Origin of the sequence: Amycolatopsis sp. NPDC004079 (assembly GCF_040610415.1) — a bacterium.
Lineage (GTDB): Bacteria > Actinomycetota > Actinomycetes > Mycobacteriales > Pseudonocardiaceae > Amycolatopsis > Amycolatopsis halotolerans.
This window is the reverse complement of the sequence record NZ_JBEXMH010000015.1, coordinates 1-55,918: the sequence shown is the minus strand read 5'-3', so window position 1 is coordinate 55,918 and position 55,918 is coordinate 1. Positions and strand designations below refer to the sequence as shown.

Genomic DNA, 55,918 nt, shown 5'->3' with positions numbered 1-55,918 from the left:
AGTACCGATCTTCTCGAGAGGGACATGCGGTGTCCTTCCTGCTGTCGGCGGCGGCGGGAAAGAGTTGTCGAACGACCTCTACTCGCCGGCGGAGCGGTCCGGCAAGGTTCCTGTCCGGGTTGTCCGCCGTGATCGCTGGATAGGCGCAGCGGGCCGTCCGGTCAGCGGGAACCTGTCCGCAATGGACACCTGAGCCGGGCGATTAGCCGATATGTCGACGTAACCTGGACGGTTCCGGCCAAACGGGGCGCGCCGACACGGTGCCGCCGTCCGGGTAGGAGGGCTCGGCAGCGATACCCTGACCGGCGTGGGTATCTCGGCGTGGATCTGGTTCGTCATCGCCGCCGTCGCGCTGGTGGCGGGGCTCGGCCTGCTCTTCGCGGACCGGGCCAGGGAAGGCTCGCGCAACCGTGAGCGGCAGCGCTGGGCCCAGTTGCGCGGCTGGCAGTTCGTGGAAGAGGACGAACGGCTGCCCCGGCAGTGGTCGGGGGGCGCGATCGGCTACTTCGGAGCCGACGCGGCGGTGAACGTCGTCGCGGGCTCCACCTTCACCTCCGACGGCCGCCGTCCGGTGTTCATCTTCGACATCGAGTCGCAAGGCCAGGTGCCCGCGGTGGTCGTGGCCGTGCGCTGCAACAAGACGCACCGGGTGCCGGTCGAGATGTGGCTGTCGAGCGTGCCGTTCCAGCGCGAGAACATGCCGGAGATGCTCGGCCCGATCGGCCAGCGCTACGCCTTCGCGGACGATTCCGAGGGGGCTCGCCAGGTCATCACCCAGGATCTCGTCGACGCGGCTGACCAGCTCGGCGGCGACGTCGGCGTGGCGTGGCTGGAGAACGAGTGGGTGCTGGCGAGCGTCGTGCCGGGGGCCGGGCCGTCGCGGCTTGAGCGGCTGCTACGTGATCTGGGCGAGATCGCGGACATCGTGGATCCGTTTGACGAGGATTACGACTCGAACCGCACTTGGACGCCTTCCGCGGGCACTCCGACGAGCGCTCCTTCTCCGGCGGACACCCAGGCGACGCGGCCGGTCGACACTCGTGCGGTGGACACGACGGCTCCTTCACCGGCGGATACGCGGGCTACTGAGCGGCAGCCTTCGCCGCCCGCACCGCGGACTCCGCCGCCGGGCGGTGGCGCGACTCCGGTTTCACCGGCGCGTCCGGCGGAACCGGAGCGTGGGGAAGACTCCTGAGAGCTTGAGACGGGAACCGCCCGGTCGCGTGGATGCGGCCGGGCGGTTTCGCGTTCGGGGCTGGTTGGGGATGAGGTCTGCGCTGAAGGTCGCGCTTGCTTCGGCATCGGCGCGAACGATCCCCCCAAATGCAGTGAAGGGCTCCTTGAGGGAATCTGATTCCCTCAAGGAGCCCTTCACGGACCGTCCGAGTGTCAGACCCGCGACACCTTCAGCGTGTCCCCGGTTTCCAGCTCAGGCAGGTCCACCCGCACGGTGTCCCCGTCCCGGACCTCACCGGACAGCAGCTGCTTAGCCAGCTGGTCCCCGATCGCCGACTGCACCAGGCGACGCAGCGGACGCGCGCCGTAGATCGGGTCGAAGCCGTTCAGAGCCAGCCACTCCCGGGCGCCATCCGTCACCTCGAGGTGCAACCTGCGCTGGGCGAGCCGCTTCGCCAGCCGGGCGACCTGGATGTCCACAATGGACGTCAGTTGCTCGGTGCCGAGTGCGTGGAAGACCACGATGTCGTCCAGCCGGTTCAGGAACTCCGGCTTGAACTGCCGCTGCACGACCTCCATCACCGCGTCGCGGCGCTGGCGTTCGTCGAGCGACGGGTCGGCGATCGCTTGCGAGCCGAGGTTCGACGTCAGGATCAGGATGGTGTTGCGGAAGTCCACCGTCCGGCCCTGGCCGTCGGTCAGCCGCCCGTCGTCGAGGACCTGCAGGAGCACGTCGAACACGTCCGGGTGCGCCTTTTCGACCTCGTCCAGCAGCACCACCGTGTACGGGCGGCGCCGGACGGCTTCGGTCAGCTGGCCGCCCTGGTCGTAGCCGACGTAACCCGGAGGCGCACCCACCAGCCTGGCCACCGAGTGCTTCTCGGAGTACTCGCTCATGTCGATGCGCTGCATCGCGCGTTCGTCGTCGAACAGGAACTCCGCCAGCGCCTTCGCCAGCTCAGTCTTGCCGACACCGGTCGGGCCGAGGAACAGGAACGAGCCGGTCGGCCGGTCCGGGTCCGCGACGCCCGCTCGCGCCCGCCGTACGGCGTCCGCGACGACCTGCACCGCTTGATCCTGGCCGATGACGCGGCGGTTCAGCTCCTCCTCCATCCGGAGCAGCTTGCCCGTCTCGCCTTCGAGCAGACGTCCGGCGGGGATGCCGGTCCACGCGCTGACCACGTCGGCGACGTCGTCCGCGCCCACCTCTTCCTTCAGCATGACGTTCTGCTTGCTGGCCTCGTTCGCGGCCATCGCGGCCTCGAACTCCTTCTCCAGCACCGGAATCCGGCCGTACCGCAGCTCGGCGGCCTTGCCGAGGTCGCCGTCGCGTTCGGCGCGTTCCGATTCGCCGCGCAGTTGCTCCAGTTGCTCCTTCAGCTCACGGACGGTCTCGATCGAGCCCTTCTCGTTCTGCCAACGCGCGGTCAGCGCGGTGAGTTCCTCGCGCTTCTCGGCGAGTTCGGCACGAAGGGCGGTCAGCCGTTCCAAAGAGGCCGCATCGTCCTCTTTGGACAGTGCCATCTCTTCGATCTCCATGCGCCGCACCGCGCGCTCGACCTCGTCGATCTCCACCGGACGCGAGTCGATCTCCATGCGGATCTTCGACGCGGCCTCGTCGACCAGGTCGATCGCCTTGTCAGGCAAGAACCGAGCGGTGATGTAGCGGTCCGACAGCGTCGCGGCGGCCACCAGCGCGGCGTCCGTGATCCGGACGCCGTGGTGCACCTCGTAGCGCTCCTTCAGCCCGCGCAGGATCGCGATGGTGTCCTCCGGCGACGGCTCGCCGACCAGCACCTGCTGGAAACGCCGCTCCAGCGCCGGGTCCTTCTCGATGTGCTGGCGGTACTCGTCGAGCGTGGTCGCGCCGACCATCCGCAGTTCGCCACGAGCGAGCATCGGCTTGATCATGTTGCCCGCGTCCATCGCGCCCTCGCCGGTCGCGCCCGCGCCGACGATGGTGTGCAGCTCGTCGATGAACGTGATGACCTGCCCCGCGGAGTCGGTGATCTCCTTGAGGACGGCCTTCAACCGCTCTTCGAACTCGCCGCGGAACTTGGCTCCGGCCACCATCGACCCGAGGTCGAGTGCGACCACTCGCTTGCCGCGCAACGATTCCGGCACGTCGCCCGCGACGATCCGCTGGGCGAGGCCCTCGACGATCGCCGTCTTGCCGACGCCCGGTTCGCCGATCAGCACCGGGTTGTTCTTGGTACGCCGGGAAAGCACCTGCACGACACGGCGGATCTCGGTGTCGCGGCCGATGACCGGGTCGAGTTCGCCCGAACGCGCCCGATCGGTCAGGTCGACGCCGTACTTCTCCAGCGCCTTGAACGTGCTTTCGGGATCCGCGCTGGTGATCCGGGCCGACCCGCGCACCTTCGCGAACGCCTCGCGCAGCGCGTCCGGCGTGGCGCCGTGCCGCTTGAGCAGGTCCGCGACCTGAGCCCCTTCGGTGGCGAGGCCGACCAGCAGGTGCTCGGTCGACACGTACTCGTCACCCAGTTCGGTGGCGAGCTTCTGCGCCTGCGTGAGCGACTTGACCGCGGGCGCGTCGAACTGCGGCGTCGACACGGTCGCGCCGGTCGCCGACGGCAGCCCGTTGATGATCGGCTCGAGCTCCTTGTGCACGGTCTCCGGGTCCGCCCCGACCGCGGTCAGCAGCGGTGCGGTGGTCCCGTCACCCTGCGCCAGCAGGGCGCCCAGCACATGGGCGGCCGACACGTGCGGGTTGCCGGCCACCGTGGCCGCCTGCGCCGCGGACGAGATCGCCTGCTGGGTCTTCGTGGTCGGGTTGAAAGCGTCCATCCCTCACCTCATGCGTTCGTGGAAATACCTGGTGACAGGCCCGACCAAGGCCCGTCGACAGGTATAACGTCAGCAAAGTTGAGTCTGTTCCGCTCAACTCTGAATTGGTGCCACCGCGGCCGCGGGCAGCCTCGGTCCCAGCCTGCCGAGCCCGAGCGCCGCGAGGCAAGCGCAACCCCCGACCAGGACCCAGGGTAACCACGCCGCCACGGAAAACAACGACACGATCGCCGGAGCGAGCACCTGAGCCACAGTGAACGCGTATTGGAACGCGGCGAGGTAACGGCCCTTCGCCTCGGGCGGCGCGGCGGCCTCGGCGAGCGCGCCGGAGCGCGGCCCGAACACCAGGTCACCGGCGGCGAACACGAGCGTCGCGGCGAGCAGATACGGCACTTGCCAGCTTCTCGGCACCAGCAGCACGCCGACGCTCGTCAGGCACCAAGCGGCGAACAGCGCGGACCCGGCCCGCATCGCGCTGATCCGGCTGAGGCCTCTGGTGAGCCGGAGCGCGACCGTGCCGCCAGCGCTGGTGAGCACGGTCAGCAGGAACAAGATCGCGCCGGGCAGCCACGTCGGTGCGTGCAGCCGGTCGAGCACGAACACCGGGGTGCCGATGAGGAAGAAATCGAGCGACAGCCCGAACAGGCCGCTCAGGAGGATCAACGTCAGGTACGGCCGGTTGCGCAGCACGCCGCTTCGGACGCGGACCACGGGGGCGAACCGGCGGCCAGGCGGGATGAACATCGCGACGATGCCCGCCGCGGCCAGGAAAGTGAGAACGTCCACGACGAGCGCGACGCCGTAGCCGCGGTCGCCGAACCAGGTGAGCAGCACCGACGACATCAGCCCGCCGAGCCCGAAGCCGCCCGCGCGCACCATTCCGACTTCGGCGAACGGCCGGTCCTTCGGCACGTCTCCGGCGACTTCGGAGATGAGCGCGAACAGACAGCTGTAGAACAATTGTTGCCCGGCACCAAGCATGATGGCGGCCACCACAACGCCGCCGACGCCGTGCGCGAACAGATACGCGCTGATTCCGGCAGCCTGCAACAGTTGCGCCGCAAGAACTCCGGTTCTCGGCCCGGCGCGATCCACCAGCCGACCGGCCAGCGGCGGCATGAGAAGCCCTGCTGTAGTGCCCAAAGTGACCGCCGTGCCCGCTTCGACGAGCGGGATTCCGATCACCCGCGTCACGTAAAGCAGTGCGAGCGGAAGAAAAAGTCCGGAACCGAAGTTGTCGATCCCCATAGCCAGCAACATCGCGACCCTGCTTCGCGTCACATATTCGACGCTACCTCTGGGGAAGGGGGACGAGGCAGGGCCGGGAGGGCGCATCGCTCGTCGGCAAATGCCACTCCCAGTAGAAAGCTCGTGAGTGCCTGTCCCGGCCAGAACCGCGACAAACACTCACGAGCCCCTTTAGTCGACGCTGAGTGTTCCTTGGTGCCTAACGAACTCTCGCTCGACGGCTTCGCTCAGCTCGACATCGTGCTGTGCCGCCGCGCCGTCTCCGACCGTCATCGGTTCGGCGTGCGGCGTATATCCGTAAGCCGACACAGTGAGCGTGTAGGCGCCCGGTTCGATTCCCGTGAATCCGTACGCGCCATCGCCGCCTGCAATGTGCGTCGCGGTGACGGTGCCCAGACGATCGGTGAGTGTGAGCACTGCACCAGCGACAGCCGCGTGCCGACCAGCGACGCGTACGCGACCGGAGATGGCGCCCTGGCTGTCCAACAGCAAGTCGTGCCAACGCGCGTTGCCGTTAAGCCGCACAGTCGACACCGCGGGCCGCGTCGAGCCAGCAGTCGCGAGAAGGACGTGCTCTCCCACTGTGTTCGCCGACAGCTCGTACGCGCCGGTACGTCCTGTACGCCCGACGTCGACCTGACGCCCCGCCATGTCGGTGAGCGTAAGCACGACACCGGACACTGGACGACCGCCCGCGTCGAGAACCCGTCCGCGCAGCACGGTGGTCATCTCGACCGGAGCTTCGACCACAGAGACGGCCTCGACCGAGACAGCGGCCGCGGTCGGTGCCGGTGCGTCCGCGTCCAGCGTCCGCCGCAGCGGAACTTCCTTGATGAACAGCACCGCGAGGAAAGTGACCACGGCGATGCAGCCCGCGACGAAGAACACCGTGCCGGTCGCGTCGCCGAACGCCCCGCGCACCACCGGCTGCAGCGCCGGGGGAAGCGACGAGATGGCGAACGTGCCGCCGCCGCCGGAAACCGCGCCGCCGGGGTGAATGCCCATCTGCGAAAGGGAGTTCGCGATGTTCGTGGCCACCCGGGCGGCCAGCACCGCGCCGAGCGCGGACACGCCCGCCGCGCCGCCGAGCGACCGGAAGAACGTGACGACCGAGGACGACGAGCCGATGTCCTTCATCGCCACCGTGTTTTGGACTACCAAAACGAGGTTCTGCATCAGGAAGCCCAGCCCGACGCCGACCAGCGCGAGGTAGCCGCCCATCAGCGTCAGGTTCGTCGCGTGGTCCACCGTCGAGAGCAGGAACAACCCGGCCAGCAGCGAAACCCCGCCCGCGACCATGAACGGCTTGGTGCGCCCGGTGCGGGAGATGACCTGTCCGGCCCCAGTTGACGCGACCGCGAGACCCAGCACCATCGGCAGCGTCATCAGACCGGCGTGCGTCGGCGAGAAACCGCGCGCGATTTGGTAGTACTGGCCAAGGAACACCGACCCGCCGAACATCGCGGTGCCGACCGCCAGCGAGGCGAGCACGGCCATCGTGAAGGTGCGGTTGCGGAAGAGCCGCAGCGGAACCACCGGCTCCGCGACCCGGGATTCGACGAGAACCGCCAGCCCCAGCGCGACAATCGCCCCGCCGACATACGCGGCGCTCGACCACGAGACCCACCCGAAGCTGCCGCCCGCCAGCGAAACCCAGATCAGCAGCAGCGCGACGCCGCCGACCAGCAGGGTCGCGCCCAGCCAGTCGATCCGCACCTTGCGCTTGAGCACCGGCAGCTTCAGCGTGCGGCCGAGCACCACGAACGCGATCACCGCGATCGGCACGCAGACCCAGAAGCACCAGCGCCAGCCGAGCGGCGAGTCCACGATCAGCCCGCCGATCAGCGGGCCGGAAACAGTCGCGACGGCGAACACCGCGCCGGTGTAGCCGGAGTACTTGCCGCGGTCGCGCGGCGCGATCATCGCCGCGATGACGACCTGGATCAGCGCCTGCAGCCCGCCGAGCCCGATGCCCTGCAGCGCGCGGTAGGCGATCAGCTCGGGCATCGACTGCGCGATCCCGCCCAGCGCCGAACCGACGGTGAAGACGACGATCGCGATTTGGTACAGCAGTTTTTTGCTGAACAGGTCCGACAGCTTGCCCCAGATCGGGGTGGTCGCGGTCGACGTCAGCAGCGTCGCGGTGACGACCCAGGTGTACTCGCTCTGCGAACCGTGCAGGTCGGCGAGGATCGTCGGCAGCGCGTTGGACACGATGGTCGACGACAGCAACGCCACCAGCAGGGCCAGCAGCAGGCCGGTGAAGGCCTTGAGGATTTCCCGGTGCGTCATCGGCTGCCCGGAAGCGGTGGTTTCCACTATTCGCTACTTCACTTTCCCGCGTGCGGGGCCTGGCCGGCGCAGTACCCGGACGGGCCGAGCGTCGCGCGCAGACCTTCGTTCAATTCGGCGAGCTGGGAGGTGAGGCCCTCGATCCGGACCTCGTCCCAGCCGCCCAGAGCCGTCTCGAAGAACTCGAGATACTTCTGGCGCCACAGTTCGAGCTGGGCAAGACCGGCCTCGGACACGCTGATCAGCGACGCGCGCCCGTCCTCGGGGGCGGGGCGGCGCTGGATCAGCCCGGCGGCCTGCAACTGGGCGATCTGCCTGCTGATCACCGACAGGTCGACGAGCCTGCGCTTGGCGACCTCGGACGGGCGGGCCTCGCCGTGCTTGGCGAGGTCGGACAGCAGCATCGCCGAGGCCGGGTGGAGCCCGGGCTCGCTCTGCCACGCCTGCATGATCCACAGGTGCTGGAGCTGGGCGGACGCCTTCAGCTCTCGCAGCAGTTCGAGCCGCACGTCGTCAGCTGGGCTCATCGTTCCTCCAGGGCCGGTGCCCACTTGCTTGTATTCTACAAGTTTAGTCGCTGAAGGTTGCGTAGGACAACTATCTAATCGGTGAGCTGCCCCACGTCCCGACCGGCCGGTAACCCGACCGGAGCAACGATGCGGGCATTCCGCCTCAGTGCGGCTACTCTGCGGACCAGACGCCCCGCGGAGCCGACGCGGCGAGCACGTCCAAGGACAACGAGGAGCAGGAGTGGCGAATTCCCCCGCGCGACCGCGCGAGCCGAATCCGACAACCGCGACTGCCCTGCTCTCGTGACCATCCCCTCCCAGCCCCCCGGCCTCCGGTCCCGACCCATGAACGACGACAGCCCGATGACAGCCGATTCGATCAGCCCGCTCCCGCGGACCTCGGCCGCACCCCGGCAGGCGCCGGCGGCCGTCGTCGCGATGGTGCAGCTCATCCGCGACACCTGGGCCAAGTCGGAGCCGTACGCCCCGGAGATCTCCCAGTTCTTCTACGGGATGCTCTTCACGCTCGCGCCCGCCACGCGCGATTTCTTCCCGATCAACATGGAAGTGCAGGGCGGCCGGATCATCCGCGCGCTGGCCCGCGTCGTGCAGATGGTGGACCGGCCGGACGACCTGCTCCCGTTCCTGCGCCAGCTCGGCCGCGACCACCGCAAGTTCGGCGTCGCTCCCAAGCATTACGAGGCCGTCGGCACCGCGCTGCTGGCCGCGTTGAAGAACCACCTCGGCCCGGAGTGGACGCCGGAGGTCGAGCGCGCGTGGGCGGAGGCGTTCACCATCGTCGCGCGCGCGATGCAGGAGGCCGCGGCGGCGGACGAGAACCCGGCGTCGTGGTCGGCCACCGTGGTCGAGCACCGGCGGCTCACCTGGGATCTCGCGCTGGTGCGGGTGATCCCGGACCAGCCGGTGCCGTATTCGCCGGGCCAGTACATGAGCGTCGAGGTGCCGCAGCGGCCGCGGTTGTGGCGGTATCTGTCCCCGGCGAACGCGCCGCGCGAGGACGGCGGCATCGAATTCCACGTGCGCGCGGTCGACGGCGGCTGGGTGTCCCGGGCGATCGTGAGCCACACGCAGGCGGGCGATGTCTGGCGGCTCGGCCCGCCGCTGGGCCGGATGAACGTCAACCGCGAGCAGTCGCGCGGGGTGCTGATGGTCGCCGGTGGCACCGGGGTCGCGCCGCTGCGGTCGATCCTCGACCATCTCGCGCTGTGGGGCGAGAACCCGAAGACGCGGCTGTTCTACGGCGGGCCGACCCGGGAAGACCTCTACGACCTGGAAGAACTGCGCGCGCTCGCCGCGACCAACCCGTGGCTCACCATCACCCCGGTCGTCGAACGCGGCGACCACCTGCCCGGCTGCGAACACGGCACCCTCGCCGAGGCGGTCACGCGGTACGGCGCGTGGCCGGACCACGACATCCTGGTGTCCGGTTCGCCCGCGATGATCCGCGCGACGGTGTCCCGGATGCTGGTCGCGGGAAGCGCGCTGGACCAGATCCAGTACGACCCGTTCACCGCGGACTGAGCGGAATCGGGCCCGCGTGGCTATCGTCGGCGCCATGGACATCCAGATTCCGGTGGCGGACGGGGAAATCGGCGGTTATCTGGCAGTGCCGGACGGCGACGGGCCGTTCCCTGCGGTGGTGCTGATCCACGACGTGTTCGGGCTGAACCAGGACGCGCGCGAGATCACCGACCGGTACGCCGCCGCGGGTTATCTCGCGCTGAGCCCCGATCTGTATTCGCGCGGCGGCATGGTCCGGTGCGTGAAGCGGACTTTCCAGGACCTGTTCGCTCGCGAGGGCCGGGCGTTCGCGGACATCGAGGCCGCGCGAGTGCTCGTCGCCGGGCGGGACGACGCGACCGGCAAGGTCGGCGTCGTCGGTTTCTGCATGGGCGGCGGATTCGCGCTCGTGGCCGCCTCGCGCGACTTCGACGCTTCCGCGCCGTACTACGGACAACTGCCGAAGGATCTGTCCGCTTTGGACGGTGCGTGCCCGATCGTCGGCAGCTTCGGCCGCAAGGACGTCTCCCTGCGCGGTGCCGCGGCCAAGCTCGAAACCGCGCTCACCGAACGGGGAATCCCGCACGACGTCAAGGAATACCCGGACGCTGGGCACGGCTTCGCGAATCATTACCGGCCCGCACCGCTGGCCGCACTCGCGAAGGTCACCGGGATGGGCTATCACGAGCCGTCGGATTCAGACGCCTGGCGACGCGTCATGGCGTTCTTCGAGGAGCACCTTCAGCCCAGCGTGCTCAAGTAGCCGAGCGCTCCGACGGCGACCGCGCCGAGACAGGCGAGGCCGAAGGTCCGTCGGTCCGTACGCTCAGCTTGTTTCAGCAGCCGGATCCCGGACGGCACGAGCGCCACGCAGAGCCCGGCCGCGGCGGCGATCGACCACATCGTCGTTCCTTTGAGGACACCGAGCGGCATGACGGTCGCGGCGGCAAGGGCTATCGCGCGTACCGGGCCGAGCACTCCGGCGCGGTAGGCCGCGAAACCGAGCAGCGGCCAGCCGAACATGATCGTGAACGACAAGAAGCTGAACAGGTGGAGATCGCCGTAGGCTTCCGCGACGAACGCGGTCGCGTAGTCCGCTCCGCGATGCCGGGCAAGATCCGTTGCGGCTTGGTCGAATCCGGCATGGAAGACCCGCTCGACCAGACCGATCAGCACCAGCGCGCCCGACCACGCCGCCCAGCGCGGCTTCGGCACCGAGATCTGGCGGACCACTGTGGACACTGCGAAGAGAAGAACCACCTGACCGGCGAGGAAACAGGTGGCGGCGGCGGTCATTTGTGCCGGATGCAGCACGGTCGCGGCGAGTTGGTGCGGAAAGAAGAACGGGTACGGCAGACGCAGCAGCACGCCGGCGAGCACGAGTACCGGACCGAGGACGAGTGCCGCTCCGCCGAGGCGCGGGCCGGGAAAGGTCGACATGCCGCTCACCGTGCCCGGCCGGATACCCCGCGCACATCGGTCCGGCGCGGACAGTTCCACGCCACGGAACTAAACCGGGGGATGACCCACCACAGCACGATGTGCGCGCCCGCCGCACTGGCTAACGTTGGTGTTATGTCCCCTCTGCGAGTGAGCGACGTCGCGCTGGCGGCAGGTCTCCTCGTCACGGACGTCGGGCTTGCCGGGAACGTGCTGATCGACGAGGACCCCTGGCGACTGCCCGTGTCCGCCGTGATCGCGACGCTCATCGCCGCCGCGGTGCTGCTGCGGCGGCGGGCTCCGGTGCCGATCTTGGTCGGCACCACGGTCGTTTCCGCGTCTGCCGCCGCTTTCGGGCTGCTGTGGGATCCGTTCGTCGGCGCGGCTCTGGTGCTGTACCTCGTGCGTCCGCCGCGTGCTTTGCCTGCCGCGGCCGGGGTTGCGGCGATGTCGGCGGCCACTGCGGTGGTTGGGGAGTGGTGGTACGCGTTCGGCGTCCCGCTGGCGTTGCTCACCTGGGGGCTTGCCGAAGCTCTCCGGTCCCGGCGCGCGCAGACGGCGCGGCAGGAACGGCAACGCGAACATCGGATCCTGGTCGACGAACGCGTCCGGATCGCGCGCGAACTGCACGACGTCGTCACGCACGGGATGGGCTTGATCGCGGTGAAAGCGGGCGTCGCCAACCATGTCGCGGACAGCCGCCCGGAGGAAGCGCGCGACGCGTTGCGGGTGATCGAAGCGACCAGCCGCGCGGCGCTCGGCGAGATGCGGCGGTTGCTGCACGTACTGCGCGACGACGGCGACGAAACTCCGGCCGACCCGCTGGCGGCGTTGCCAGAGCTCGCCGAACGCGCACGGCAGGCCGGCGTCGATGTCGAACTGTCCGTCCTCGGCACTGCGCGGGTGCCGGAACCGGTCGCGCTGGCCGCGTACCGGATCGTGCAGGAAGCGGTGACGAACGTGGTGAAACACGCGGCACCAGCCCGGTGTCGGGCGGTGGTCGCGGTGGCTGCCGAGGAGATCCGGATCCAGGTCACCGACGACGGCGCGGCACCGATCGGGGAGCTGCGCCTCGGCCACGGGCTGACCGGCATGCGCGAACGCGTCGCCCTCTACAGCGGCGAACTGGTCGCCGGTCCCGGCCCGGACGGCGGGTTCCGCGTCGCCGCCACTCTCCGGTGCGCCGATGCCTGACCAGATCCGCGTCGTCGTCGCGGACGACCAAGCCTTGCTGCGCGGGAGTTTCCGGCTGCTGCTCGACAGCGAACCGGACTTCACCGTGATCGGCGAAGCCGCGACCGGTGCCGAGGCAGTCGAGCTGGCCGTGGCCGCAAAGCCGGACGTGGTGCTGATGGACGTCCGGATGCCGATGATGGACGGCATCGAGGCCACCCGGCTGATCGGCGAACAAGCCCCGGACGTGCGGGTGCTGGTGCTGACCATGTTCGACCTCGACGAGCACGTGTTCGCCGCCCTTCGCGCCGGAGCGACCGGATTCCTGCTCAAGGACACCCGCCCGGCCGACCTGTGCGCGGCGGTGCGCGTGGTGGCCTCCGGCGACGCGTTGCTCGGCCCGTCCATCACCCGGCGGCTGGTCGCGCAGTTCGCGCGGATCCCGGACGCCCCGCCGCGCGCGGACGTCGCCGCCTTGGCCCCGCGAGAGCGCGAGGTGCTCACGTTGGTCGCGAGTGGACTGTCCAATGTGGAGATTACCGAGCGGATGCGGCTGTCGATGGCGACGGTGAAGACCTACGTCGGACGGCTGCTCGCGAAACTCGACGCCCGGGATCGCGCGCAGCTGGTAATCGTCGCGTACGAGTCCGGTTTGGTGCGCGCCCGGAACTGACCTACCGCCAGACCGCCTCGGCGCGGTCGCTGGCCTCCTGGGTGAAGTAGTCGCCGGTCTCCAGGTCTTCCAGCAGCGACGCGTGGTTCGGCGTCCAGCCCAGCAGCTCCTGGGTGTGCGCGCTGGAGGCGGGCACGTCGAGCGAGAAGAACCTCGCCAGGAAAGGATTTCCGAGGTGCTCCGCGGCTTCTTCCAGAGTCAGGGACGCCGTGGGGATGTCCAGCAGCTGAGCGATCTTCTCCGCGACGCTCTTGATCGCGACCGTTTCCCCGACCCCGTGCAGCACGCTCCCAGCAGGCGCTTTCTCCAGCGCCAGCCGGAAAAGCACCGCGGCGTCATCGCGATGGACTGCGGGCCAGCGGTTCGTGCCGTCGCCGAGGTACGCCGAAACCCCGGCCCGGCGCGCGCCCGCGATGAGCGCTGGGATGAAGCCGTGGTCGCGCGGTCCGTGCACGGTCGGCGCGAGCCGCACGACGCTGGCGCGGACGCCCTGGTCGGCGAAACCGAGGCAGGTCTGCTCGCCGGGAATCCGGAAGCACGCCACCGAGCCGGGATCGGCCGGGTCGAGTTCGGTGCTGACCTGGTCGGCCTTCATCACCAAAGTGCCGGACGTGCTGACGAACGGTTTGCCGGTGCCGACCAGCGCTTGGCCCAGCGCGTCGATCGCCTCGCAGTCGCGGCGGACGAGGTCGTCCGGATCGGCGTAGCTGCCACCTTGGGCCATGTGCAGGACGCCGTCGGCGGCTTCGGTGCCCCGGCGCAGGCTGTCGAGATCGTCAAGCTCACCGGGATGCGGCGTCGCGCCGAGCGACTCCAGCCGCGCGGCGGCAGTGTCCGAGCGGGCCAAGCCGGTGACCTTGTGCCCAGCCCGGACCAGCTCGGCGACGACGGCGGGGCCGGTCTGGCCGGATCCGCCGGTGACGAAGAAGTGCATGAAAGGCTCCTTAGTGTCAGTGGCTGACTCTACGCGTGGCGACAGTGACTGACGCAATGTGGTGTCAGTCACTGGCGCAACGGCCGGGTAGGCTCAGGACGTGCCACGGAGCGGAGCAGAAGCGCGCAGCCGCCTCAAGCAGGCGGCGCTGGAGCTGTACCGGGAAAACGGGTTCGACAAGACGACCACCGCCGAGATCGCCGCTCGGGCAGGCGTCACCGAGCGCACGTTCTTCCGGCATTTCCCGGACAAGCGCGAGGTGCTCTTCGACGGCGAAGCCGACCTGCGCGAGGACCTCGCCCAGTCGGTCGCCGAAGCCCCGGAAGGCCTGGCGCCGCTGGAAATCCTGCTGCGCGCCTTCAAGAACACCGGCCGGATCATGGAGCGCAATCTCCCGTTCGCCGAACCCCGGCGCGACCTGATCGCGGCGACGCCGACGTTGCGGGAACGCAATCTCGCCAAGGCCGCGACGCTCGCCGAAGCGCTCGCGGAAGCATTGCGGGAACGGGGTGTCGAGGATCGGCTGGCGCGGTTGGCCGCGCAGGCCGGGTGGGCGACGTTCCATCACGCGACGCAAGCCTGGATCAGCGATCCCACGCGGAGTCTCGACGACTATCTGGACGAGGCGTTCGCCGATTTGCGGACGCTCGGGGCGGGAGTCCAGTTAGGACAGTGAGGTTCTCCCTCGCGGCGGGGGCGTTCTGGGGCGGACGGCCTTCCGGGGGCGAGGGCGGCCAGGGCAGCAAAAACCCCCTCCAGCTGCGGCGGGAGGGGGTTGGGGCTCGTGAGTGGCGATCACGGTTCTCACCGTCATCGCCACTCACGACACAGTCAGCGGCGCTTGGGTTTCCAGACCACCAGCGCGGTGTTCTGCTGCAGCGGCACCAAATCCTTGCGATAGGACGCGTGCACCGCCGCGGCGGCTCGTTCGGCGGCCACGTAGGCGGCGGCGAGTTCTTCGGTCAGCTCGTGCACCCGGGACCGCAGCGCGTCGACCTGGTTCTCCAGTTCGATGATGCGCTTGATGCCGGACAGGTTGACCCCGTCCTCCTGCGAGAGGCGCTGGACCTCGCGCAGCAGGGCGATGTCGCGCATCGAATAACGCCGTCCGCCGCCGGCGGTGCGGCCGGGCGAGACCAGGCCGTGCCGGTCGTAGGAGCGCAGCGTCTGCGCGTGCAGCCCGGAAAGCTGGGCCGCCACCGAAATCACGAATACCGGGGTGTCCTCGTCCGCGCCGTGCGGGAGTCCCGGATTGCCGCCGAACATCGACCTCACCTGCCTTCGAGCAACTCGGTGATCTCGGGCCGCGGGTCGTGGCCCTTCATCGCCTCGGCGTAGGTCTCGAGTGCGGACCGCGCCTTGTCGTCGAGTTTCGCCGGGACCGCCGCCTCAAGCGTGACCAGCAGGTCGCCCTGCGCGCCGTCCCGCTTCTGAATGCCCTTTCCGCGCACTCGCAACACTCGGCCGCTCGCGGTACCCGCGGGCACCTTCAGCGACACCTTGCCTTCGAGGGTCGGCACCGTGACTGTCGTGCCCAGCGCGAGTTCGGTGAAGTCCACCGGCACGGTGAGCGTGAGGTTGAGCTCGTTGCGCCCGAACAGCTTGTGCGGGGCCACGTGCACGCGCACGTACAGGTCGCCCGCCTGCGCGCCGCCGCGCCCGGGTTCGCCCTGGCCGGCCAGCCGGATCCGCTGGTCGTCCTTCACGCCCGGCGGGATGCGCACGGTGAGCGTGCGGGTGCGGGTGCTGATGCCCTCGCCCGCGCACTCCGGGCACGGGTCGTCGATGATCTTGCCCCGGCCGCGGCAGTCCTGGCACGGCTCGGAGAACGCGAACGCGCCCTGGCTGCGGCTGACCAGCCCGGACCCGCTGCAGGTCGGGCAGACCCGCGGCGAGGTGCCCGGCTTCGCGCCGTTGCCGCCGCACGTGCTGCAGGTGGCCGGGCTCGACAGCCGCAACGGCAGCGTCGCGCCCTTCACCGACTCGAGGAAATCGATCCGCACGTCGGTCTCGACGTCCGCGCCGCGCTGCGGCCGGTTCGCCGTCGCTCCGGCGGCACCGCCGCGGCCGCGGCCGAAAATGCCGCCGAGGATGTCGCCGAGCCCGCCGAAGCCGCCCTGCTGACCCTGCGCGCCGGCCTGGTTGAACAGGTCGCTCATGTCGAACCCGCCGGCACCGCCGCCGCCAGGGAAGCCGCCGAATCCGCCCGCGCCGCCGGAGCCGAAGAGCGTGCGCGCCTCGTCGTACTCCTTGCGCTTGGCCGGATCGGACAGCACGCCGTACGCCTCGGACACGGCCTTGAACTTGTTCTCAGCCGCAGTGTTGCCCGCGTTGGCGTCCGGGTGGTTTTCCTTGGCCAGCTTGCGGTAGGCCTTCTTGATCTCGTCCGCGGTCGCGTCGGAGGAGACACCCAGCTCTTTATAGAAGTCCTTGCCGATCCACTCCCGAGCACTCATCGGGTGTCTCCTCCTTTCGCTGCAAACCGATTGTTACTGCTGGCCGGACTCATCGACCGAACCGTCGAGCGGCAGTTCGCCGCCGACCGACCCGTCCACCGGCGGTTCCGCCGGAGCCTCGCCGGGCTCGTGGTCGGTCACGCCGACCAGCGCCGCCCGCAGCACCCGCTCGCCGAAGCGATAGCCGCGGCGCATGACGAGGGTGACCGTCGGGCCCTTCACGTCCGGGGACGTGCTGTGCTGCACGGCCTCGTGGACGCTCGGGTCGAACTCCTCGCCCTCGTCGCCGAACGACTCCAGGCCGGCCCGCTGCAGGCTGCTGACCAGCTTGTCGGCCACCGCCTTGAACGCGCCGGTGAGGTCGCCGTGCTGCTCCGCGCGCTGGAGGTCGTCCAGCAGCGGCAGCAGGTCGCCGACCACGGACGCCTTCGCGCCCTGCACCACGGCCTCGCGGTCGCGGTCGACTCGCTTGCGGTAGTTCGCGTACTCCGCCTGCAACCGCTGCAGGTCGGCAGTGCGCTCGGACAGTTGCTTCTCGACGTCCGAAGACGACACCGTGGCTGGTTCCTCTGCGGAATCGCCCAGCGAGGGGCCCGAGGGCTCCTCGCCGGCCGGAGTCTCCTCCGCGGCGGGCGGGCGGACCTCGCCGGTCTGCGGGTCCACCCGTCGCCGATCCCGCACGACTACCGGTTCCTCGGGGCCAGTTCCCTCGGTCTCGGAGTGGCGGGGGGTCACTTCTTCTCGTCCTCTTCCACGATCTCGGCGTCGACCACGTCGTCCGCCTTCGACTTCGGGGCGTCGCCAGCCGCACCCGCGGCACCGGCCGCGCCCTCAGCGCCCGGGGCGCCTTCGGCTCCGGCGTTCGCGTACAGCGCGCTGCCCAGTTCCTGCGAAGCGGTGTTCAGCTTCTCGATGGACTCGCGGATCTTGGCCGAGTCGGTGCCCTTGAGCGCCTCGTTCGCCTCGTCGATCGCGGACTTGACCTTGCCCTTGAGCTCCTCGGGCAGCTTCTCGTCGTTGTCCTTGAGGAACTTCTCGGTCTGGTAGACCAGCGTCTCGGCCTGGTTGCGCGTCTCGGCCTCTTCGCGCCGGGTCTTGTCCTCCTCGGCGTGCGCCTCGGCGTCCTTGACCATGCGCTCGATGTCGTCCTTCGGCAGCGCGGAGCCGCCGGTGATCGTCATCGACTGTTCCTTGTTCGTGCCGAGGTCCTTCGCCAGCACGTGCACGATGCCGTTCGCGTCGATGTCGAAGGTGACCTCGATCTGCGGCACGCCGCGCGGGGCGGGCGGAAGGCCGGTCAGCTCGAACATGCCGAGCTTCTTGTTGTGCGCCGCGATCTCGCGCTCGCCCTGGAACACCTGGATCTGCACCGACGGCTGGTTGTCGTCCGCCGTCGAGAAGATCTCGGACCGCTTGGTCGGGATCGTGGTGTTGCGCTCGATCAGCTTGGTGAAGACGCCGCCCTTGGTCTCGATGCCCAGCGACAGCGGGGTCACGTCGAGCAGCAGGACGTCCTTGACCTCGCCCTTGAGCACGCCGGCCTGCAGCGCGGCGCCCACGGCGACGACCTCGTCCGGGTTCACGCCCTTGTTCGGCTCGCGGCCGCCGGTCAGCTCCTTGACCAGCTCGGACACCGCCGGCATGCGGGTGGAACCGCCGACGAGGACCACGTGGTCGATGTCGCCGACCGCGATGCCCGCGTCCCGGATCACGTTGTTGAACGGCTGGCGGGTGCGCTCCAGCAGGTCCGAGGTGATCTTCTGGAACTCGGCGCGCGACAGCGTCTCGTCGAGGAACAGCGGGTTCTTGTCGCCGTCCACCGTGATGTAGGGCAGGTTGATGCTGGCGGAGTTGGAGCTGGACAGCTCGATCTTCGCCTTCTCGGCCGCCTCGCGGATGCGCTGCAGCGCCATCTTGTCCTTGGTCAGGTCAATGCCGTTGGCGGCCTTGAACTTGTCGACCAGCCAGGTGACGATGCGCTCGTCCCAGTCGTCGCCGCCGAGGTGGTTGTCGCCGGAGGTGGCGCGCACCTCCACGACGCCCTCGCCGATCTCCAGCAGCGAGACGTCGAACGTGCCGCCGCCGAGGTCGAAGACCAGGATGGTCTGTTCCTTCTCGCCCTTGTCCAGGCCGTAGGCCAGCGCGGCCGCGGTCGGCTCGTTCACGATGCGGAGCACGTTCAGGCCCGCGATCTGGCCGGCCTCCTTGGTGGCCTGGCGCTGCGCGTCCTCGAAGTAGGCCGGGACGGTGATCACCGCGTCGGTGATCTCCTCGCCAAGGTAGGCCTCGGCGTCGCGCTTGAGCTTCATCAGCACGCGGGCGCTGATCTCCTGCGGCGTGTAGCCCTTGCCGTCGATCTCGGTCTTCCAGTCGGTGCCGATGTGCCGCTTCACGGACCGGATCGTGCGGTCGACGTTCGTGACGGCCTGGTTCTTCGCCGGCTGGCCCGTCAGCACTTCGCCGTTCTTGGCGAAGGCGACGATGGAGGGGGTGGTACGGGAGCCTTCCGAGTTGGCGATGACCGTCGGCTCGCCGCCCTCAAGGACGGCTACGACCGAGTTGGTCGTGCCGAGGTCGATGCCGACCGCTCGCGCCATGGTGCTTCCTCTCGTGTTCTGTCCAGTACTGATGCTATGTTCGTGACCTGCGGTTTCGAGGCACTCTTGAGTACCTTCTTAGCAGGTTCCGCCGGTCTCGCGCTCGGCCCGGTCTATCAGACTTGAGCCGACCGCACTCAACCTTGCTCTCAGGATAACGGGCAACCACCCGAACTTGTTCCCGGGTTCACCCGCAGAATTCGCCCCGCGATGGTGTGACACCACTCACCAGATACCTGGCCTCGGCACGCCGCACGCACTCGGAGTTGAGCAGCCCGGTGTGGCCGTCTCCGAGGTACGTGAGCAGCGCCGATCCGTCGATGCTCGCGGCGAGCCCGTGGGCCCACGGCAACGGCGTCGCCGGGTCGTGCGCACCGCCGACGACGAGGATCGGCGGGGCCCCGTGCACCGGATGCGGCTGCGGCGGGTTCAGCGCGGGAAGCGGCCATCCGGTGCAGCCTGCGGAGAGGTCCCAGTACTCGGTGTAGCGCCAGCTGTGCGGGGCGACCGCGCGGATCGTCCTCGCCGCCGCGCGCAGGTCCGCCGGGCCGGTGAACGGCGACGGGAAGTCCTGGCAGCCGATCGAGCGGTACGCGCCGTAGGTGTCGCTCGCGAACGACGAGTTCGTCGCGAGCGCGCTCGCGTCCGGGTCCGCCAGCGCGCGGCTCAGGGCAGACCACTCGGCCGGAAGATAGAGGTGGCCGTACGCGCCGGAGGCCAGCTCCTCGCCGGTTGCCTTGCGGCCCAACGCTTTCGCGTAAGCGCCGTGGGTGACGAGATCGTCGTAGCGACCGAGCGCGTTCTTGCCGTGCAGCGCGCAGTCCGTCGAGCGGTCGCACCACGAGGCGAACCGCAGCAAGGAGTCCTCGGTCGCGGCGGCTTCCTCGATCATCGCCTGCCACGTCGGCCGGGCGTGGTCGACCGCGCCGTCGAGCACCATCGTGCGCACCCGGTCCGGATGCTTCGACGCGTACACCGCGCCCAGTTCGGTGCCGTACGAGACGCCGAGCCAGGAGATCTTCTGCTCGCCAAGCGCGCCGCGGATCCCGTCGATGTCCTCGGCGGCGCTTTGCGTGTCGACGTGCCCGAGCATCGGGCCGGTCTTGGCGAGACAGTCCTCGCCCGCCGCGCGGTTGTGCGCGACGAAGGCGTCGTACTGCTGGTTCGTGGCCGGGAAGAGGCCGATCTTCGGGTCGTACAGCTTCGATTGGTCGCAGCTGATCTTCGGATCGCTGAACCACACGCCGCGCGGATCGAAGCCGATGATGTCGAAGCGGTCCCGCAACGGTTTCCGCGCCGATCCGATGACCTTGGTGTCGAGTCCGCCGAAGCGCACGAAGCCGACCCCGGATCCGCCCGGTCCGCCCGGATTGACCAGCAGCGAACCGATCCGGTGCGGCCGGTCGGCCGCGGGCAGCCGGGTGAGCGGGATGTGCGCGACACCCGTCTCCGGACGGGCGCGGTCGATCGGCACCTCGATCTGGCTGCACTGCGCGGTCGGTTCCTGTTCGGTCCCGCACGGCGTCCAGGCCAACGCCGGAGCGGGCGCGCTGACCAGCGGAAGCATGGTCAGCACGGCAGCGGCGAGGTTCATGCCCGGCGCACCTGCGCGGCCCGGTCCTCAGCGGCCGTACGAAGCACGACGGCCTCCGCGTTCCGGACCATCCCCTGCTGCACCGGAACTTCCACCACCGCGACCGGAGTCGTGGCCTGCGGCTCAGGCGAGTGGCCGATCGCCGCGGTGATCGCGAACGCCCCCACCGCGCCCGCCAGCACCGCGGCCAGCAGCCGCGTTTCGAATGTGCGCATGATGTGTCTGTTCTCCCCTTCAGACGGCCTTGACGGTGACGCTGCCGCTGTCCGTGTTCAGCTCGAGCGTCTTCGCGTCCGGGCCGGAGTTCTGCGGAATGTCGATGCTGCGGTGGCCGTTCTCGCTGTTCCCGGTGACCTGGTAGGACCCGCTCCGCGGCACGGTCAGCGCGATCCGGCCCGAGTCGGCCTGCGCCTTGACGGCGTTGGGCTGGCTGAGCGCGAGCTCGATCCGCCCGCTGCCCGCGGAGACGTCGACCGGCCCGCGCAGTCCGTCGCCCTCGATCCGGCCGGACTGGCTGTGCACCTGGACCTCGCCGACGTTGTGCAGTTCCGTCGAGCCGCTGTCCAGCTTGAGCTTGACCAGCCCGGGAACGTCCTGCACCTGGGCCCGCCCGGAATCGGCGGAGACGTCGACGCTGCCGACGCCCGAGAAGTCCAGCGTGCCGGAGTCGGAGGTGCCCGTGACCGGGATGCCCGCCGGGACGATCAGCTCCAGGTCGGCGGTGCAGTTGCGGCCGCAGTCGAGAATGACGAGCTGGTTGCCGTCGACGCGGTAGGCGTCGCCGGGCTGGCCGCTGAAGTGGTAGCGAAGGGTCTGATGCACCCGTGCCGCTCCAGGCGCGGTGCGGATGCTCACGTCGCCGGAGCCGTTCTCCAGCTTCACCGAGCGGATCTCCTGCGTCAGCGTCGCGTCCCGCGAGACCGTGGACCCGAACCCCCACCCGCCGAATCCGATCGCCACCCCAACGCCGATCACCGCGATGCCGGCCAGTGCCAGAAGCGGGCGTGCCATGTCAGTTCCCCTCAGTACCACTCTCGGCTGTCTCGAGAGACGTTAGAAGGTGCGGACCCCCGGGGACATCCGGTAAACCCCCCGAAACATCCCTGAGGCGGCGTCGCTCAACCCAGGGTCCTAACCTGGCGAACGGAGAGCCCCGTGGATCAGGAGGAACCCATGCCCCAGCCGCCCAATCCGTACGACTACCTGCCGTCGGTTCCCTCGTTCACCCTGCGCAGCACGGACATCGCCGACGGCGAGACGCTGGCCCAGCCGCACCTGTCGGGCATCTTCGGCGCCGGTGGCGAGGACCGGTCCCCGCAGTTGGCGTGGGAAGGCTTCCCGGAAGGCACCCGCAGCTTCGCGGTGACGGTTTATGACCCGGACGCCCCGACGGCCAGCGGTTTCTGGCACTGGGCGGTGTTCAACATCCCGGCCTCGGTGACTTCGCTCGAGGGCGGCGCCGGGGATGCCGCGGGGTCGGGGCTGCCTTCGGGTGCGGTCACGCTTAAGGGTGACGGCGGGGTGAAGCAGTACCTGGGGGCCGCGCCGCCTCCCGGGCACGGGCCGCACCGGTACTTCTTCGTGGTGCACGCGCTGGACGTGGAGACGTTGGAGATTCCGGAGGACGCTACGCCCGCGTTCCTGGGGTTCAATCTGTTCGGGCACACGTTGGGGCGGGCGACGCTGGTGCCGGTTTACGAGAACAAGGGCTGAAGGTTCGATGGGGGAGCCGACGGTGGAGGTTGCGGACGGCGTGGTCTTTCCGCAACCTCTGCCCGACACCGCGGGCGGAGTGGTCCTCGGCGCCGACGGACGCGCGTTCGTGCAGTTCCGGAGCGCGGACCGGCCGCGGTTTCCGAGCACGTGGGACGTCGTGAGCGGCCACCTCGAACCGGGCGAGACGACGCTGGGAGCGCTCACCCGCGAGGTCTTCGAGGAAACCGGCTGGCGGCTGCGCCGCGTGGTCGGGAACCTCGGCCGCCACCGCTGGCCGCTCGACGACGGCGAAGAGGTCGGCGATTTCTACCTCATCGAAGTCGAGGGCGACCTGGCGCGCCCGGTCCTGGAATGGGACAAGCACCCGCACTGCGCTTGGTTTGGCAAGGAAGACCTGGACCGGCTGCTGGTGAACTGCGCACCCGGCGACACCTTGATCCGGGACGTCGTGGCCGCCGCCCTCTCCGTCCACAATGGACCTACCGGAGAGACTCCCGGTTGACCCCCTCGCGTTCGAGGAACCGGCCCTTCGCGTGCTCCTCGAACCCGAACTGCCGGTACAACCCGTGCGCGTCCGCCGTGTGCAGCATCCATCGGAACTGCGCCCCCGGCCCGTTGTCGATCATCTCGCGCACGAGTTCCTTGCCCAGTCCGCTTCCGCGCGCGGACCCGACCACGAACACGTCGCCGAGATACGCCGAGGTCACTCCGTCGGAGAAGGCTCGCGCGAAGCCGACCTGCCGTCCGTCCGCGCGCGAGTAGGCCCCGACGACCCGCCACGATCCGGCGATCGCCGCTTCCACCTGTTCGCGCGTCCGCCATCGACCCCAATAGGCCTCGGTGGAAAGGAATTCCCACAGCACGTCGAGGTCGAGCCGCTCCCGCCGGTCGTCGACCTCGTATTCACCCACGACCCTCATGCCCGGCAAGCTATCCGACCGTCTCCCGGAAACTCCACCGAATTCAAGCGGGTTTGAGCAAGTAGTCCACCACCGGGCGCAGCTCCTCCGCGGACGGCGGCTCGTCGTCGATCAGGCCCTGGATCAGCAGGCCGTCGATGCCCGCAAGGAACACCCGGAACGCGACCTCGTCGTCGTGCCGGACCATTGACGTCAGGACATCCAGCCAGCGCCGCGCGGCCGGGCGCAGTTCGGGTTTACGGGCGGCCAGCAGGTACAGCTCGTACTCCGCCATCGTGCGCCCGCGGCGAGGGCCCAGCGCCTCCGCGAGCAGGCCAGCCACCTCTTCGGCGCCGCGGCTGCCGCGCGAGCGGGCGCGGTCGATCATCCAGTACACCTCGGTCGCCATGTCTCGCGCGCACGAGATAAGCGTGGCCACGAGCAGGTCGTCCAGCGAGGAGAAGTGATAGGTCGTGGACGTCGTCGGCACACCGGCTTCCAAAGCGACCGTGCGGTGCGTGACCCCGGCGACGCCGTCGCGTTCGATCACGCGCAGGGCCGCTTCGATGATCTCCGTCCGCCGCTTCTCGCCGCGGACCTTGCGGCCGTCGGTCTGGATTTTCACGACTGGCTCCCGACCTCGATGAGCACCACCCCGCCGATCACGAGCACCAGCCCGGAGATCACCGCGAGGTTGATCGGTTCCTTCAGGAACAGCACGCCGACCAGCGCGACCAGCGCCACGCCCGCCGCCGCCCAGATCGCGTAGGCCACCCCGATCGGCAGCCCGAGCTTCAGCACCCGCGACAGCGCGAAGAACGCCAAGCCGTACCCGACGACCACGAGGATCGAGGGCGTCACCTTGGAAAAGCCCTCGGAGAGCTTGAGCGAAACAGTGGCGGTCACTTCTGCGGCGATGGCCAAAGCGAGGTACAAGTAAGCACCCATAGCAAAACAAAGTACCTGAACGATCGTCCCACTTGCTAGCGAGGCGTGCACCACATCGGTGGGACTTGGGACCGTCGGACCGGTTACCCATCAGTAAGAAGCGTTACCCTGCTCGGCACCGGCGCGCTCGCGCGGCGGCACCACCACACCGGACGAAAGGCACCCGACGATGGGCGCTGTACAGCTGACGCTCGGGGGGATTTCCGTCCTCCTGGGCATCGTCGCCTGGGGAATGTTCATCGCGACCATTGCCCGCTTCGTGCGGGTGATCAAGCTCGGCCAGCCGGACGCGACGCGCAACGGCCCGTTCCTGCCGCGCATGATCACCCTGGTCAAGGAGTTCGCGGCGCACACCCGCATGGCGAAGTTCCGCCAGGTAGCCCCCTGGCACTGGATGGTCATGTGGGGCTTCCTGATCGGGTCGCTCGCGCTCTTCGAGGCCTACGGCGAGGTGTTCGTCCCGACCTGGGGCTGGCCGATCCTCGAGGACTGGTCGCTGTGGAGCCTCCTGATGGAGCTGCTCGGCGTCGGCACGGTCGTCGGCGGCGTCGCGCTCGCGATCATCCGGCAGCTGAACCACCCGCGCCGGGCCGACCGGATGTCGCGCTTCGCGGGCTCGAACTTCAAGTGGGCCTACTTCGTCGAGGCCGTGGTGATCGTCGAGGGCATCGGCATCATCGGCGTGCGCGCGGCGAAGGCCGCGATGGGCGTCCACGAGACGCCGACCTGGGCCGCGTTCGTGTCGAACCCGCTCAGCGAGCTGCTGCCCTCGAGCGCGGCGCTGGTTTCGGTGTTCGCCTTCATCAAGCTGATGAGTGCCACGGTCTGGCTGATCGTCGTGGCCCGCACGATGACGATGGGCGTCGCCTGGCACCGGTTCAGCGCGTTCTTCAACATCTACTTCAAGCGTGAGGCCGACGGCGGCGTCGCGCTCGGCGCGGTCAAGCCGATGATGAGCAAGGGCAAGGTGCTCGACCTCGAAGAGGCCGACCCGGACGAGGACACCTTCGGCGTCGGCGCGATCGAGGACTTCAGCTGGAAGGGCTGGCTGGACTTCTCCACCTGCACCGAATGCGGCCGTTGCCAGTCGCAGTGCCCGGCGTGGAACACCGGCAAGCCGCTGTCGCCGAAGCTGCTCATCACGCAGCTTCGCGACCACGCCTACGCGAAGGCCCCGTACCTGCTCGCGGGCGGCAAGCGCGACATGGCCGGTGACGAGGTCGGGCTGTCCGGCGACAACATGTACGCGGGCATCGACGTCCTCGCGATCGCTGAGTCGCAGAAGGCGCTCATCGGCGACGACGGCGGCGTGATCGACCCGGACGTCCTGTGGTCCTGCACCTCATGCGGCGCCTGCGTCGAGCAGTGCCCGGTGGACATCGAGCACGTCGACCACATCGTCGACATGCGCCGCTACCAGGTGATGATCGAGTCGTCGTTCCCCACGGAACTGAACGGCATGTTCAAGAACCTGGAGAACAAGGGCAACCCGTGGGGCCAGAACGCCAAGGACCGTCTGCAGTGGACGGAGGACCTCGACTTCGAGGTGCCGGTGTTCGACGGCGATATGGGCGACGCGGAGTACCTGTTCTGGGTCGGCTGCGCCGGCGCGTTCGAGGACCGCGCGAAGAAGACCACCCGCGCCGTCGCGGAACTGCTGCACATCGCGGGCGTCAAGTACACCGTGCTCGGCTCGGAGGAGTCCTGCACCGGTGACCCGGCTCGCCGCGCGGGCAACGAGTTCCTGTTCCAGATGCTGGCGCAGCAGAACGTCGAGGTGCTGAACTCGGTGTTCGAGGGCCGGGAACGCAAGGCGCGCAAGGTGGTCGTCACCTGTGCGCACTGCTTCAACACCCTCGCCAACGAGTACCCGGAGCTGGGCGGCCAGTTCGACGTCGTGCACCACACGCAGCTGCTGAACCGCCTGGTGCGCGAGAAGCACCTGACGCCGGTCGCACCGGTCGCGGAGGACGTCACCTACCACGACCCCTGCTACCTGGGACGGCACAACAAGGTCTACGACGCTCCCCGCGAGCTCGTCGGCGCGTCCGGTGCGCAGCTGCGCGAAATGCCGCGGCACGGCGACCGCTCGATGTGCTGCGGCGCGGGCGGCGCGCGGATGTGGATGGAAGAGAAGATCGGCAAGCGGATCAACGTCGAGCGCGTGGACGAGGCGCTCGGCACCGCTCCGTCGAAGATCGCCACCGGCTGCCCGTTCTGCCGCGTTATGCTCACCGACGGCGTCACCTCGCGCCAGAGCGACGGCCTGGCGAGCGAGAAGGTCGAGGTCGTGGACGTCGCGCAGCTGCTGCTCACCTCGGTGAAGCGCAAGCCGGAACCGGCGCTGGTCGCCTCGGGCGCGCCGTCGCTCGACGAATCGGACGCGGAACTGTCGGCCAAGCCGGATGTCCCGACGGACGAGAAGCCGACCGGAACGCCGTTGCCCGAGGGCGACGACTGACTCGGTCAGCACTGAAGACGGCCCTTCCAGCCTCGCGCTGGAGGGGCCGTTTTCGTCTGGGGCCATTACGCTTCCCGGCGTGAGCGACGAATCGGAAGGCGGCGGCGAAAGCACTCTCACCGTGGTTCTGGCCGGCGGGGTGAACCTGGCCATCGCGGTGCTGAAGCTCGTCGCGGGCATCATCACCGGGTCGGGCGCGATGTTGTCGGAGGCCGCGCATTCGGTCGCCGACACCATCACCGAGGTGCTGCTGCTCACCGCGTTGAAACGGTCGGAGCGGCCGGCTGATCGCCGCCATCCGTTCGGGTACGGCAAGGAGCGGTACTTCTGGTCGCTGCTGGCCGCGGTGTCGATCTTCGCCTCCGGCGCGGTTTTCGCGCTGTACGAAGGATTCGCCACCGTTTTCGGGGAGGGCGAGGAGCAGACCAAACCGATCGTCGGCTACGTCGTGCTGGCGATCGCGTTCGCGCTCGAGTCGGTGTCGTGGACGCAGGCGGTCCGCCAGGTCCGTCGCGACGCGAAGGCCGAGCAGCGGCCGTTCTTCGCCTATCTGCGGATGATCGACGATCCGGCCCCGAAGACGGTGCTGTTCGAGGACTCGGCGGCGCTGGTCGGCCTGCTGCTCGCGTTCGCCGGGATCGGGCTGCATCAGCTGACCGGTTCGAGCGTGTGGGACGGCATCGCGTCGATCCTCATCGGCGTGCTGCTGGCGTGCGTCGCGTACCTGCTCGGCAGCACGAACCGCGGGCTGCTGGTCGGCCGCCAGGCGGATCCGCGCCTGGTCCGCGGCATCCGGGACCACCTCGGGGCCGCGCCGGAGATCGACGCGCTGGTGGATCTGCAGACCATGCTGATGGGCACCGACCACGTCCTGGTCTGCGCCCGCGTGGACTTCGACGACGCTCTCGGGGCCGCCGACCTGGAACACGCGTGCGTGCGGCTGGCGGCCGAATTGAGCGAGCGGTTCCCGGACGTCGCGGAGGTGTTCATCGAACCGGTGCCGCGGACGGACGAGAAGCTGCGCGCGACTGTGCTGGCCCGGTACGGCCTCCCGCCGCGGCCGACTCAGTAGCCGAAGTCCTGCGTCCAGTACCAGCCGTCCGTCGCGACGCCGACGCCCAGCTTCGTCAGCGAGCAGTTGAGGATGTTCTTGCGGTGCCCGCTGGAGTTCATCCACATCTGCATCACCTGGTCCGCGCTGGTCGCGCCCTTCGCGATGTTCTCCGCGCCCGGCTTGGAGTATCCGGCGGCGGTGATGCGGTCGGCGAAGCTGTCGCCTTCCGGGGTGTCGTGGGAAAAGTAGTCGCGGTTGGACATGTCGTCGCTGTGTCCCTGAGCGGCTTTGTCGAGGTGCGATTCCTCGGTCACCGGGTCGCAGCCCGCTTTGCTTCGCTCGTCGTTGACCAGGCTGATGACCTGCCCCACCAGCGTCGGCGAACTGCGCGGCTTCGGTGACGGCTTCGCGCTGCTGCTCGTCGTAGTGTCCTCTTTGGACTCCTCGGTGGGCGGCGGAGGAGGCGCGGGCTTGGCCGACGTCGAGGGTGTCGTCGTGGTCGCGGGAGCGCTGGAGCTCGGTGTCGCCGACGTGGAGGACGCCGGCGACACCGCGAAGGGCCGCAACGCACCCGCGGACAGCCCGCCATCGCGCGTCTCTGGGACTGCGACGCTCAGTGTGTCGAGGTGCCCGGAGCGCAGCGCGAAGGTTCCGCCAGCTGCCCCGAGCCCCCCGAAGAGAACACTGAGAGTCACACTCACGACCCGGACGCGCACACTAATGGAGGACACAGCCGCGGAAACTATCACGAACTGATTACGATGGTTACCTCCAAATGGCGCAGCGGCCGGAGACCCACTACCCAGCGTCGAGAACCTCGATGTACCCGTCGGTCCCGTTGACCCGGATCCGCTGCCCGTCCTTGAGCAGCCGCGTCGCGCCTTGGACCCCGACGACCGCGGGCAGGCCGTACTCCCGCGCGATCACCGCGCCGTGCGTCATCAGGCCGCCGACCTCGGTCACCAGGCCGGTGATCGCGACGAACAGCGGCGACCAGCTCGGGTCCGTGTACGCCGTGACGAGGATGTCGCCGGGTTCGAGATCGGCGTCGGCGAGATCCAGGATGACGCGGGCTCGTCCCTCGATGGTCCCGGCGGACACCGGCAGCCCGACCAGCGCGCCTTCGGGCAGGTCGTCGCGGCGGTAGCTTCCGGACACCGCGTCGCCGTCCGACGTCAGTACCCGGGGCGGTGTCAGCGATTCGTAGGACCGGAACGCTTCCTTGCGCTGCCGGATCAGCTCGCGGTCGACCTCGTTCGTCCGCACGACCTCCTGGAATTCCTGCAGCCGCAGAAAAAAGAGATCCTCCGGCTCGTCGAGCACCCCGGCCGCCGCCAAGCGCCCGGCCTCGCCCAGCAGAGCTTGCTTGTACACGAAATAGCGGCTGACCATGCCGTACTTCGGGTACTCGCGGTATCCGGTGAAGGTCCGGACGCGCTCGATCATCCGCTCGGTCTCTTCGGCCTTCGCCTCGCCGTCCGCCAAGGCACGCAAGCGTTCCAGGACTTCCTGGGCCTTGTCCAGCGCCTCCCGCCGCCCTTGGTCGAAGCGGCGCTGCCCGGCCCCGGGCTCGAAGTTTTTGATGTTGGACAACAACATCGGCACCAACGCGACCGGCTGTTCGCTCCACCGCGGCCGGGTGATGTCGATCTCGCCGACGCAGCGCATGCCGTACTTGTCGAGGTACCCCTGGATCGCCGCGCGCGATTCCTCCCCGCCGGCCAGCTTGGGCAACTCGTCGAGGAAACCGTTGTCCTCAACGGCCCGCAGGAACGCGACGACCTCGGGATGCGTCCGCAGCACGTCCGCGACGTCGAGGAGCGCCAGGCCCATCTCCGCGGTGATGTTGTGCGGAACGGACTGGGTGAGCGTGTCGGCGACGTTCTTCTCGTCGAGCCAGTCCTGCAGGTGCTCGTTCAGCCACCAGGACGCCTGCATCGCCGCGGTGAACACCTCGTGGCTGCGCGGATCGAAGAGAATCCGGCGCATTTCCTTGATGTCCTCGAAGAGGAAGTCGAGCAACTCGCTGCCGGACTTCGTCGCGATTTCGCGCCGCAGCGCGGTGATGGAGTCCTCGCTGTGCTGGATCAACTCGGTGACGACCGCCGGATCGGTCTCGATGGTGGCCGGTGCGGCACCGGGGACCGGCTCGCCGGGTCCGTCGTCCTCGGCCAGCGGGACGAAGCCGTCGCGGGAGAGGACGGTCTCCAGCGCGTCGCCTGTCAGCGGGTCAGATTTCCCTATCATCGCAACGAAACTGGTGCGGCTCTTGGGCACCGACAGCAGTGCGGTGGCGTCCGCGAACAGCCGCCCGCCGGCCTCGGTCATCGGCCGCGGGGTCGTCAGCTGCCAGACCGACAGGCCGAGCGGCTTCATCGCGTCGGTCATCATCTGCTGGTGCCCGACGGAGAGGTAGACGTGGTTTCCCTCGTCGGCGGCCTCCGGGATCGGGAACAGCGTCGTGATGGGGCGGCTTTGGACGATCTGGAACGCGTCGTCGGCAAGGCACCACTCGATGTCCTGCGGACGGCCGAAATGCGCTTCGATCGTGCGGCCGAGTGCCACGAGCCGCAGTACCTGCTCGTCGGTCAGCGCGGCCTGTTCCTGCTGGTCCGCGGCGATCTGCTGCTCTTCGGTGCCGCCGCCCTCGACGGCCAGGATGGCGCGCTGCTTGGCGGCGATCGCCTTCTCGACGATCGCGCCGTCGCGCACCTGGTAGCTGTCGGCGTTGACCAGGCCGGAAACCAGCGCCTCGCCGAGGCCGAAGCTGGCCTCGACGGTGGCGATCTTCCGGTTGGACGTCACCGGGTCGGCGGTGAAGGCGACCCCGGCCACCTGCGGAAAGACCATCTGCTGCACGACCACGGCCATGTGGACCTTCCGGTGGTCAAAGCCGTTTCGCAGCCGGTAGGTCACCGCGCGTTCGGTGAACAGCGACGCCCAGCACCGGCTGATGTGCCGCAGGACCGCCTCCGCGCCGATGACGTTGAGGTACGTGTCCTGCTGACCGGCGAAGGAGGCTCCCGGAAGGTCCTCCGCGGTCGCGCTCGACCGCACCGCGTAGGCGCGTCCGTCCACGAGCGCGTCGGTGATCTCCGCCGCCAGATCGTCCGGAATGGCGATGGCTTCGAGCGCCTGCCGGACCTCCGCGCTGCCTTCGCTGATCGCGTCCCGGTCGTCCGGGTTCAGGTTCGACAACCGCTCCAGCGGCTTCGCCAGTTCCGGCGCGTTGTCCATGATCCGCTCGAACGCGTCCGTCGTCACGCAAAAACCGGGCGGCACGCGGACCCCGTCGATCCGCGCGAGTTCGCCCAGGTGTGCACCCTTGCCTCCGACGATCGCGACCTGCTCCTGGTCGATCTCCTGGAGACCGAGCACGTAGCTGCCCATTCGTTCGTTTCCCCCGTCTGTGGTCGTTCTCGGCTGGAGATTCTGCGGTACCACCCGGGTCTTGCGGCAAGCCCCCTGATGCGTTATAAGTTAAATACGGCAGGGAGACGAGTTCTCTTCTGCCTTTTCTTTTCCCCTCATCACCGGCCGACCTTCGTCGTCGTGACGGCCTCCTTCGTGACTGGACGGCCAGTCGGGTCCGTCGCGGTCGCGGTGGTCGTCGTGGTCACGTCCGCTCGCGCCGAGAGCGTGCAGGCGCGCGCGACCTGTTCGCCAGGGGCCAGCTGGGTGACGGTGAACGAGCAGGCCGGGTCCGCGTCGCGAACGGTCACCTCGTGCAAGGGCGCGTCGCCGGTGTTGCGGAGGGTGCTCACGTACGTCACCGGGTCACCCGGCCGGATCGGCTGCTGCAGGTAATCGCGGCGCAGGTCTAGCGCCGGGTGGAGCACGGCGAAGTCCGCTTTTCCGGTCGCGGTGACCGGCGGACCCCACGGGGCGGCGGCGGTCGCGGTTACCGGGGCAGCGGTTGCCGGAGCGACGCACTGGTAGCGCTGGGTTCCGCCGACCGGCAGCTCGGCGAAGGCGTGCCCGCAGGCGGGGTCCGTCACGCGGACGTCGTGCAACGGCTGGTCGCCGGTGTTGGTGAGCACGACCTCGACCGGAACCGAGTCGTCGGCTCGATACGCGCTGGCAGCGGCGTGTTTGGCGACGGTCAGCGCGGGATTCTTCACCTTGAACGACGCCTCGGCGGTGGCGCTCACCGTCCGCTGCGTCGGGTCGGTGCCGGTCACCTTCGCGGTGTTCGTGAACCCGGCCGCGCCCGCGGTGATCGTGCACTGGTACTCGATTTGAGCGTCCGGGGCCAGGCTCGGGATCTGGTGCGCGCAGGCCGGGGTGCGATCGTCCACAACGGACAGCGCGGTCAGCGGGACGTCGCCGACGTTGCGGACCAGCAGCGAGAAGGTGACCTTGTCGCCCTGGCGCACCTCGTACGGCTGAGCGTCCTTCATGATCGCGATTTCCGGGTGGATGACATCGATCTTCGCCGAACCGGACGCGGTGACCGGGCGGTTCGTCGGGTCGGTTCCGGTCAGGGTGGCGACGACGGTGAAGTCGTCCAGTTTGGCCTTCACCGGGCACTGGTAGCTCTGCGCGGCTCCGGGTTCGAGGCGGTCGAACTTCTTCGGGCAGCCCGGATCGTTGCTGGTCACCGCGGTGAGCGGGACGTCGCCGGTGTTGGTGACGGCGACCGTGACGGTGAGGTTGTCGCCAGCCCGCGCGACGGTCGGATTCGCCGAGGTCATCACCGTGAGCGCGGGATGGATGACGTCGATGTGCGCGTCGGCGGACACGGTGAGCGGCGGGCCTACCGGCGGGGTTCCGGTCACGCGCGCGGTGCTGACGGCGTCGTCGGCTGGCGCGGGGATGGTGCAGTCGTAGGTTTTGTTCGCTTTCGGGGCGAGGGTGTCGAGGGTTTTCGCGCACGGGCCCTGGTCGGCGACCTTGACGGCGGTCAGCGGGGCGTCGCCGGTGTTGGCGACCGTGATGGTGAAGGTGACCGGGTCGCCCGCGCGGAACGGGCCGCCGTGGACGGTTTTCGTCACTGCCAAACCGGGGTGCACAACGGTGAACGCCGCGTCCGCGCTGGCGGTTATGGTGCCGCCGAGCGGATCCGCGGCGGTCACCTTGGTGGTGTTCGAGTAGCCGTCGTGTCCGGCTTTGGTGGTGCAGGTGTAGTGCTGCTCTTCTCCTGCGGCCAGGTCGGGGAAGTCGCGGGCGCAGTCTGGCGTGTTCTGGTCCACAATGGACGCCTTGGTCAGCGGGACGTCTCCGCTGTTGCGCACGGTGACGGTGAAGGTGACTTGGTCCCCTTCGCGCACCTGCGTCGGATCGACGGTCTGCGTGATCTGGACGGCGGGGTGGATGACGTCGACGTGCGCGCTCGCGTTTGCGTCGACCGGACGGCCGGACGGATCGGTGCCGGTGACCGTCGCGTCGCTGGTGAGGTCGCCGGTCGCGGGATGAGTGCAGGTGTAGGTCTGCTTGGCTTGCGGGGCAAGGGTTCCCAGCCGCTTCGCGCATTCCGGGACGGCCGGGTCGGCGACCTGGGTGTCGTGGAGTTCGGTGTCGCCCGCGTTGGTCACGGTCAGGGTGAACGTCGCGGGCTCGCCTGGGTGCACGACGGCCGGTGCCACGCTTTGCGCGAGCGTGACGAGCGGGTGGATTACGTCGATCGCCGCTTCGGTCGCCGCCGTGACCGGTGCTCCGACCGGCGGTTTCGCGGTGACCTGCAGTGCTTCGGTCACGTCGGCACTCGGCGCGGTGGTGGTGCAGTCGAACGTCCAGTTGGCTCCGGGAGCGAGTGCGTCATCGCGTTGCTGCGTACAGCCTTCGGCGCGGGCCATCGAGCTGACGGCCAGTCCGATGAGCGGCACGTCGCCGGTGTTCGCGACGATCACGCGCACCGCGACGGCGTCGTTTTCGCGGAACGGTCCACCTTGGACAGTCGCGGTCAGGGTCACCGCTGGGTGCTGCACGGTGAACGCCGCGCTCGCCTTTGCGGTGACCGGGCGGCCGGTCGGGTCGGTGCCGGTCACGGCCAGGTCGTTCGTGAAGCCTTGCGCTCCGGCCACCGTCGAGCAGGTGAAATTCTGTTTACCTTGCGCGGCAACGGTTCCCAGAGTTCGCGCGCATTCCGCGACATGGTCGTCCGCTACCGCGACGTCATGGAATTCGGCGTCGCCGGTGTTGCTTACCGTGACTGCGAACGTGACACGGTCCCCCTCGCGCACCTGCGAAGGTGCCGCGGTGACGGTGGCCGCCAGCCCCGGATGAACTACGTCGACTCGCGCGTCTGCGGTTACGCGTTGTGTCGTGCCGAGCTGATCTTTACCAGTCGCGACAACGGTATTGGTCACGTCATCCGCCGGAGCTAACTGTTCGCACTTGTACGTCTCGACCGCGTTGGGAGCCATAGTGCCGAAATTGCGCACACAGCCCGGCACGCTGTCGTCCGCCACCGCGACGCCATCGAGCGGCACGTCGCCAGGGTTGCGCACCGCGACAGTGAAGGTGACGCGGTCCCCTTCGCGCACCTGCGCGGGAGACGCGGCCGCGGTGACCGCCAAGGCCGGGTGGATCACCGTGACGGTCGCCGAAGACTTGGCCGTGACCGGTCGGCCGGTGCCGTCAGTGCCTGTGGCCGTGATGGTGTTCGTGGTGGTCATAGCGGGTTTCGCGGTGCAGGAGTAGGTCTGCTGCGTCCCGGGCGTGAGTACCCCGAAGGACCGCGAGCACGCCGGATTGGTGTCGTCAGTGACGTCGACCGGATTGAGCGGGCTGTCGCCGGTGTTGCGCACGGTGACCTTCCAGGCGACCTGGTCCCCGCCGTGCACCACTGGCGGGACGGCCGCCTTCGAGACGGACAACGCGGGCGTGATGAGGGGGACTTTCGCGTCCGCGGTCGAAGTGACGACCTTGCCGAGCGGATCGATCCCCTTCACGGTCGCGCTGGCTCCGTCCGGCAGCGGAACCGTCGCCGTACAGGTGCCCACCACGGATTGCCCCGGCGCGAGAGACCCGACGGCGCGAGCGCACGAGAGGACCCCTGAGTCGCTGATGATCACGTCGTGCAGCGGAACGTCGCCGGTGTTGACGGTCTTGAGGGTGAAGGTCGCCTGATCGCCAGCGCGGTAAGCCGGTTTGTCGACCTGCTGACTCAACGTCACGGCCGGGCGGAGGACGTCGACGTTGCTGCCCGCCGACGCCGTCAGCGGTTCCCCGCCGGAGCCCACGCCCGTCACCTTGACCGTCGAGACGAAACCCTTCTCCGGAGCGGCGAACGTGCATTGATAGCGCGTGGCCGCACCCGGAGCCAGGGAACCGATCTTCTTGCCGCACTGCGGGTTCTGCTCGTCCACGACGTCCACATCGGACACCGGGGTCGCGGCCGGATTCGTCACGCTCACCGTGAACGTCACCTGGTCGCCAGCGTGCACCCGATGCGGTTCAGCGACCGCGCTGACCTGCAGATCCTGCTCCTGCCGGGCAGGCACCGCTGTCGCGGCGGACGCGACCGGGGGCAGCAGAGTGGCCATCAGGCCGAGGACTAAGAGCAGACGTTTCCCGGCCGAAACCATGCGCGCAAGTTTTCCACCATCCGGTGACGTCGCGGCGATTTCCTACCCGGCAGTGGGATTACCTCACTCCGCTGAGCGATGAGTGAGACGCACGGTTGACTCGTGGGTGATCGCCGCTGCCTGATCGAGGAAACCGATCACCGTTTGGAGTTGCTCGTCGGAGTAGCCGGCCGCCAGCGCCTTCATCGCCGCGACGGTGTAGTCCCACAGCGGGGCGGCGCGCTCGATGTTCGCCGGGCTGATGCCGACGAGGACTTTCCGCCGGTCGTCCGGATGCGGCATCCGGTTGACGATGCCCTTGCGCTCGAGCCGGTCGACCAGCGCGGTGACGGACGCGGGCGCGAGCCCGGCGTACCCGGCCAACTCCTTCGGCGTGAGCGGGCCGAGGCGGGCGAGGTACTCGGTGACCTTGCTTTCGACCGCCGAGAGCCCGCTCTGCTCGGCGATGGCGGTGTGGAACATGACCGTCTCCGTCGACAGCACCCGCGAACGATGCAGCAGCTCAGCGACCAGATCCTCGCGCTCGCTTGACATGACCGGGAGTCTAGCGGACTATTTAGTTCGACAGAACGAATTACTTTTCAAGATATTCGAGGGGACGAACCATGACACGAGTTTTGATCGCGGGCGGGGGCATCGCGGGGGCGATCACCGCGATCGCGCTGCACGAGGTGGGCCACGAACCGGTGCTGTACGAGGCGTACGGCCGAAGCTCGGAAGGGGTCGGCGCGTTCCTGACGCTCGCCGTGAACGGCCTCGACGCGCTGACGCCGTTAGGCCTGAAACCGCTGGTCCAAGACCTGGGCTTCGACACGCCGCGGATGACGCTCGGGCTCGGCAACGGCCGCAAGCTCAGCGAGTTCCCGCTCGGCGGGCCGCTGCCGGACGGCACGGTGAGCCAGACCGTTTTGCGCTCCGACCTCTACGTGGCGCTGCGCGACGAGGCGGCAAGACGCGGCGTGCAGACGGAGTTCGGCAAGCGCCTGACCGACGCCAAGCAGACGGCGGACGGGGTCACCGCGACCTTCGCCGACGGCACGAAAGCCCACGGCGACCTGCTGATCGGCGCGGACGGGCTGCGGTCGGCAGTCCGCGGAATCCTTGATCCCGCCGCACCGTCGCCGCGGTACGTGCCGCTGCTCAACACCGGCGGCTTCGCACGCGGCCTCGATCTCGACGACGAGCCCGGCCTCATGCACATGGTGTTCGGCCGCAAGGCGTTCTTCGCGCACGTGCTCGCCCCGGACGGGGTGGTCTGGTGGTTCGCGAACGTGCCGCACGCCAGCGAACCGACGGAATCCGACCTCGCCGCGATGCGCGGGCCCGGCTGGCGGAAGCGGCTGCTCGACCTGGCCCGCCCCGACCGCACGCCGGCCACCGCGATCATCGAGGCCAGCGAAAACATCTACGAACCGTGGGCGACGTACGACTTCCCGACGGTCCCGGTGTGGCACCGCGGCCGGATCGGCCTCATCGGCGACGCCGCGCACGCGACGTCACCGGCGGCCGGTCAGGGTGCGGCGATGGCGATCGAGGACGCGGTGACGCTCGCGATGTGCCTGCGCGACGTGTCCGACCCGGCGGCCGCGTTGACCACCTTCGAAGCCTTGCGCCGCGAGCGCGTAGAAGCCGTTGTGGCCCAAGGAAAGCGCAACGGCGACGCCAAAGCTCCCGGCCCGATCGGCCGCGTGCTCCGGGACTTCTTCATCTCGCGCGCCGTGCGCAAACCGCCCACCGACGACCCGAACCGGTTCATGTGGGACCACCGGATCGACTGGGCGGCCCCGGTGAAGGCGGCTTAGCGCCAGGTGTCGACGCGGTGGAAGTTCTTGTACGCCCGGCTCGGCGTCGGCCCGCGCTGCCCCTGGTAACGGGAGCCCGCTTCGCTGGAGCCGTACGGGAATTCCGCCGAGCTGGACAGCCGGAAAATGCACAGCTGACCGATTTTCATGCCGGGCCACAGCGTGATCGGCAGGTTCGCGACGTTCGACAGCTCGAGCGTGATGTGCCCGGAGAAGCCGGGGTCGATGAAGCCCGCGGTGGAGTGCGTGAGCAGCCCGAGGCGTCCGAGCGAGGACTTGCCCTCGAGCCGTCCGGCGAGGTCGTCGGCGAGGGAGACCTGCTCGAAGGTGGACCCGAGCACGAACTCGCCGGGGTGCAGCACGAACGGCTCGTCGCCCTCTTTTTCGACCAGCGAGGTCAGCTCGTCCTGCTGCAGCTGCGGGTCGATGTGGGTGTATTTGCTGTTGTCGAAGACCCGGAAGTAACGGTCGAGCCGGACGTCAATGCTGGACGGCTGGACCATGTCAGGGTCGAAGGGGTCGATGCCGAGACGGCCGGCGTCGAGCTCTTTGCGGAGGTCACGGTCACTGAGCAGCACGGATGCAGCCTATCGGGCGGGCAGGCGGCGCCGGGGCACCCCTCCGCTCGAACACGGCGTTCATCCGCTTGAGGTACCGCCGGCGCCCGAACGCCCCGAGCGCTTCCTGCAGCGCAGTCGCACCGGGGACGAGCTGGCGGACCGTCTCCGCCGCGTAATTCACCCCCGCGGCGGCGAGCACCGCGGCCTGCGCGACCGGGTTGTCCGGCAGCCCGAGAAAGTCGGCGTTGTCCCGCCCGAGCACGAGCCGGCTGATCGCGGAATGCACGCCGACGTTCACCTGCGCGAGAACCTTGCCGGCGGCCCCGCGCCCCTCGCCGATCGCCGCGTGCGTATCGACGAGGGCGCGGGCGAGCCGTTTGGAGTCGTCGTCCGGGATGAATTCGGTGGCGGCCAGCATCCAGAGCAACCGCCAGGCGTCGTCCTCGTCGGCGGGCAGCAGCTCGTCGTCGACGCCCATCAGCCAGCCGACGTAGCGCCAGAGATGGAGGATGTCGGCCTTCTCGCGAGCGGTGTAGCGGAGGCCGAGGAGCTGCGTGCCGAAGACGTAGACAAGCGAGAAGAGGAGGAGCGTGCCCGCGGTCTGGACCTGATTGACCGGACGGTCCCACCGGTCGTAATCCCAGTCCAGCCGGTTGTTCATCGCGCGCCGGACGTGCGCGTGCACCAGCCGGATCCTGAGCGCGGCCTGATACCCCGTGCCGTGCTTGTGGAGCGCCCCCGGAGTTGTGACGTCAATCCACCACGCCGCGGTCTCGACGAGCCGCCGCGGCGCCCGGTACTCGATTTCGCCGGTGCCGACCAGGGATTTCGTCGCTCGGGAGGCTAGGTAGCCGCCCATGAGCGACATGTCGCCTAGGGGGAAGAGGCCGAGCAGTCCGGCGCGGGTGATCGCCTTCGCACCGCTGACCAGCCTTCTTTGGTCGACCCAGTACGGGGTGGCTTCGACGTGGTCGATGAAGGTTGTTAGTTCGGGCGGGGCTTGTTCCCCGGCCAGCGCTTGGTCGACTCTCGTCTGGTTGCGGGGTTCGCGGTGCAGCCATTCGACGACTGCGTCGGCTAGGGCGTCTTCCTGCTGCGCGAAGGTCCGGAGCCGTTTGAGCTGGCCTTCGTCCGCGGTGGCACCTCTCGCTCGGGCAGCCAGCCGGAACCCGCCTTGACGGAACATCTCGGGGGGCATCTCGGGGTCGTCCATCGCGCACCTCCGTGGGTCGACAACAAGTGTTGTCACTTTGAGGCGGAGGCGTCAAGGCGTGGCCCCGCTGGACATGGGGGTGCCGTGGTTGTGTATGCTTGCTGGGCACTGCGGATGTAGTTCAATGGTAGAACATCAGCTTCCCAAGCTGAATACGCGGGTTCGATTCCCGTCATCCGCTCTCTTGCGAAAGCCCCAGGTCACACGGTGTCTAGTGTGGACCTGGGGCTTTTTTCTTGCGGACTGAATTCCGCAGTCAAGGCAACAAGGTGAAAGCGGAGATATGCCTTGGCTTCACGATCGAGAAGTGGCGCGTGTCAAGGGTTGCCACCCGCGTGACGCCAAGCCGCTCAGCCAGAGCGACCACACATGCATCGGCAGTGCCCAGTGGCAGATCGGCGTACTTCTCCACCAGGTCGGCTGCCCGCGCGATGTCGGCGAGCATCATCGACTCGACGGTATAGAGCCCATCGGCGACGTCGCGAAGGAAGTCGGCCTCCGCCGAGGCACCGGCACGCGAGCTGAGCATGTAGCCGATCTCCACGAGCAGCGACTCAGGCAAGACCAGCGGTCCGGCGTCGAAGCCAGGAGTTCCGTGCAGCGTCGTGGTCGTCATCGCGCCGGTTGCCCATGGCGACCACGACCCCGGTGTCAACCAGAATCACGCCGACTTGCTCGATCCGCTGCCAAGTTCGCGGCGGGCCACTTCCTTGGCACGCCGACCGAGGTCATGCTCGCCGTCGAACACGCCTACCGTACGAAACTGACGGCGAGGCGGCTCAGCATCCGGCGGAGCATCCGCCAGCTGACGAAGGGCCGCCAACGCAGCGGACACCCGTTCGTCGGGAACAGCCTCGAGGAGGCGACGAGCCTCTTCGCGAGGGACGCCCGGATCCGGGGTTTCGCGAGTCGTCATGCACCCATCTTAGCTGCAACCGGGTACGCCGTCGGCGCGCGCAAACCACGCGGCGCTATCTGAAGTTGCGGCACGGTCGAGTCTAGCCCTGGACGGAGGAAGTCGGTTTGTCTGCGGGAGCCGACGAAGTCGCCCTGCGGTGGAACCAAAACAACCCGCACAGCACAGCCAGCCACACCACTCCTACGACCAACGCCAGGCGGGTGTCCTCAGCGAACGCCATCACCACGAAGATGAACACCATGAACGCCATCGTCAAAACCTGACCCACCGGCCAGAACTGCACCGGAAACTCCCGCGAGGCCTGTTCCCCAGCGGACAGCTGGCGACGAGCCCGGTAGTGCGTAAGCAGGATCATGAACCAAACCCACACCGTCGCAAACGTACCCACTGACGCGATCAGCAGGAAAGCGCTGTCCGGCAACAGATAGTTCAGCACAACAGCCAGGCTCAGCGCAGCAGCAACCACCAGGACGGTCATCCACGGGATGCCATTACGCGTAACCCGCGCCATCGCCGCGGGGGCTTGGCCGCGTTGAGCCAGACCGTAGATCATTCGGCCGGCGCCGAAGATGTCGCTGTTGATGGCGGACAACGCGGCAGTGACCACGACGATGTTCAGAACCGTTGCGGCGGAGTGCAATCCGAGACCGGCGAAGATCTGGACAAAGGGGCTGCCGGAGGTGCTGATCGTGTTCCACGGGTTCAGCATCATGATGATCGCCAGGGTCGCCACGTAGAAAAGCAAGACCCGGACGGGAACCGTGTTGACGGCCTTCGGCATGGCGGTGCGCGGGTCTTCGGATTCGGCGGCGGTGAGGCCCAGAATCTCCGTGCCGCCGAAGGCGAACATCACCAGGGCGAACGAAGCGATGAAGCCGCTGATGCCATTGGGGAACCAGCCGCCATGGGACCACAGGTTGGTGACACTGCCGGAATTAGAACCGAGGCTGAAGATCAGGATTGCCGCGCCGCCAAGGATCATGGCGACGATGGCTACTACCTTGACCAGGGTGAACCAGAATTCCAGTTCGCCGTAAACCCGTACGCTGACTAGGTTCGCGGCGGCGATGACCAGGATCGTGAGCACTACCCAGATCCACCGTGGGACGTCGGGGAACCAGAATCCCATATACACAGCCAAAGCCGTCACGTCGGCGACGCAGACGATCACCATCTCGAACGCGTACGTCCAGCCGGTCAGGAAACCTGCCAGCGGGCCGAGGTGTTTCCGCGCGTATTCGCCGAACGAGCCGGGGGCGGGGTCGTTGACGGCCATCTCGCCCAAAGCGCGCAGTACGAAGAAAATCGCCGCGCCGCCGACGAGGTACGCGATCAGGACGGACGGGCCCGCTTTGGCGATCGTGTCCGACGAGCCGTAGAACAACCCGGTGCCGATCGCCGAACCCAAAGCGATGAACCGGATGTGTCTGCCGTTGAGCCTACGGCTCAAACCATCCCCGGACCTCGTCGTCATTGACGCCTGCCTCCCGAAATCGGTAGCCCGCGGTGCGAGCGGGTCGGCACAGTAGAACTGATCCGGCCGGGGCCGCCCAACCAACGACTACCGGAAAGCGTCTGCGATTTCAGACGGTCCACAAAGGACCGCTAGGACCCTCAGCCCTCCACCAATTCCCACGGGGAACCGGGCTCGGCGCGGTCGAACACCTGGCCCGGCGCGGCGAGCAAGGTCGACACGACGTCCGGGTAGAGCTGTACGACGTGTTCCAGTTCCAGGCCCTCCACCTCGAAATCCTCCGCTTCGGGGACCTCGAAGCCGACGAACAGCCACGTTCCGTCCTGCTCCCGGACAACCTGGCGGACCGCCCGCGATGGCGCTGCGGCGGTCGTGCCGATTTCGGTCAATCCGGTGCTCAGCTGGACTTCTTCGAGCGGCGAGCCGGGATGCGTCCAGGCGGCGATGCGGGCGTCGCGGTGAACGAGATCTTCGTCCAGGTCGTCGGAATCCGACACCGAGCTGAGCAGCCAGGTGCGGCGTTCCGGGTCCCAGTCCGCGGCCATCCCCGCGGGCACGTCGGCCAGCGCGACCAGGTGCGGCAGCAGCGCCACCGCCTCGCGCAGGACCATCGCGCCGAACACCTGGCGGTTGACCTCCATGTCCTCTTCGAACTCGGCCCCGTCGCTGATGAACCAGTCGTCGTCATCGTCGAGGACGACGAAGGCCAGTTTCTCCGGGTGCTCCACCAGTTCGTGCGCGATGATCACCGGGGATTCCGGGTCCTGTCGCAGCGGCCATTCCTCGGACATGTTCACTCCCCGTCGTCGATTACCTGCAACCACTCGGCATCCGGCGCCTCGCGGAAGAACACTTCGCCCGGCTCCGCGTCCAGCAGCTCCACCACGTCCGGGTACAGCTCCGCCACGTGCCCGAGTTCGAGGGTGTCAACCTCGACCTCGGTCTGCTCATCCGGGTCGGGCACCTCGAAGCCGACGAACATCCACGTGCCGTCTTCTTCCCGGCTCACGTAACGCACGCTGCGGGCCGGAGCGTCCGCCGCGGTGGCGATCTCCATCAACCCCAGGCTGAGGTTCACCTCGTCCATCGGCGACCCGGCGTGCGGCCAAGCGGCGTCGCGGGCCTCCCGGTACGCGCGGGCCTCCTCGTCGTCGCTCGGGACGAGCGGCGAAATCAGCACCCAGGACGCGCTGTCGGCGTCCCAGTTCGCGCCCATCCCGGCCGGCAGCTTGGCCAGCGCCCGCAGCTGCGGCAACAGCTCGACGACGTCGTGCAAGCACACCGTGGCGAACTGCTCCCCGTCGAGTTCCGGGTCGTCGCCGAACTCCGAACCGTCGCTGACGAACCAGCCCTCCTCGTCGTCGAGAAGCACGTGATCCAGGTTTTCCGGATGCTCGATCAGGCCCTGCGCGACGAGCACCGCCGCGTGCGGTTCCTGCCCCATCGGCCAGTCGTGCGACATACCCGCTCCCCACCTCGCGTTCGGCTGCGGGCCCATCCCACCAGACCCGTCCGTCCCGGCGCACAGCGCGTCTCCGGCAGGAAATTCCACACCCGTTGGATTAGGCTCGGCGGCATGGTGCTGCCCGAACGTCTCGCCCGGTTCAACCGCGTGGTCACCAACCGGGTCACGAAACCCTTCGCCGACAAGCTGCCCGGATTCGGGGTGGTCGTGCACCGCGGACGCAAGTCCGGCCGCGAGTTCCGCACCCCGCTGAACATCTTCCGCACCGACGACGGATTCGTCGTCGCGCTCACCTACGGGCCGGACGCCGACTGGGTCCGCAACGTCCGCGCGGCGGGCGAGGCGGAGGTGCTCACGCGCGGCCATAAATACCGGGTGCGTGATCCGGAACTCGTGCATGATGAATCGCGCCGGCCGATGCCGCCCGGGGTGCGGCAGTTCCTTGGACTGGTCGGCGTCACGGATTTCCTTGTGCTTAAACGAGAATAAGGGGCGCGATGCTCACCGGGAAGCTAGTGCGGCTGCGGGCGATCGAACCGTCGGACGCCGAATCGATCTATCGGTGGATCCACGACCCCGCGGTCGGCCAGTACATGACCAACGACCATCCGCGCTCGCTCGCGCAGCTGCGCAAATGGGGCGAAGAGCGGCCGGTGAACAAGTACGAGAACGTCGTGCTGGGCATAGAATCGATCGAGGCCGGGAAACTGATCGGCGTCGTCGACCTCCGCGACGCGCGCCCAGAGATCGGCCGCGCCGAGTTGGACATCTACATCGGCGAGACCGACCACTGGGACGGCGGATACGGCACTGAAGCGCTGAAACTCATGTGCCGCTACGGATTCAACGTGATGCGGCTGCACCTGATCGCGCTCTGGGTGGTCGCCGAGAACGAGCGCGCGCGGCACGTCTACCGCAAGGTCGGGTTCGTGGAGGACGGCAGGCACCGCGAATGCCATCGCGGGCCCGACGGCCAGTACCACGACATGTACCTGATGAGCCTGCTCGAGCCGGAGCTGAACGACTGAGCTAGCTCTTGACCTGCCGCTTGCCCCACAGGCTCGCGGCCAGCGTCACGCCGATCGCGGCGAGCACGACCTGGGTGATGATCTCCAGCCAGTCGATGCCCTTGGTGTCCGCGTAGCCGAGCCCGCGCGCGATGGCGGTGCCGACGAACGCGGCGACGATGCCGACCAGGATCGTCAGCCAGATCGGGATCGCTTGCTTGCCAGGTGCGACCAGCTTGCCGAGCAGGCCGAGGATCAGGCCGATCACGACCGCGCTGATGATGCCGGAAACCGCCATGGCGAACTCCTTCTGCCGAGAGGATCGGGCCCGACCGGTTTAACCCGGAACCCGAGGCGCCAAACCCGGCTTACCGCCCACCTTCGGCTACCGCCACTGGAAGCACGAAAAATGCCCCGGTCCGGGTGCGGACCGGGGCATTTTTCCAGCCAGTGCGATCAGAAAGCGGCTTCGTCGATCTCCATCAGCGAGTTGTCCGCAGCCTCCACGATGGCGCGGCGCGAGGTCAGCTCCGGCAGCACGCTCTTCGCGAAGAACGACGCCACCGCCAGCTTGCCCTCGTAGAACGGCTTGTCCTTGGCCGACGCGCCGTCGTCGAGCTTGGCCAGCGCGACCTCGGCGCCCTGCAGCAGCTTCCAGCCGACCAGCAGGTCGCCCACCGACATCAGCAGCCGCACGGTGTGCTGGCCGACCTTGTTGATGTTCTGCGGGTCTTCCTGCGACGAGGTCAGGTAGCCGATCAGCGAGCCCAGCATGCCCTGGGTGTCCTCGAGCGCCTGCTTGAGCAGCGCGCGCTCGTTCTTGAGCCGGCCGTTGCCCGCCTCGGACTCGATGAACTTGGTGATCTCGCCCGCCACGAACGCGAGCGCCTGGCCCTTGTCACGGACGATCTTCCGGAAGAAGAAGTCCAGCGACTGGATGGCCGTGGTGCCCTCGTACAGCGAGTCGATCTTCGCGTCGCGGATGTACTGCTCGATCGGGTAGTCCTGCAGGAAGCCGGAACCGCCGAGGGTCTGCAGCGACTGCACGAGCTGCTCGGTGGCGCGCTCGGAGCCGACACCCTTGACGATCGGCAGCAGCAGGTCGTTGATGCCGTGCGCCAGCTTCAGGGCTGCTTCGTCGCCCTCGCCGGTCCACAGCTGGTCCTGGAAGGACGCGGTGTACAGGTAGATCGCGCGCAGGCCTTCGGCATACGCCTTCTGCAGCATCAGCGAACGACGCACGTCGGGGTGGTGCGTGATCGTGACGCGCGGCGCGGCCTTGTTCAGCATGTTCGGCAGGTCAGCGCCCTGCACGCGCTCCTTGGCGTACTCCAGCGCGTTCAGGTAGCCGGTGGACAGCGTGGCGATCGCCTTGGTGCCGACCATCATCCGGGCGTACTCGATGACCTGGAACATCTGCGCGATGCCGTCGTGCACCTCGCCGAGCAGCCAGCCCTTGGCCGGGGTGCCGTGCTGGCCGAAGGTCAGCTCGCACGTGGTGGACACCTTGATGCCCATCTTGTGCTCGATGTTGGTGACGTAGGCGCCGTTGCGCTCGCCGAGCTCGCCGGTCTTCGAGTCGAAGTGGAACTTCGGGACCAGGAACAGCGACAGGCCCTTGGTGCCCGGCTTGGTCTCGATGCCGGGACCCTCGGGACGGGCCAGCACCAGGTGCATGATGTTCTCGACCATGTCGTTCTCGGCCGAGGTGATGAACCGCTTCACGCCGTCGATGTGCCAGGAGCCGTCCTCCTGCTTGATCGCCTTGGTGCGGCCCGCGCCCACGTCCGAACCGGCGTCCGGCTCGGTGAGCACCATGGTCGCTCCCCAGCCGCGGTCGATCATCAGCTGAGCCCAGTGCTTCTGCTCTTCGGTGCCGTTCTTGTCCACGATCATGGCGAAGTTCGGGCCCGCCAGGTACATGAACAGCGGGGCGTTCGCGCCGAGGATCAGCTCGGCCGCGGCCCACTGCACCGTCGGGGGCAGGCCGAAGCCGCCAAGGTCGTTGGTGAGGCCGAGACGCCACCACTCGCCGTCCATGAGCGCCTTGTAGCTCTTCTTGAACGACTCGGGGATCGTCACGCTGAACGTCTTGGGGTCGTACACCGGCGGGTTGCGGTCCGCGTCGGCGTAGGACTCGGCGAGCGGGCCCACGGCCAGCTTGTTCAGCTCCGACAAGACCCCGCGAGCGGTCTCCTCGTCCGACTCGGCGAGCACGCCCTTGCCGAGCCGTTCCTGCACGCCGAGTACCTCGAAGAGGTTGAACTCCAGGTCTCGGACGTTGCTCTTGTAGTGGCCCATGTCGTCACTCCGTGTCGTGTTCGGCTTTCCGGCCGGGCACTGGTTCCCTTACTCGCCGGTAACATCAGGATATTACCTACGAGTAACCAGAGCAAGCGAATCCGCCCTTCCAGGGGTGGCAATTCGCTCGGAATGACGGGTCGACCAGGGGTCGGCCTCACCGGGTGCTGCGCGCCACGGCCTCCTGCACGGCCGGGGGACCGGCGCTGTCGTCAAGCTGGGGGACGAGGATGCCGCTGCGGAACGCGATGGTCACCGCGTGTGTCCGGTCGCGAGCGGAAAGCTTGCGGAGAATGCTCTTCACGTGGGTCCGCACGGTTTCCACGGACAGGAAAAGCAGCTTCGCGATCCCGGAGTTCTCCAGCCCTTCGGCGACGAGCTGCAAGACCTGGTACTCGCGCCGCGAAAGCGGCATGGCGCCCTTGGGCTGCACGAGGTGCCCGTCGACCGGAGCGGCTCTTGGCGACGGCTCGCGCTTGGGCCGCGCGGTGAGCGCGGACAACGCCGGGTCGATGTAGCGCCGGTCGTGATGCGCGCGCCGGACCGCCTCGGCGAGCCGCCGGGAATCGACCGCACGCGGCACGATGGCGTGCGCACCCGCGCCGATGGCCGCGGCGAGGTACTGCTGAGTGCGGTTGGTGTCGCGCACGAGGGTGACCAGCACGAGTGCCGGGTCGCCCGCGTTGAGCAGCTTCGCGAGATGGCAGTTGGGGTCGAGCGCGGAGTCCAGGATCACGACGTCCGGGCGGACCTGCTCGCACAACTGCATCGCCGCGTGGTGGCTCGCCGCCTGACCGGACCAGTGCAGGCCCAGCGTGCGGTGCACCATCGACGCGATGCCCTCGCGGAAAATCGGGATGGGGTCGACCACGGCGACTCCCAGGCTTCGACCGCCGGCTGGCTGACCGGCCGACATGGGCGTTCGGTGGGGCTCGATGCCACGCATCTCGGGCCTCCGTCCTCGAGGTCGCTCCCGGTGACCGGCACGCCCCCTCGGCGTGCCCGCCGGTCCCCCCTGCCGGAACCGGCCGGGAACGACACCTTGTCCCTGGTTCGACTCCGCCGAGAGCGGCTTGTGACGCGGTTTCCCCCTCATGGCCGTAACGGCCGGTCGCAGCAAACTCTCAGTAGAAAAGTGGCCTCGAAATGCGGGAGGACGGCGCAGCGAGGGTCCGCCCGAGTGGGTTAGCTCTACTGAGGGTTTAACTGCTCGGGTGAATCTCCGATGACCGCCTGTGCGCGCAGCCGACCGAACTCCGCGGCGAGGGTTTTCGGGGTCCAGTGGGCGTTCAAACCGCTGGGATTGGGCAGCAGCCAGATCTTTGATGTCCCAATTGTCCGGTCTTGCGGTCCGACGGCGGCTCGCCGATCCCCGAACGCGACGCGGTAGGCAGTGATCCCGACCACTGCGAGCCAGCGCGGGCGGTACTTACGGACCTTCTTGGTGAGGATCTCGCCGCCTTCGCGGAGTTCGTCGTCGGTCAGCTCGTCGGCGCGGGCGGTGGTTCGGGCTACGACGTTGGTGATGCCGAGGCCCAGGGCGAGGAGTTCGTCTTGTTCGCTCGGGTCCAGCTGGCGAGGGGTGAAGCCGCTGGCGTGGAGGGCGGGCCAGAAGCGGTTGCCGGGGCGGGCGAAGTGCAGGCCGAGCGCGCCGGAGTAGAGGCCGGGATTGATCCCGCAGAACAGCACGTTCAGGTTGGCGGCCAGGACGTCCGGGATGGTGGTCCCGTGCGCGGCGGCTTGTTCGGCCGTGGTGGGTTTCGCGGGCATGAGTCCAGTTTCCGGCACGCTGGGCGGTGCGGACGGGACGCCCGACGGCACCCGGCAGACCGGTGGGTCACCGCTGACCGGGACTGGTTCTCCGCACGAACTCCCGGCGCGGGGTAGCCAACCCGGCGCCCGGATCGGTAGCCTGTGTGATCTCTCGCACAACGGCGTCGATGAGGAGAGCACATGCAACTATGGCTAGTGCTCGGCCTGGTAGCACTGATCATCGCCATAGCCTCGCTGATCGTGATCCTGGAAGACCGCCGCGCGGCGCGCCAAGCCGCGATCGCCAGACGAGCCCGGTTAGCGCGTCTTGGCGAGGTCGATCCGCTCGCTCCGGGCAGGCTCCACGCGGAGAGTTGAAGAGATCGGCCGAAGGGCGAGCAGCAGCGCACCGGCCAGCCAGCCGAATCCGGCCCCGACGGTGTTGGTCATGAGGTCGTCGACGTCGAAGATCCGGTAGACGAACGGCGCGGTCCCGAAGTTCGCGGTGAGCTGGGTGATCTCGACGGCCAGTGAGGCCGCGAACCCGATCGCCACCGCGCCGACCAGGCCGCGTCGCCACAGCACCCGGGCGAAGAAGCCGAGCGGGACGAACAAGAGCACGTTCATCGCGGCCTGCTGGAACGTCTGCGTGGTGAACCAGTCCGCCGCCGAAAGCCCGTGCTTCACCAGCTCGGTGTGGATGTCCGCGATCCACTGGAACGGCTCCAGCTGCACGGTCTGCTCCAGCCGCCTGCTGTTCGGGCCGGGCAGCGGCAGGAAGACGACCGCCAGCGCCATGCACGCGTAGAAGACGACCGCCGCCGTGGTCACCAGGTTGCGCAGCCGCAGTCGGCCGTGGCGCGCGAACTGGAGTACGAGCTGCGGGATCAGGATCGTCGCCCATACGGCGAGGAACCCGATGAACCCGTACTGCAGGGCGGTGACCTGTGCGTTCGTCATACCCAGAACGCTATGGATCTTCCCGCGCGCGCACTTCGGTCGAAGAGCCGGACGGTCTGGACCACGGGTCGGCCAGATGGCCGAGTGCTCGCCGACCGATCGGTCAGCGCTCGCTCGAAGGCGGTTCGTCGTCCCGTTCCGCCCGCTCCGAGCGCCAGGCCGCGAAGACGGTGCCCGCGATCAGCAAGACGACCACGCCGAGCACCAGCACGACGAGCTGAAGTTCCATTTGTCCCCCTCCGCACCCAACGCACAGATCGGCCGGCGCGGGGCGAACGTTACCGAAACTTTCACCCGCCACCGGCCGTTCTGCCCTGGTCAGGACCGTCCGATTTGGGCAGACTGCTTCGCCGGGCGTCCGCATCAGGGGTCAAGCGGGCGCGAACACCGGAGGAAACATGAAGCTCTTCACCCGGCTCGCGGCCACCGCCGCGGCCGCACTGGCCACCGTGGCCGTCACGAGCGCGCCCGCCGAGGCCGCACAGACCGCCGACGTCCGGATCATCGCGTTCAACGACCTGCACGGGAACCTCGAACCGCCGTCGGGATCGAGCGGCCGGATCACGCTCCCGGACGGGTCCAAGGTGGACGCGGGCGGCGCGGCTTACCTCGCGACGCACGTCAAGCAGCTCGAAGCGCAGGTGCGCAATTCGATGGTGCTGTCCTCGGGCGACAACATCGGCGCGTCGCCGGTGATCTCGGCGCTGTTCCACGACGAACCGACCATGGACTTCCTCAACGACCTCGGCGTGAAGGCCTCCGTGGTGGGCAACCACGAGTTCGACGAGGGCTACCGGGAACTGCTGCGCATGCAGTTCGGCGGCTGCAACAAGACCGACGGCTGCCAATTCCGCAAGAGCTACGACGGCGCGCGCTTCCCGCTGCTCGGGTCCAATGTGTACTTCGACAACGGGCTGCCCGCGCTGCTGCCGTTCAGCATCCAGTACTCCGGCGGCGTTCCGGTCGGCGTCATCGGCGCGACGCTCAAGGACCTCCCGTCGGTCGTGACGCCGGAAGCCATCAAGGGCCTCAAGTTCGGCGACGAGGTCGAGGCGATCAACCGCACCGCGAACATCCTCGACCGGCTCGGCGTCAAGGCCCAGGTCGTGCTGCTGCACCAGGGCGACGAGGCGCTGCCCGGCGCGGGTCCGAACGACTGCAAGGTCCAGCCGAACGGCGAGGCCGGGACCATCGCGAAGAACGTGACGCCGAAGGTCGACGCGATCTTCACCGCGCACAGCCACCAGCAGTACAACTGCGTGATCAACGACCCGGCGGGCCAGCCGCGGCCGGTGATCCAGGGCGCGTCGTTCGGGCGGCTGCTGTCGGTGGTCGACCTGAAGATCGACCGCCGCACGCGCGACGTCGTCCGGTCGCAGACCAAGGCGCACAACGAGATCGTCACCCGCGACGTCACGCCGGACCCGGCCGTGACGAAGCTTGTCGACGAGGCCAAGACGAAGGCCGCGCCGATCGCGAACAAGCAGGTCGGCACCATCACCGCGGACCTGCCCGCGGCGGGCGGGCCGTCCGGCGAATCGCCGCTCGGCGACGTGATCGCCGACGCCCAGCTCGAAGGGACCAAGTCCAACAATGCCGTGATCGCGATGACGAACCCGGGCGGCATCCGCGCCGACCTGACGTACAAGTCGTCGTCCGCCGGTGAGGGCGACGGCGTCGTGACCTACGGCGAGGCGTTCACCGTGCAGCCGTTCTCGAACATCATGCAGACGATCACGCTCACCGGCGCGAACCTGAAGAACGTGCTGGAACAGCAGTGGGGCCAGCCCGGCGGCACCAAGATCCTGCAGATCTCGAAGTCGCTGCACTACACGTACTCGGCGGCCGCTCCGGTCGGCTCGCGGGTCTCGAACATCACGGTCAACGGCACGGCGATCGATCCGGCGGCCAAGTACCGGGTGTCGGTGAACAACTTCCTCGCCGCCGGCGGCGACGGGTTCAGCGAGTTCACCAAGGGCACCGATCTTGCTGGCGGTCCGGTGGACCTGGACGCGTTCATCGCCTACCTCGGCGCGCACCCGGGCATCGCTCCGCCGCCCGCGGACCGGATCACCGCGACTCCGTAAGGAAGGTCCGTGAAGGACTCCTTGAGGGAATCAGATTCCCTCAAGGAGTCCTTCACGGCTCTCGTTTCTCCAAGACCAACGCGGCCGGGCGAGGGAGGATGGTCGCCATGACGATGACCTGGGACGACGTGACCGCGTGGGCACAGGAGGAGCTGGCCGAGACCGAGGTGGCGACCTGGTACCGCACCCCCGCGCTGAAGGTGGCGGGCAAGGGTTACGCGCGGCTGCGCACCGAGGCCGAGGGCGGGCTGGTGCTGTTCGTCGGCCTCGACGAGAAGGCCGCGCTGCTCGCCTCAGGCGATCCGGCCTTCTTCACCACGCCGCACTACGACGGCCACGGCTCGATCCTCGTGCACCTCGACCGCGTCGATCCGCAGCAGCTGCGCGAACTGCTCACCGAGTCGTGGCGGTCGAAAGCCCCAGCCCGGCTCAGCAAATGACGATCGGCTGCGGCGAGTACGTCGTGCTGCGGCTTTCCTCGCGGACCTCGCCGCCGCTGGCCAGGTCGTAGAACACCCGGGTGTCGCTGACCGTGAACCCGGACGCGCCGGGCGACGCGTGACACTGGCCGTCCGGACCGGGCCCGAGCTGCACCGTCGGCGGTACCTGGTTCGACGGCGCTCCGCTGCGGCCTTCGACGCGGAAGTGCTTGGTACCCCAGATCTTCACCGTCACCGACCCGCCGCTGGCGCTCGCCTGGATCGCGAACCCGGTCGGATCGTTGTTGGCCAGCTTGAGGTCCACGGCGTTGCCGGAGCTGTCCACCGCCACCGCGTCGCGGCCCGCTGGGTAGCGGTTGACGAAGTGGTCGTGCGCCGCGTGGCCGCCGTCGCCGAGGCCGGCCAGGTAAGCCGCGTTGTACAAAGTGGACGAAAGCTGCGACAGGCCGCCGCCCGGCACCGCAGGACCGGTGCCGTCCTCGTCGACCGGCGCGGACGCGTAACCGCCGCCGCGATAGTCGTTGAGGCTGAAGGAGTCTCCCGGTTTCACGAGGACACCGTTGATGCGTCCGGCGAGCGTGGCGACGTTGTCCGCGGCCGGGCCGCTGAGCCCGCCGGTGGTGTACTCGCCGATGACCTCCTTGACCCCCAGCGCGTTCGCGCCGTCGGTGGTCAGGGTCGGGTGCTTCTGGTCGTAGGCGACCGGCAGATCGCGGCCGGACGGCTTCGCGAGCACGTCGGTGAGGGACTTGAAAGTGTTGGCCCAGTTGATCTTTCGCCCGTCTTCGGACGGCGTGACGGTCGGCGTGCCGGAGTCGAGGCTGATCTGCGCGTCCTTGCTGTTCGACTCGGTGGACACCAGGTCCGGCTGGACGGCCGCGCGCAGTTTCTCCTGATCGATCCGCAGTTCGAGACCGCCGCCGCCGTTCGGCTGGAACTGGAACGACGACGCGATCGCCGACGGCCGCAGCGTGCTGTCCTTGCCCTGTCCGTGCAGCACGACCGGCGAGGCGACCGCGGGCGCGACCACGGTGTCCAGCAAGCGGTGCACGTCGGCGGAGGTGGTTTTGGCCGGGGTCACGGCCATCTTCAGGGTGACCCCGCGCGGCGAAAGCCAGTCCGCCACCACGGTTTGCACGGCGGCCGGGACGTCGGCCAGATCCTGGCCCTGCCGCGGCTCGACCGCATAAGCGGTGACCCCGTCCGACTCCTTCGGCGTGAACCCGATGCTGCCCTCGACCAGCGGATGGTTGAGCTGCTTCCCGGCGAGCTGCTGCACCGCGTCAGTCACCTCGAGCTGGTCGCTGCGCGTCACGACGCCCACCTCGCGGGTGGTGAAGAACGACAGCAGGCGCGTGACCGGGCTCCACGGCTGGTGCCCGGCCTGGGCGAGCGTGCCCGGCCAATCGAGGCCGAGCCCGGAATCCGCAGGCACGAGCGTCCCGGTGACGTCACCGGCGTGGATCGCCACCGGACGGGTCAGCCGGGGCTGGAGTTCGCTGTGCAGCTTGGCTTCGGCCTCTGCGTAGGACAGATCGCCGACGTCGACGCCAGCCACCTGCACACCGCGTGGCACGTCGCCGGCGCTGGTCATCAGGTCGATGGTGTAGGCCAGCACGAACAGCCCGAGCAGGCAGCCGACGATCATGAACGTGCGGCCGACGCGCTTGCGGAAACGGCGGAACCGCGTGTTCGGCGGCGGGGGCGCGTCGGCCACCGCGAAGATCTCCGTGGCCAGATCGGATTCGCCGGCCAGGGCGGGGTCGTCCAGCAGCTCGTCGCTCAGCAGGTCGTCGGCGAAAGCCGACGAACGGTCTTCTTCACGCAACGCCTGCCTCCCCTGGTACGGGAGCTACAGGTACAGCCCCGTGCCGTGTTCGGTCCGCTCCGTGGCCACCGCGTGGATGTCGCGTTCGCGCATCACCAGGTGGCCTTCGCCCTGGATCTCGACCTCGAGCTGGTCCTCCGGATTGAAGAGCACCCGGTCGCCGTGCTTGACGTTCCGCACGCTGTTGCCGACACCCAGTACATCACCCCACACCAGCCTGCGCGCGACTTGCGCGGTGGCGGGAATCACGATGCCGCCGCTGCTGCGACGCTCGCCTTCCTCCTGCGACAACCGCACGAGGACGCGGTCGTGCAGCATCTGGATCTCGAGCTTCGGCGTGTCCGGCACGCCGTTCATGCTACTGACCGGATGCCGGAGCCTTGGGCTCGCCCGCCATCATCAGGCTCAGCGCCTTCCCCCCTCCGCTCTCGAAGCGCACCGGGACGCCCCAGTCCTGCCGGGTGATCCGGCACGCCGGGTGCTCGCCGCCGTCGTCGCAGCTCGCGGCCTGCGCCACTACCTGCAACACACCTTCGGTCGCGCCCTCGGCGAACTTGATACGCCGCACGAGGTCAGTTCCGACTCCGGCTCCGTCGGCGAGCAGTTCCGGCGGCGACGCGGTGATCTCCAGCCGCGTCGACGGCCCGTAGCGCTCGTCGAGCTTTTCGCCGGGCGGCGGGGTGAAGACGACGGAAAACTCGACCTCGCCGGGCGCGAGCACGGTCGGCGGCCGCCGCACGGCCTGGCGAGTGCCCGCGACGGCGGTCGCCTGGCCATTGCCCCCGAGCGGGGTAACCCGGTTGCCCGCCGACTCCACGACGTACAGCTCGCCGTCGTGGCGCACCAGTCCCTGCGGTTCGGCGAACCCGGTCGCGAGCGTCGTGACGTCGCGGGTGAACGGGTCGTAGCGGCGGATCGCGCCGTTGTAGGTGTCGGCGATCGCGACCCGGCCGTCGGACAGCACGGCGAGGCCGAGCGGATGCTGCAGCAGCGCCTGGTCGGACGGGCCGTCGGCGTGGCCGAAGGTGAACAGGTCCGTGCCGACCGCGGTGTGCACGGCGAACGACTCGCCCGCCGGTTCGATCCAGCGCAGGGCCGAGGTTTCCGCGTCGACGAACCACAGTTTCTGCCCGTCCACGGCGAATCCGGACGGCTGGGCGAAGAACGCCTCGTGCACGTCGCCGTCGCGCAGGCCCTCGACGGTGGTCCCGGCGAACCGGCGGATGGTGCCCGAGGACGGGTCGAACACGCTCAGCGTGTGGTTTCCGGCCATCGCGACGACGACGCCGCCCGCGGGGGCCCACCACGTGACGTCCCACGGGCTGGTGAGGTCGGTGTCCAGCGCCTTGCCGGTGTCGGTGCCGTCGCGCCACTGATTCCCGGTTCCGGCAACGGTTTTCACCTCGCCTGTGTTGAGGTCCAGGCCGCGCAAGCGGTGCCCGGCGGTGTCGGCGACGATCGCGTGATACCCGGCGCGCTCGGCGACTTCGTTGGGCAGCAGTGCGATTCCGGACGGTTCGGCGAACCGGGCCAGGTCGAACGGCCCGTCCTGCGTCCCGCGAACCCCGCTGCCGAAGCGGCGGATGACGGTCTCGCCGTCGGAAGCGAACTCGACGATGGAGTGATGTCCGGTGTCCGCGACCAGAATCCGGCCACCAGCGGTGACGACGGCCTTGCTGGGGAAACGCAGTTCGGTGCGCTGCTCCTCGACCGGCACGTACGGGTTGCCGCCGCGCCGGAGCGTCCCCTTCGCGTCGTGCTTGGCGACGAGGTCGGCGATTACGCGGCGTAGCGCCTCGCCGTGGCCCTCACCAGCCGCGACGTGCACGACGTAACCCTCGGGGTCCACGACGACCAGCGTCGGCCACGCCCGCACGGCGTACTGCGACCACAGCTCCATCTTCGGGTCGTTGACCACCGGATGGTGCACCTCGTACCGGCGAACCGCGGCCTCGATCGACGTGCGCTCGCCCTCGCGGCTGAACTTCGGCGAGTGCACCCCCACCGTGACCAGGACATCCGCGAATTCCTGTTCCAGCGGACGCAGTTCGTCGAGAACGTGCAGGCAGTTGATGCAGCCGCTGGTCCAGAAGTCCAGCAGTACCACGCGTCCGCGCAGTTCCGCCAGGGTGAGCCGGCGTCCGCCGGTGTTGAGCCAGACGTCGCCGGTCAGCTCGGGCGCGCGTACGCGGGCTTGCCGGGCTTGCGGTGAGGAAGTCACGGGAGGAGTGAACTACATCCGGTCACGCGGTGTTCCGTCAACCACGGCCGGAGAGAAGAACCTCACCCCGGCGAGGGAGCCCATTCCGGGCAAAAAAGGACGCGCGGACGCGGCCGGGCGCTACGTACGCTTCGGGCATGGCACACGTTCAGCCGGCCGAAGCCTTCACCGTGGAGGAGGCCCGCATCCTGCAGCAGAATCTCGGCGAGCCCTTGCGGCCCGGCCTCACGCCCGCCGAACTGAGCGACGTCGAGGACCAGTTCGGCTTCACCTTTTCCGACGACCACCGGATTTTCCTCACCGCGGGCGTCCCGGTCGGCGACCGTTGGCCGGATTGGCGCCACGGCGACCCGGACCAGCTGCGCAAACGCCTCGACTGGCCGGTCGACGGCGTCCTGTACGACGTGGAGAACAACGACCTGTGGCTGCCCGAGTGGGGCACTCAGCCGCGGTCGATGTGCAACGCGCTGGCAGTCGCGCGACGGCACCTGGCGACGGTGCCGCAACTCGTGCCGGTGTGCGGGCATCGATATCTGCCCGCGACAGCCGGGGAATCCGGGTATCCGGTGCTGTCGGTGTATCAGACCGATGTGGTCTATTACGGCTGGGACCTGCGCAGCTACCTGCGGCACGAGTTCGGCGGAGAGCCCTTGGGGGAGGAACCAGCGGGCGTCCGGATCGTGGAGTTCTGGTCGCGGTTCGTGGAATGAGCTGTGTTTGATGGCGCCGGCTCCGCCGTCGCGTGCGGGATCGCTGTATTTGATGGCGCCGGCTCCGCCGTCGCGTGCGGGATCGCCTTTAAGTCGGCGGGTCGGGGAGCAGCGCACCCGGCCCGGGGGGCCGTGCACGCTGCTCCCCGAC

Annotated in this window: 53 protein-coding genes and 1 tRNA gene (1 of these 54 cut by a window edge); 17 read left to right on the top strand and 37 right to left on the bottom strand. The window is 68.6% G+C overall.

Annotation, left to right across the window (positions count from 1 at the left end; translation table 11 throughout):
- A protein-coding gene (locus ABZX37_RS17945; protein ID WP_354740733.1) for a glycoside hydrolase family 88 protein crosses the window boundary here: on the bottom strand, positions 1-26 show its 5' end (the start). Its footprint begins 1,123 nt before the window's first position; 26 of the gene's 1,149 nt are visible here — the first part of the coding sequence; its start codon is at positions 24-26; the stop codon falls past the left edge of the window.
- A 281-nt stretch (positions 27-307) separates the two neighbouring features.
- Here ABZX37_RS17945 and ABZX37_RS17940 point away from each other — a divergent pair, with 281 nt between their 5' ends.
- Entirely contained in the window at positions 308-1,195 is an 888-nt protein-coding gene (locus ABZX37_RS17940) for a hypothetical protein (RefSeq protein ID WP_354740731.1), read from the top strand.
- A 194-nt stretch (positions 1,196-1,389) separates the two neighbouring features.
- Here ABZX37_RS17940 and clpB read toward each other — a convergent pair whose 3' ends face one another.
- From clpB to ABZX37_RS17920, 4 genes are all read right to left on the bottom strand, one after another.
- Complete coding sequence (clpB, locus tag ABZX37_RS17935; protein WP_354740729.1) at positions 1,390-3,984, bottom strand: ATP-dependent chaperone ClpB; 2,595 nt, start codon at positions 3,982-3,984, stop codon at positions 1,390-1,392.
- Positions 3,985-4,077: 93 nt separating this feature from the next.
- Entirely contained in the window at positions 4,078-5,265 is a 1,188-nt protein-coding gene (locus ABZX37_RS17930; RefSeq protein WP_354740727.1) for an MFS transporter, read from the bottom strand.
- 138 nt (positions 5,266-5,403) lie between these two features.
- Positions 5,404-7,524: an MFS transporter gene (locus ABZX37_RS17925; RefSeq protein ID WP_354740896.1), complete on the bottom strand. Its 2,121-nt coding sequence runs from the start codon at positions 7,522-7,524 to the stop codon at positions 5,404-5,406.
- A gap of 38 nt (positions 7,525-7,562) precedes the next feature.
- Positions 7,563-8,051, bottom strand: a complete 489-nt coding sequence (locus ABZX37_RS17920) for a MarR family winged helix-turn-helix transcriptional regulator (RefSeq protein WP_354740725.1) — start codon at positions 8,049-8,051, stop codon at positions 7,563-7,565.
- 345 nt (positions 8,052-8,396) lie between these two features.
- Here ABZX37_RS17920 and ABZX37_RS17915 point away from each other — a divergent pair, with 345 nt between their 5' ends.
- Together ABZX37_RS17915 and ABZX37_RS17910 are read left to right on the top strand one after the other, a co-directional pair.
- Entirely contained in the window at positions 8,397-9,575 is a 1,179-nt protein-coding gene (locus ABZX37_RS17915; protein WP_344287647.1) for a globin domain-containing protein, read from the top strand.
- A 34-nt stretch (positions 9,576-9,609) separates the two neighbouring features.
- Complete coding sequence (locus ABZX37_RS17910) at positions 9,610-10,317, top strand: dienelactone hydrolase family protein (RefSeq protein ID WP_354740724.1); 708 nt, start codon at positions 9,610-9,612, stop codon at positions 10,315-10,317.
- Here ABZX37_RS17910 and ABZX37_RS17905 read toward each other — a convergent pair.
- Positions 10,296-10,994: a hypothetical protein gene (locus ABZX37_RS17905; protein WP_354740722.1), complete on the bottom strand. Its 699-nt coding sequence runs from the start codon at positions 10,992-10,994 to the stop codon at positions 10,296-10,298. The genes ABZX37_RS17910 and ABZX37_RS17905 overlap by 22 nt on opposite strands.
- Positions 10,995-11,129: 135 nt before the next feature.
- On the opposite strand from ABZX37_RS17905, the gene ABZX37_RS17900 reads away from it, so the two are divergent.
- Positions 11,130-12,188 (top strand): sensor histidine kinase, encoded by a 1,059-nt coding sequence (locus ABZX37_RS17900; RefSeq protein WP_354740720.1) that lies wholly within the window; start codon positions 11,130-11,132, stop codon positions 12,186-12,188.
- Entirely contained in the window at positions 12,181-12,840 is a 660-nt protein-coding gene (locus ABZX37_RS17895) for a response regulator transcription factor (RefSeq protein WP_354740719.1), read from the top strand. Before ABZX37_RS17900 ends, ABZX37_RS17895 begins: the two co-directional genes overlap by 8 nt.
- A gap of 1 nt (position 12,841) precedes the next feature.
- On the opposite strand, the gene ABZX37_RS17890 is transcribed toward ABZX37_RS17895, so the two are convergent.
- A complete protein-coding gene (locus ABZX37_RS17890) occupies positions 12,842-13,774 on the bottom strand; it encodes an SDR family oxidoreductase (protein WP_354740717.1) in 933 nt (310 codons plus the stop codon).
- Between the two features lie 100 nt (positions 13,775-13,874).
- Between ABZX37_RS17890 and ABZX37_RS17885 the strand changes: the two genes are divergently transcribed.
- A complete protein-coding gene (locus tag ABZX37_RS17885; protein ID WP_354740715.1) occupies positions 13,875-14,450 on the top strand; it encodes a TetR family transcriptional regulator in 576 nt (191 codons plus the stop codon).
- 155 nt (positions 14,451-14,605) lie between these two features.
- Here ABZX37_RS17885 and ABZX37_RS17880 read toward each other — a convergent pair whose 3' ends face one another.
- The 7 genes from ABZX37_RS17880 to ABZX37_RS17850 form a co-directional block, all read right to left on the bottom strand.
- A complete protein-coding gene (locus tag ABZX37_RS17880) occupies positions 14,606-15,040 on the bottom strand; it encodes a helix-turn-helix transcriptional regulator (protein WP_354740713.1) in 435 nt (144 codons plus the stop codon).
- 5 nt (positions 15,041-15,045) lie between these two features.
- Complete coding sequence (gene dnaJ, locus ABZX37_RS17875) at positions 15,046-16,230, bottom strand: molecular chaperone DnaJ (protein WP_354740711.1); 1,185 nt, start codon at positions 16,228-16,230, stop codon at positions 15,046-15,048.
- A gap of 33 nt (positions 16,231-16,263) precedes the next feature.
- Positions 16,264-16,965 (bottom strand): nucleotide exchange factor GrpE, encoded by a 702-nt coding sequence (gene grpE / locus ABZX37_RS17870; RefSeq protein ID WP_354740709.1) that lies wholly within the window; start codon positions 16,963-16,965, stop codon positions 16,264-16,266.
- Positions 16,962-18,827, bottom strand: a complete 1,866-nt coding sequence (gene dnaK / locus ABZX37_RS17865; RefSeq protein WP_354740707.1) for a molecular chaperone DnaK — start codon at positions 18,825-18,827, stop codon at positions 16,962-16,964. The genes grpE and dnaK overlap by 4 nt, the downstream gene beginning before the upstream one ends.
- 187 nt (positions 18,828-19,014) lie before the next feature.
- The gene (locus tag ABZX37_RS17860; protein WP_354740705.1) at positions 19,015-20,421 is read right to left on the bottom strand and encodes an alpha/beta hydrolase; all 1,407 of its coding nucleotides are present in this window, start codon (positions 20,419-20,421) and stop codon (positions 19,015-19,017) included.
- Positions 20,418-20,636, bottom strand: coding sequence for a hypothetical protein (locus ABZX37_RS17855; protein WP_354740703.1), 219 nt, complete (start codon positions 20,634-20,636; stop codon positions 20,418-20,420). The genes ABZX37_RS17860 and ABZX37_RS17855 overlap by 4 nt, the downstream gene beginning before the upstream one ends.
- 19 nt (positions 20,637-20,655) lie before the next feature.
- Positions 20,656-21,432: a DUF4097 family beta strand repeat-containing protein gene (locus ABZX37_RS17850; RefSeq protein ID WP_354740701.1), complete on the bottom strand. Its 777-nt coding sequence runs from the start codon at positions 21,430-21,432 to the stop codon at positions 20,656-20,658.
- 162 nt (positions 21,433-21,594) lie between these two features.
- Here ABZX37_RS17850 and ABZX37_RS17845 point away from each other — a divergent pair, with 162 nt between their 5' ends.
- Positions 21,595-22,134, top strand: coding sequence for a YbhB/YbcL family Raf kinase inhibitor-like protein (locus tag ABZX37_RS17845; protein ID WP_354740699.1), 540 nt, complete (start codon positions 21,595-21,597; stop codon positions 22,132-22,134).
- A 22-nt stretch (positions 22,135-22,156) separates the two neighbouring features.
- Complete coding sequence (locus ABZX37_RS17840) at positions 22,157-22,639, top strand: NUDIX domain-containing protein (protein ID WP_354740697.1); 483 nt, start codon at positions 22,157-22,159, stop codon at positions 22,637-22,639.
- Here ABZX37_RS17840 and ABZX37_RS17835 read toward each other — a convergent pair.
- Genes ABZX37_RS17835 through ABZX37_RS17825 form a run of 3 tightly spaced genes read right to left on the bottom strand, consistent with a single transcriptional unit; the run spans position 22,617 to position 23,984 of the window.
- Positions 22,617-23,057, bottom strand: coding sequence for a GNAT family N-acetyltransferase (locus ABZX37_RS17835; protein ID WP_354740695.1), 441 nt, complete (start codon positions 23,055-23,057; stop codon positions 22,617-22,619). The two genes, ABZX37_RS17840 and ABZX37_RS17835, sit on opposite strands and share 23 nt — an antisense overlap.
- Before the next feature lie 43 nt (positions 23,058-23,100).
- Complete coding sequence (locus ABZX37_RS17830) at positions 23,101-23,661, bottom strand: TetR family transcriptional regulator (protein WP_354740693.1); 561 nt, start codon at positions 23,659-23,661, stop codon at positions 23,101-23,103.
- Positions 23,658-23,984 (bottom strand): multidrug efflux SMR transporter, encoded by a 327-nt coding sequence (locus tag ABZX37_RS17825; protein WP_354740691.1) that lies wholly within the window; start codon positions 23,982-23,984, stop codon positions 23,658-23,660. The genes ABZX37_RS17830 and ABZX37_RS17825 overlap by 4 nt, the downstream gene beginning before the upstream one ends.
- A gap of 169 nt (positions 23,985-24,153) precedes the next feature.
- Between ABZX37_RS17825 and ABZX37_RS17820 the strand changes: the two genes are divergently transcribed.
- Positions 24,154-26,445, top strand: coding sequence for a (Fe-S)-binding protein (locus ABZX37_RS17820; RefSeq protein WP_354740689.1), 2,292 nt, complete (start codon positions 24,154-24,156; stop codon positions 26,443-26,445).
- A gap of 79 nt (positions 26,446-26,524) precedes the next feature.
- Positions 26,525-27,517: a cation diffusion facilitator family transporter gene (locus ABZX37_RS17815; protein WP_354740687.1), complete on the top strand. Its 993-nt coding sequence runs from the start codon at positions 26,525-26,527 to the stop codon at positions 27,515-27,517.
- Here ABZX37_RS17815 and ABZX37_RS17810 read toward each other — a convergent pair.
- The 4 genes from ABZX37_RS17810 to ABZX37_RS17795 form a co-directional block, all read right to left on the bottom strand.
- A complete protein-coding gene (locus ABZX37_RS17810; protein WP_354740685.1) occupies positions 27,511-28,194 on the bottom strand; it encodes a CAP domain-containing protein in 684 nt (227 codons plus the stop codon). The two genes, ABZX37_RS17815 and ABZX37_RS17810, sit on opposite strands and share 7 nt — an antisense overlap.
- 103 nt (positions 28,195-28,297) lie before the next feature.
- The gene (gene rph / locus ABZX37_RS17805; RefSeq protein WP_354740683.1) at positions 28,298-30,889 is read right to left on the bottom strand and encodes a rifamycin-inactivating phosphotransferase; all 2,592 of its coding nucleotides are present in this window, start codon (positions 30,887-30,889) and stop codon (positions 28,298-28,300) included.
- 140 nt (positions 30,890-31,029) lie between these two features.
- Positions 31,030-35,028: a hypothetical protein gene (locus tag ABZX37_RS17800; RefSeq protein WP_354740681.1), complete on the bottom strand. Its 3,999-nt coding sequence runs from the start codon at positions 35,026-35,028 to the stop codon at positions 31,030-31,032.
- Positions 35,029-35,091: 63 nt separating this feature from the next.
- A complete protein-coding gene (locus ABZX37_RS17795) occupies positions 35,092-35,562 on the bottom strand; it encodes a MarR family transcriptional regulator (RefSeq protein WP_354740679.1) in 471 nt (156 codons plus the stop codon).
- Between the two features lie 71 nt (positions 35,563-35,633).
- Between ABZX37_RS17795 and ABZX37_RS17790 the strand changes: the two genes are divergently transcribed.
- Positions 35,634-36,830 (top strand): FAD-dependent monooxygenase, encoded by a 1,197-nt coding sequence (locus ABZX37_RS17790; protein ID WP_354740678.1) that lies wholly within the window; start codon positions 35,634-35,636, stop codon positions 36,828-36,830.
- Here ABZX37_RS17790 and dcd read toward each other — a convergent pair.
- Both dcd and ABZX37_RS17780 read right to left on the bottom strand, forming a co-directional pair.
- Positions 36,827-37,408: a dCTP deaminase gene (gene dcd, locus ABZX37_RS17785; RefSeq protein WP_116199417.1), complete on the bottom strand. Its 582-nt coding sequence runs from the start codon at positions 37,406-37,408 to the stop codon at positions 36,827-36,829. The genes ABZX37_RS17790 and dcd overlap by 4 nt on opposite strands.
- A complete protein-coding gene (locus ABZX37_RS17780) occupies positions 37,395-38,603 on the bottom strand; it encodes an oxygenase MpaB family protein (RefSeq protein ID WP_354740676.1) in 1,209 nt (402 codons plus the stop codon). Before ABZX37_RS17780 ends, dcd begins: the two co-directional genes overlap by 14 nt.
- A gap of 110 nt (positions 38,604-38,713) precedes the next feature.
- On the opposite strand from ABZX37_RS17780, the gene ABZX37_RS17775 reads away from it, so the two are divergent.
- Positions 38,714-38,784: transfer RNA gene (locus ABZX37_RS17775), tRNA-Gly, on the top strand.
- A gap of 75 nt (positions 38,785-38,859) precedes the next feature.
- On the opposite strand, the gene ABZX37_RS17770 is transcribed toward ABZX37_RS17775, so the two are convergent.
- The 5 genes from ABZX37_RS17770 to ABZX37_RS17750 form a co-directional block, all read right to left on the bottom strand.
- A complete protein-coding gene (locus tag ABZX37_RS17770; protein WP_354740675.1) occupies positions 38,860-39,219 on the bottom strand; it encodes a PIN domain-containing protein in 360 nt (119 codons plus the stop codon).
- Positions 39,220-39,264: 45 nt separating this feature from the next.
- Positions 39,265-39,519 (bottom strand): hypothetical protein, encoded by a 255-nt coding sequence (locus ABZX37_RS17765; RefSeq protein WP_354740674.1) that lies wholly within the window; start codon positions 39,517-39,519, stop codon positions 39,265-39,267.
- An 82-nt stretch (positions 39,520-39,601) separates the two neighbouring features.
- Positions 39,602-40,972 carry an amino acid permease gene (locus tag ABZX37_RS17760; protein ID WP_354740673.1) on the bottom strand — a complete coding sequence of 457 codons (1,371 nt, stop codon included), beginning with the start codon at positions 40,970-40,972 and terminating at the stop codon, positions 39,602-39,604.
- Positions 40,973-41,136: 164 nt separating this feature from the next.
- Positions 41,137-41,787 (bottom strand): hypothetical protein, encoded by a 651-nt coding sequence (locus tag ABZX37_RS17755; protein ID WP_354740671.1) that lies wholly within the window; start codon positions 41,785-41,787, stop codon positions 41,137-41,139.
- 2 nt (positions 41,788-41,789) lie between these two features.
- Positions 41,790-42,458, bottom strand: coding sequence for a hypothetical protein (locus ABZX37_RS17750; RefSeq protein ID WP_354740669.1), 669 nt, complete (start codon positions 42,456-42,458; stop codon positions 41,790-41,792).
- Positions 42,459-42,572: 114 nt separating this feature from the next.
- Here ABZX37_RS17750 and ABZX37_RS17745 point away from each other — a divergent pair, with 114 nt between their 5' ends.
- Together ABZX37_RS17745 and ABZX37_RS17740 are read left to right on the top strand one after the other, a co-directional pair.
- Positions 42,573-42,950, top strand: coding sequence for a nitroreductase family deazaflavin-dependent oxidoreductase (locus tag ABZX37_RS17745; protein WP_354740667.1), 378 nt, complete (start codon positions 42,573-42,575; stop codon positions 42,948-42,950).
- Positions 42,951-42,958: 8 nt separating this feature from the next.
- Positions 42,959-43,489, top strand: coding sequence for a GNAT family protein (locus tag ABZX37_RS17740; RefSeq protein WP_354740665.1), 531 nt, complete (start codon positions 42,959-42,961; stop codon positions 43,487-43,489).
- Between the two features lies 1 nt (position 43,490).
- Here ABZX37_RS17740 and ABZX37_RS17735 read toward each other — a convergent pair whose 3' ends face one another.
- The 6 genes from ABZX37_RS17735 to ABZX37_RS17710 all read right to left on the bottom strand — a co-directional run bounded on the left by ABZX37_RS17735 (position 43,491) and on the right by ABZX37_RS17710 (position 48,710).
- Positions 43,491-43,766, bottom strand: coding sequence for a hypothetical protein (locus tag ABZX37_RS17735; protein WP_009085047.1), 276 nt, complete (start codon positions 43,764-43,766; stop codon positions 43,491-43,493).
- A gap of 158 nt (positions 43,767-43,924) precedes the next feature.
- Positions 43,925-45,769, bottom strand: a complete 1,845-nt coding sequence (locus ABZX37_RS17730) for an acyl-CoA dehydrogenase (RefSeq protein ID WP_354740663.1) — start codon at positions 45,767-45,769, stop codon at positions 43,925-43,927.
- A gap of 157 nt (positions 45,770-45,926) precedes the next feature.
- Complete coding sequence (locus ABZX37_RS17725; protein ID WP_354740661.1) at positions 45,927-46,715, bottom strand: response regulator transcription factor; 789 nt, start codon at positions 46,713-46,715, stop codon at positions 45,927-45,929.
- Positions 46,716-46,960: 245 nt separating this feature from the next.
- On the bottom strand, positions 46,961-47,539 hold the full coding sequence (mug, locus tag ABZX37_RS17720) for a G/U mismatch-specific DNA glycosylase (RefSeq protein WP_354740659.1): 579 nt from the start codon (positions 47,537-47,539) through the stop codon (positions 46,961-46,963).
- Between the two features lie 300 nt (positions 47,540-47,839).
- Positions 47,840-48,481 carry a VanZ family protein gene (locus ABZX37_RS17715; RefSeq protein WP_354740657.1) on the bottom strand — a complete coding sequence of 214 codons (642 nt, stop codon included), beginning with the start codon at positions 48,479-48,481 and terminating at the stop codon, positions 47,840-47,842.
- Positions 48,482-48,584: 103 nt separating this feature from the next.
- Entirely contained in the window at positions 48,585-48,710 is a 126-nt protein-coding gene (locus ABZX37_RS17710; protein ID WP_354740655.1) for a hypothetical protein, read from the bottom strand.
- A gap of 169 nt (positions 48,711-48,879) precedes the next feature.
- Here ABZX37_RS17710 and ABZX37_RS17705 point away from each other — a divergent pair, with 169 nt between their 5' ends.
- Both ABZX37_RS17705 and ABZX37_RS17700 read left to right on the top strand, forming a co-directional pair.
- Positions 48,880-50,568: a bifunctional metallophosphatase/5'-nucleotidase gene (locus ABZX37_RS17705; protein WP_354740653.1), complete on the top strand. Its 1,689-nt coding sequence runs from the start codon at positions 48,880-48,882 to the stop codon at positions 50,566-50,568.
- Positions 50,569-50,675: 107 nt separating this feature from the next.
- Positions 50,676-51,008, top strand: a complete 333-nt coding sequence (locus tag ABZX37_RS17700; protein WP_354740651.1) for an MmcQ/YjbR family DNA-binding protein — start codon at positions 50,676-50,678, stop codon at positions 51,006-51,008.
- Here ABZX37_RS17700 and ABZX37_RS17695 read toward each other — a convergent pair.
- Genes ABZX37_RS17695 through ABZX37_RS17685 form a run of 3 tightly spaced genes read right to left on the bottom strand, consistent with a single transcriptional unit; the run spans position 50,998 to position 55,057 of the window.
- On the bottom strand, positions 50,998-52,836 hold the full coding sequence (locus ABZX37_RS17695) for a VanW family protein (protein ID WP_354740649.1): 1,839 nt from the start codon (positions 52,834-52,836) through the stop codon (positions 50,998-51,000). The genes ABZX37_RS17700 and ABZX37_RS17695 overlap by 11 nt on opposite strands.
- A 24-nt stretch (positions 52,837-52,860) precedes the next feature.
- Positions 52,861-53,193, bottom strand: coding sequence for a co-chaperone GroES (locus ABZX37_RS17690; protein WP_354740647.1), 333 nt, complete (start codon positions 53,191-53,193; stop codon positions 52,861-52,863).
- A 1-nt stretch (position 53,194) separates the two neighbouring features.
- Positions 53,195-55,057: a thioredoxin-like domain-containing protein gene (locus ABZX37_RS17685; RefSeq protein WP_354740645.1), complete on the bottom strand. Its 1,863-nt coding sequence runs from the start codon at positions 55,055-55,057 to the stop codon at positions 53,195-53,197.
- Positions 55,058-55,194: 137 nt separating this feature from the next.
- Here ABZX37_RS17685 and ABZX37_RS17680 point away from each other — a divergent pair, with 137 nt between their 5' ends.
- Entirely contained in the window at positions 55,195-55,767 is a 573-nt protein-coding gene (locus ABZX37_RS17680; protein ID WP_354740643.1) for a hypothetical protein, read from the top strand.
- Positions 55,768-55,918 lie beyond the last annotated feature (151 nt).

Bases quoted from the DNA above. Each gene is read 5' to 3' on its own strand.
- ABZX37_RS17825 (WP_354740691.1), bottom strand. From the start codon at position 23,984: ATGGGTGCTTACTTGTACCTCGCTTTGGCCATCGCCGCAGAAGTGACC.
- ABZX37_RS17845 (WP_354740699.1), top strand. From the start codon at position 21,595: ATGCCCCAGCCGCCCAATCCGTACGACTACCTGCCGTCGGTTCCCTCG.
- ABZX37_RS17900 (WP_354740720.1), top strand. From the start codon at position 11,130: ATGTCCCCTCTGCGAGTGAGCGACGTCGCGCTGGCGGCAGGTCTCCTC.
- ABZX37_RS17770 (WP_354740675.1), bottom strand. From the start codon at position 39,219: ATGACGACCACGACGCTGCACGGAACTCCTGGCTTCGACGCCGGACCG.
- ABZX37_RS17735 (WP_009085047.1), bottom strand. From the start codon at position 43,766: ATGGCGGTTTCCGGCATCATCAGCGCGGTCGTGATCGGCCTGATCCTC.
- ABZX37_RS17860 (WP_354740705.1), bottom strand. From the start codon at position 20,421: ATGAACCTCGCCGCTGCCGTGCTGACCATGCTTCCGCTGGTCAGCGCG.
- dnaJ (WP_354740711.1), bottom strand. From the start codon at position 16,230: ATGAGTGCTCGGGAGTGGATCGGCAAGGACTTCTATAAAGAGCTGGGT.
- ABZX37_RS17740 (WP_354740665.1), top strand. From the start codon at position 42,959: ATGCTCACCGGGAAGCTAGTGCGGCTGCGGGCGATCGAACCGTCGGAC.
- ABZX37_RS17800 (WP_354740681.1), bottom strand. From the start codon at position 35,028: ATGGTTTCGGCCGGGAAACGTCTGCTCTTAGTCCTCGGCCTGATGGCC.
- ABZX37_RS17710 (WP_354740655.1), bottom strand. From the start codon at position 48,710: ATGGAACTTCAGCTCGTCGTGCTGGTGCTCGGCGTGGTCGTCTTGCTG.
- ABZX37_RS17780 (WP_354740676.1), bottom strand. From the start codon at position 38,603: ATGGACGACCCCGAGATGCCCCCCGAGATGTTCCGTCAAGGCGGGTTC.
- ABZX37_RS17755 (WP_354740671.1), bottom strand. From the start codon at position 41,787: ATGTCCGAGGAATGGCCGCTGCGACAGGACCCGGAATCCCCGGTGATC.
- ABZX37_RS17835 (WP_354740695.1), bottom strand. From the start codon at position 23,057: ATGAGGGTCGTGGGTGAATACGAGGTCGACGACCGGCGGGAGCGGCTC.
- ABZX37_RS17700 (WP_354740651.1), top strand. From the start codon at position 50,676: ATGACGATGACCTGGGACGACGTGACCGCGTGGGCACAGGAGGAGCTG.
- ABZX37_RS17715 (WP_354740657.1), bottom strand. From the start codon at position 48,481: ATGACGAACGCACAGGTCACCGCCCTGCAGTACGGGTTCATCGGGTTC.
- ABZX37_RS17730 (WP_354740663.1), bottom strand. From the start codon at position 45,769: ATGGGCCACTACAAGAGCAACGTCCGAGACCTGGAGTTCAACCTCTTC.
- rph (WP_354740683.1), bottom strand. From the start codon at position 30,889: ATGGGCAGCTACGTGCTCGGTCTCCAGGAGATCGACCAGGAGCAGGTC.
- ABZX37_RS17920 (WP_354740725.1), bottom strand. From the start codon at position 8,051: ATGAGCCCAGCTGACGACGTGCGGCTCGAACTGCTGCGAGAGCTGAAG.
- ABZX37_RS17855 (WP_354740703.1), bottom strand. From the start codon at position 20,636: ATGCGCACATTCGAAACGCGGCTGCTGGCCGCGGTGCTGGCGGGCGCG.
- ABZX37_RS17790 (WP_354740678.1), top strand. From the start codon at position 35,634: ATGACACGAGTTTTGATCGCGGGCGGGGGCATCGCGGGGGCGATCACC.
- ABZX37_RS17850 (WP_354740701.1), bottom strand. From the start codon at position 21,432: ATGGCACGCCCGCTTCTGGCACTGGCCGGCATCGCGGTGATCGGCGTT.
- mug (WP_354740659.1), bottom strand. From the start codon at position 47,539: ATGCCCGCGAAACCCACCACGGCCGAACAAGCCGCCGCGCACGGGACC.
- ABZX37_RS17910 (WP_354740724.1), top strand. From the start codon at position 9,610: ATGGACATCCAGATTCCGGTGGCGGACGGGGAAATCGGCGGTTATCTG.
- ABZX37_RS17880 (WP_354740713.1), bottom strand. From the start codon at position 15,040: ATGTTCGGCGGCAATCCGGGACTCCCGCACGGCGCGGACGAGGACACC.
- ABZX37_RS17725 (WP_354740661.1), bottom strand. From the start codon at position 46,715: ATGCGTGGCATCGAGCCCCACCGAACGCCCATGTCGGCCGGTCAGCCA.
- ABZX37_RS17765 (WP_354740674.1), bottom strand. From the start codon at position 39,519: ATGACGACTCGCGAAACCCCGGATCCGGGCGTCCCTCGCGAAGAGGCT.
- ABZX37_RS17750 (WP_354740669.1), bottom strand. From the start codon at position 42,458: ATGTCGCACGACTGGCCGATGGGGCAGGAACCGCACGCGGCGGTGCTC.
- ABZX37_RS17745 (WP_354740667.1), top strand. From the start codon at position 42,573: ATGGTGCTGCCCGAACGTCTCGCCCGGTTCAACCGCGTGGTCACCAAC.
- dnaK (WP_354740707.1), bottom strand. From the start codon at position 18,827: ATGGCGCGAGCGGTCGGCATCGACCTCGGCACGACCAACTCGGTCGTA.
- ABZX37_RS17705 (WP_354740653.1), top strand. From the start codon at position 48,880: ATGAAGCTCTTCACCCGGCTCGCGGCCACCGCCGCGGCCGCACTGGCC.
- ABZX37_RS17795 (WP_354740679.1), bottom strand. From the start codon at position 35,562: ATGTCAAGCGAGCGCGAGGATCTGGTCGCTGAGCTGCTGCATCGTTCG.
- ABZX37_RS17925 (WP_354740896.1), bottom strand. From the start codon at position 7,524: ATGACGCACCGGGAAATCCTCAAGGCCTTCACCGGCCTGCTGCTGGCC.
- ABZX37_RS17690 (WP_354740647.1), bottom strand. From the start codon at position 53,193: ATGAACGGCGTGCCGGACACGCCGAAGCTCGAGATCCAGATGCTGCAC.
- ABZX37_RS17820 (WP_354740689.1), top strand. From the start codon at position 24,154: ATGGGCGCTGTACAGCTGACGCTCGGGGGGATTTCCGTCCTCCTGGGC.
- ABZX37_RS17680 (WP_354740643.1), top strand. From the start codon at position 55,195: ATGGCACACGTTCAGCCGGCCGAAGCCTTCACCGTGGAGGAGGCCCGC.
- clpB (WP_354740729.1), bottom strand. From the start codon at position 3,984: ATGGACGCTTTCAACCCGACCACGAAGACCCAGCAGGCGATCTCGTCC.
- ABZX37_RS17915 (WP_344287647.1), top strand. From the start codon at position 8,397: ATGACAGCCGATTCGATCAGCCCGCTCCCGCGGACCTCGGCCGCACCC.
- ABZX37_RS17905 (WP_354740722.1), bottom strand. From the start codon at position 10,994: ATGTCGACCTTTCCCGGCCCGCGCCTCGGCGGAGCGGCACTCGTCCTC.
- ABZX37_RS17890 (WP_354740717.1), bottom strand. From the start codon at position 13,774: ATGCACTTCTTCGTCACCGGCGGATCCGGCCAGACCGGCCCCGCCGTC.
- ABZX37_RS17895 (WP_354740719.1), top strand. From the start codon at position 12,181: ATGCCTGACCAGATCCGCGTCGTCGTCGCGGACGACCAAGCCTTGCTG.